At 42.9% G+C, this 57,671-nt stretch carries 49 protein-coding genes and 1 pseudogene (2 of these 50 cut by a window edge); 23 read left to right on the forward strand and 27 right to left on the reverse strand.

What is annotated here, in order from left to right; genetic code table 11:
* From AC4IFT_RS10710 to AC4IFT_RS10760, 11 genes are all read left to right on the forward strand, one after another.
* Positions 1–171, forward strand: partial view of an EscR/YscR/HrcR family type III secretion system export apparatus protein gene (locus tag AC4IFT_RS10710; RefSeq protein ID WP_490751303.1) — the final stretch only. It extends 495 nt beyond the left edge of the window; 171 of the gene's 666 nt are visible here — the last part of the coding sequence; the start codon falls outside the window, past its left edge; it ends in the stop codon at positions 169–171.
* 14 nt (positions 172–185) lie between these two features.
* A complete protein-coding gene (gene sctS / locus AC4IFT_RS10715; protein ID WP_219245301.1) occupies positions 186–455 on the forward strand; it encodes a type III secretion system export apparatus subunit SctS in 270 nt (89 codons plus the stop codon).
* Positions 455–1,249 carry a type III secretion system export apparatus subunit SctT gene (gene sctT / locus AC4IFT_RS10720; protein ID WP_490733922.1) on the forward strand — a complete coding sequence of 265 codons (795 nt, stop codon included), beginning with the start codon at positions 455–457 and terminating at the stop codon, positions 1,247–1,249. Before sctS ends, sctT begins: the two co-directional genes overlap by 1 nt.
* A gap of 24 nt (positions 1,250–1,273) precedes the next feature.
* Complete coding sequence (locus AC4IFT_RS10725) at positions 1,274–2,347, forward strand: EscU/YscU/HrcU family type III secretion system export apparatus switch protein (protein ID WP_490751304.1); 1,074 nt, start codon at positions 1,274–1,276, stop codon at positions 2,345–2,347.
* A 145-nt stretch (positions 2,348–2,492) separates the two neighbouring features.
* A complete protein-coding gene (gene sicA / locus AC4IFT_RS10730; RefSeq protein ID WP_490733918.1) occupies positions 2,493–3,011 on the forward strand; it encodes a type III secretion system translocator chaperone SicA in 519 nt (172 codons plus the stop codon).
* Positions 3,012–3,022: 11 nt separating this feature from the next.
* Positions 3,023–5,434 carry a type III secretion system translocon subunit SseC family protein gene (sctE, locus tag AC4IFT_RS10735; RefSeq protein WP_490751305.1) on the forward strand — a complete coding sequence of 804 codons (2,412 nt, stop codon included), beginning with the start codon at positions 3,023–3,025 and terminating at the stop codon, positions 5,432–5,434.
* Positions 5,435–5,452: 18 nt separating this feature from the next.
* Positions 5,453–6,757 (forward strand): IpaC/SipC family type III secretion system effector, encoded by a 1,305-nt coding sequence (locus AC4IFT_RS10740; RefSeq protein WP_490751306.1) that lies wholly within the window; start codon positions 5,453–5,455, stop codon positions 6,755–6,757.
* 2 nt (positions 6,758–6,759) lie between these two features.
* Positions 6,760–7,782: a hypothetical protein gene (locus AC4IFT_RS10745; protein ID WP_490733912.1), complete on the forward strand. Its 1,023-nt coding sequence runs from the start codon at positions 6,760–6,762 to the stop codon at positions 7,780–7,782.
* 64 nt (positions 7,783–7,846) lie between these two features.
* Positions 7,847–9,487 (forward strand): hypothetical protein, encoded by a 1,641-nt coding sequence (locus AC4IFT_RS10750; protein ID WP_490751307.1) that lies wholly within the window; start codon positions 7,847–7,849, stop codon positions 9,485–9,487.
* Between the two features lie 10 nt (positions 9,488–9,497).
* Positions 9,498–9,758, forward strand: coding sequence for an acyl carrier protein (locus AC4IFT_RS10755; protein ID WP_490751308.1), 261 nt, complete (start codon positions 9,498–9,500; stop codon positions 9,756–9,758).
* 299 nt (positions 9,759–10,057) lie between these two features.
* On the forward strand, positions 10,058–10,846 hold the full coding sequence (locus AC4IFT_RS10760; RefSeq protein ID WP_490751309.1) for an inositol monophosphatase family protein: 789 nt from the start codon (positions 10,058–10,060) through the stop codon (positions 10,844–10,846).
* Between the two features lie 80 nt (positions 10,847–10,926).
* On the opposite strand, the gene AC4IFT_RS10765 is transcribed toward AC4IFT_RS10760, so the two are convergent.
* The 7 genes from AC4IFT_RS10765 to AC4IFT_RS10795 form a co-directional block, all read right to left on the reverse strand.
* On the reverse strand, positions 10,927–12,315 hold the full coding sequence (locus AC4IFT_RS10765; protein WP_490733904.1) for an amidohydrolase family protein: 1,389 nt from the start codon (positions 12,313–12,315) through the stop codon (positions 10,927–10,929).
* Positions 12,316–12,440: 125 nt separating this feature from the next.
* Positions 12,441–13,391, reverse strand: coding sequence for a carbamate kinase family protein (locus tag AC4IFT_RS10770; RefSeq protein WP_490751310.1), 951 nt, complete (start codon positions 13,389–13,391; stop codon positions 12,441–12,443).
* A 74-nt stretch (positions 13,392–13,465) separates the two neighbouring features.
* Complete coding sequence (locus AC4IFT_RS10775; protein ID WP_490733902.1) at positions 13,466–15,028, reverse strand: permease family protein; 1,563 nt, start codon at positions 15,026–15,028, stop codon at positions 13,466–13,468.
* A gap of 274 nt (positions 15,029–15,302) precedes the next feature.
* On the reverse strand, positions 15,303–16,718 hold the full coding sequence (locus tag AC4IFT_RS10780) for a YlbE family protein (RefSeq protein WP_490751311.1): 1,416 nt from the start codon (positions 16,716–16,718) through the stop codon (positions 15,303–15,305).
* The gene (gene fdrA, locus AC4IFT_RS10785) at positions 16,718–18,268 is read right to left on the reverse strand and encodes an acyl-CoA synthetase FdrA (RefSeq protein ID WP_490733898.1); all 1,551 of its coding nucleotides are present in this window, start codon (positions 18,266–18,268) and stop codon (positions 16,718–16,720) included. Before fdrA ends, AC4IFT_RS10780 begins: the two co-directional genes overlap by 1 nt.
* Positions 18,258–19,181, reverse strand: coding sequence for an oxamate carbamoyltransferase subunit AllH family protein (locus AC4IFT_RS10790; protein WP_490751312.1), 924 nt, complete (start codon positions 19,179–19,181; stop codon positions 18,258–18,260). Before AC4IFT_RS10790 ends, fdrA begins: the two co-directional genes overlap by 11 nt.
* Before the next feature lie 30 nt (positions 19,182–19,211).
* Complete coding sequence (locus AC4IFT_RS10795; RefSeq protein WP_219245321.1) at positions 19,212–19,817, reverse strand: ankyrin repeat domain-containing protein; 606 nt, start codon at positions 19,815–19,817, stop codon at positions 19,212–19,214.
* A gap of 600 nt (positions 19,818–20,417) precedes the next feature.
* On the opposite strand from AC4IFT_RS10795, the gene AC4IFT_RS10800 reads away from it, so the two are divergent.
* Positions 20,418–21,353: a LysR substrate-binding domain-containing protein gene (locus tag AC4IFT_RS10800; RefSeq protein ID WP_490733894.1), complete on the forward strand. Its 936-nt coding sequence runs from the start codon at positions 20,418–20,420 to the stop codon at positions 21,351–21,353.
* Here AC4IFT_RS10800 and AC4IFT_RS10805 read toward each other — a convergent pair whose 3' ends face one another.
* Together AC4IFT_RS10805 and AC4IFT_RS10810 are read right to left on the reverse strand one after the other, a co-directional pair.
* Positions 21,354–22,211 carry an alpha/beta hydrolase gene (locus tag AC4IFT_RS10805; RefSeq protein WP_490751313.1) on the reverse strand — a complete coding sequence of 286 codons (858 nt, stop codon included), beginning with the start codon at positions 22,209–22,211 and terminating at the stop codon, positions 21,354–21,356.
* A 150-nt stretch (positions 22,212–22,361) separates the two neighbouring features.
* Complete coding sequence (locus AC4IFT_RS10810) at positions 22,362–24,413, reverse strand: TonB-dependent receptor domain-containing protein (protein ID WP_490751314.1); 2,052 nt, start codon at positions 24,411–24,413, stop codon at positions 22,362–22,364.
* Positions 24,414–24,675: 262 nt separating this feature from the next.
* On the opposite strand from AC4IFT_RS10810, the gene AC4IFT_RS10815 reads away from it, so the two are divergent.
* The 4 genes from AC4IFT_RS10815 (at position 24,676) to AC4IFT_RS10830 (ending at position 31,899) form a co-directional block, all read left to right on the forward strand.
* Positions 24,676–25,758: an efflux RND transporter periplasmic adaptor subunit gene (locus tag AC4IFT_RS10815; RefSeq protein ID WP_490751315.1), complete on the forward strand. Its 1,083-nt coding sequence runs from the start codon at positions 24,676–24,678 to the stop codon at positions 25,756–25,758.
* Entirely contained in the window at positions 25,755–28,841 is a 3,087-nt protein-coding gene (locus tag AC4IFT_RS10820) for an efflux RND transporter permease subunit (RefSeq protein ID WP_490751316.1), read from the forward strand. Before AC4IFT_RS10815 ends, AC4IFT_RS10820 begins: the two co-directional genes overlap by 4 nt.
* Positions 28,842–29,186: 345 nt before the next feature.
* Positions 29,187–30,359, forward strand: a complete 1,173-nt coding sequence (emrA, locus tag AC4IFT_RS10825) for a multidrug efflux MFS transporter periplasmic adaptor subunit EmrA (RefSeq protein WP_490733884.1) — start codon at positions 29,187–29,189, stop codon at positions 30,357–30,359.
* A 16-nt stretch (positions 30,360–30,375) separates the two neighbouring features.
* Positions 30,376–31,899 carry a DHA2 family efflux MFS transporter permease subunit gene (locus AC4IFT_RS10830; RefSeq protein WP_490751317.1) on the forward strand — a complete coding sequence of 508 codons (1,524 nt, stop codon included), beginning with the start codon at positions 30,376–30,378 and terminating at the stop codon, positions 31,897–31,899.
* A gap of 41 nt (positions 31,900–31,940) precedes the next feature.
* Here the strand turns inward: AC4IFT_RS10830 and paaY are convergent, their stop codons facing one another.
* From paaY to paaA, 13 genes are all read right to left on the reverse strand, one after another.
* Positions 31,941–32,534, reverse strand: a complete 594-nt coding sequence (gene paaY, locus AC4IFT_RS10835) for a phenylacetic acid degradation protein PaaY (protein WP_490751318.1) — start codon at positions 32,532–32,534, stop codon at positions 31,941–31,943.
* 21 nt (positions 32,535–32,555) lie between these two features.
* On the reverse strand, positions 32,556–33,494 hold the full coding sequence (gene paaX, locus AC4IFT_RS10840; RefSeq protein WP_490751319.1) for a phenylacetic acid degradation operon negative regulatory protein PaaX: 939 nt from the start codon (positions 33,492–33,494) through the stop codon (positions 32,556–32,558).
* 152 nt (positions 33,495–33,646) lie between these two features.
* Positions 33,647–34,957: a phenylacetate--CoA ligase PaaK gene (paaK, locus tag AC4IFT_RS10845; protein WP_490751320.1), complete on the reverse strand. Its 1,311-nt coding sequence runs from the start codon at positions 34,955–34,957 to the stop codon at positions 33,647–33,649.
* Between the two features lie 113 nt (positions 34,958–35,070).
* Positions 35,071–36,273, reverse strand: a complete 1,203-nt coding sequence (gene pcaF / locus AC4IFT_RS10850) for a 3-oxoadipyl-CoA thiolase (RefSeq protein WP_490751321.1) — start codon at positions 36,271–36,273, stop codon at positions 35,071–35,073.
* Positions 36,266–36,709 (reverse strand): hydroxyphenylacetyl-CoA thioesterase PaaI, encoded by a 444-nt coding sequence (gene paaI / locus AC4IFT_RS10855; RefSeq protein ID WP_490751322.1) that lies wholly within the window; start codon positions 36,707–36,709, stop codon positions 36,266–36,268. The genes pcaF and paaI overlap by 8 nt, the downstream gene beginning before the upstream one ends.
* Complete coding sequence (locus tag AC4IFT_RS10860; RefSeq protein ID WP_490751323.1) at positions 36,706–38,256, reverse strand: 3-hydroxyacyl-CoA dehydrogenase; 1,551 nt, start codon at positions 38,254–38,256, stop codon at positions 36,706–36,708. The genes paaI and AC4IFT_RS10860 overlap by 4 nt, the downstream gene beginning before the upstream one ends.
* 2 nt (positions 38,257–38,258) lie before the next feature.
* Positions 38,259–39,053 carry a 2-(1,2-epoxy-1,2-dihydrophenyl)acetyl-CoA isomerase PaaG gene (gene paaG / locus AC4IFT_RS10865; protein ID WP_490751324.1) on the reverse strand — a complete coding sequence of 265 codons (795 nt, stop codon included), beginning with the start codon at positions 39,051–39,053 and terminating at the stop codon, positions 38,259–38,261.
* Between the two features lie 2 nt (positions 39,054–39,055).
* Positions 39,056–39,829 carry a 2,3-dehydroadipyl-CoA hydratase PaaF gene (gene paaF, locus AC4IFT_RS10870; RefSeq protein WP_219245335.1) on the reverse strand — a complete coding sequence of 258 codons (774 nt, stop codon included), beginning with the start codon at positions 39,827–39,829 and terminating at the stop codon, positions 39,056–39,058.
* 8 nt (positions 39,830–39,837) lie between these two features.
* On the reverse strand, positions 39,838–40,896 hold the full coding sequence (gene paaE, locus AC4IFT_RS10875) for a 1,2-phenylacetyl-CoA epoxidase subunit PaaE (RefSeq protein WP_490751325.1): 1,059 nt from the start codon (positions 40,894–40,896) through the stop codon (positions 39,838–39,840).
* A gap of 10 nt (positions 40,897–40,906) precedes the next feature.
* The gene (paaD, locus tag AC4IFT_RS10880; RefSeq protein WP_490751326.1) at positions 40,907–41,416 is read right to left on the reverse strand and encodes a 1,2-phenylacetyl-CoA epoxidase subunit PaaD; all 510 of its coding nucleotides are present in this window, start codon (positions 41,414–41,416) and stop codon (positions 40,907–40,909) included.
* A 4-nt stretch (positions 41,417–41,420) separates the two neighbouring features.
* Positions 41,421–42,179 (reverse strand): 1,2-phenylacetyl-CoA epoxidase subunit PaaC, encoded by a 759-nt coding sequence (gene paaC / locus AC4IFT_RS10885; protein ID WP_490751327.1) that lies wholly within the window; start codon positions 42,177–42,179, stop codon positions 41,421–41,423.
* A 10-nt stretch (positions 42,180–42,189) separates the two neighbouring features.
* Positions 42,190–42,477 (reverse strand): 1,2-phenylacetyl-CoA epoxidase subunit PaaB, encoded by a 288-nt coding sequence (gene paaB / locus AC4IFT_RS10890; protein ID WP_490751328.1) that lies wholly within the window; start codon positions 42,475–42,477, stop codon positions 42,190–42,192.
* Positions 42,478–42,510: 33 nt separating this feature from the next.
* Positions 42,511–43,449, reverse strand: a complete 939-nt coding sequence (gene paaA / locus AC4IFT_RS10895) for a 1,2-phenylacetyl-CoA epoxidase subunit PaaA (RefSeq protein ID WP_490751329.1) — start codon at positions 43,447–43,449, stop codon at positions 42,511–42,513.
* Positions 43,450–43,771: 322 nt separating this feature from the next.
* Here paaA and paaZ point away from each other — a divergent pair, with 322 nt between their 5' ends.
* Both paaZ and AC4IFT_RS10905 read left to right on the forward strand, forming a co-directional pair.
* Positions 43,772–45,835 carry a phenylacetic acid degradation bifunctional protein PaaZ gene (gene paaZ / locus AC4IFT_RS10900; RefSeq protein WP_490751330.1) on the forward strand — a complete coding sequence of 688 codons (2,064 nt, stop codon included), beginning with the start codon at positions 43,772–43,774 and terminating at the stop codon, positions 45,833–45,835.
* An 89-nt stretch (positions 45,836–45,924) separates the two neighbouring features.
* A pseudogene (locus AC4IFT_RS10905) lies at positions 45,925–46,695 on the forward strand (class I SAM-dependent methyltransferase); the annotation flags it as partial.
* A 4-nt stretch (positions 46,696–46,699) separates the two neighbouring features.
* Here the strand turns inward: AC4IFT_RS10905 and AC4IFT_RS10910 are convergent.
* Genes AC4IFT_RS10910 through proP form a run of 3 tightly spaced genes read right to left on the reverse strand, consistent with a single transcriptional unit; the run spans position 46,700 to position 50,039 of the window.
* The gene (locus tag AC4IFT_RS10910) at positions 46,700–47,011 is read right to left on the reverse strand and encodes a monooxygenase (RefSeq protein WP_490733853.1); all 312 of its coding nucleotides are present in this window, start codon (positions 47,009–47,011) and stop codon (positions 46,700–46,702) included.
* 60 nt (positions 47,012–47,071) lie between these two features.
* Positions 47,072–48,520, reverse strand: a complete 1,449-nt coding sequence (phrB, locus tag AC4IFT_RS10915; RefSeq protein WP_490751331.1) for a deoxyribodipyrimidine photo-lyase — start codon at positions 48,518–48,520, stop codon at positions 47,072–47,074.
* Positions 48,521–48,536: 16 nt separating this feature from the next.
* Positions 48,537–50,039, reverse strand: coding sequence for a glycine betaine/L-proline transporter ProP (gene proP, locus AC4IFT_RS10920; RefSeq protein WP_490733849.1), 1,503 nt, complete (start codon positions 50,037–50,039; stop codon positions 48,537–48,539).
* Positions 50,040–50,522: 483 nt separating this feature from the next.
* On the opposite strand from proP, the gene AC4IFT_RS10925 reads away from it, so the two are divergent.
* Both AC4IFT_RS10925 and poxB read left to right on the forward strand, forming a co-directional pair.
* Entirely contained in the window at positions 50,523–51,494 is a 972-nt protein-coding gene (locus tag AC4IFT_RS10925) for a 3-oxoacyl-ACP synthase III family protein (protein WP_490751332.1), read from the forward strand.
* Between the two features lie 340 nt (positions 51,495–51,834).
* Positions 51,835–53,559 carry a ubiquinone-dependent pyruvate dehydrogenase gene (gene poxB, locus AC4IFT_RS10930; protein WP_490733845.1) on the forward strand — a complete coding sequence of 575 codons (1,725 nt, stop codon included), beginning with the start codon at positions 51,835–51,837 and terminating at the stop codon, positions 53,557–53,559.
* A gap of 65 nt (positions 53,560–53,624) precedes the next feature.
* Here poxB and AC4IFT_RS10935 read toward each other — a convergent pair whose 3' ends face one another.
* A complete protein-coding gene (locus AC4IFT_RS10935) occupies positions 53,625–54,524 on the reverse strand; it encodes a DNA-3-methyladenine glycosylase family protein (protein ID WP_490733843.1) in 900 nt (299 codons plus the stop codon).
* A 149-nt stretch (positions 54,525–54,673) separates the two neighbouring features.
* On the opposite strand from AC4IFT_RS10935, the gene AC4IFT_RS10940 reads away from it, so the two are divergent.
* Genes AC4IFT_RS10940 through AC4IFT_RS10950 form a run of 3 tightly spaced genes read left to right on the forward strand, consistent with a single transcriptional unit; the run spans position 54,674 to position 56,093 of the window.
* Positions 54,674–55,183 carry a DUF2569 domain-containing protein gene (locus AC4IFT_RS10940; protein ID WP_490733841.1) on the forward strand — a complete coding sequence of 170 codons (510 nt, stop codon included), beginning with the start codon at positions 54,674–54,676 and terminating at the stop codon, positions 55,181–55,183.
* A 22-nt stretch (positions 55,184–55,205) separates the two neighbouring features.
* Positions 55,206–55,568, forward strand: a complete 363-nt coding sequence (locus tag AC4IFT_RS10945) for a DUF488 domain-containing protein (RefSeq protein WP_490733839.1) — start codon at positions 55,206–55,208, stop codon at positions 55,566–55,568.
* Positions 55,569–56,093: a DUF2569 family protein gene (locus tag AC4IFT_RS10950; RefSeq protein WP_490733837.1), complete on the forward strand. Its 525-nt coding sequence runs from the start codon at positions 55,569–55,571 to the stop codon at positions 56,091–56,093.
* 35 nt (positions 56,094–56,128) lie between these two features.
* Here the strand turns inward: AC4IFT_RS10950 and AC4IFT_RS10955 are convergent, their stop codons facing one another.
* Positions 56,129–57,671 carry the 3' portion of an ATP-binding cassette domain-containing protein gene (locus AC4IFT_RS10955; protein WP_490751333.1) on the reverse strand. 29 nt of this gene lie beyond the right edge of the window, so only the last 1,543 of its 1,572 coding nucleotides appear in the window; the start codon falls outside the window, past its right edge — the gene reads right to left on this strand; the stop codon is at positions 56,129–56,131.

Genomic DNA, 57,671 nt, shown 5'->3' on the forward strand with positions numbered 1-57,671 from the left:
GTTGTTATCGACTTAGTGATCTCCAGTATTTTGCTTGCACTTGGGATGATGATGATGAGCCCCGTTACAATATCAGTACCCGTAAAACTGATCCTCTTTGTGGCAATTGATGGCTGGACGCTGATTTCTAAAGGGCTTGTGATGCAATATTTTGAATTAGCACAACATTGACGTGAGGTAATAAGATGGATGAGATTGTCTATGCCAGTAATAAAGCGATGTTATTGATTGTTATTTTATCGGCTATCCCTGTCATTGTTGCTACGGTTGTTGGGTTATTAGTGGGACTAATTCAAACCGTCACGCAGCTCCAAGAACAGACTTTACCTTTTGGTGTGAAGTTATTAGCGGTATTTGGTTCTTTATTTATGATCTCTGGTTGGCTAGCCGATAAAGTGATGAATTACGCTATTGAGGTAATTACAACTGCCATTCCCGCGGTGGGGCTATTTTAATGAGTCAGGAGTTTATTTCGCTGGCGTCATATTTATTTTTTCTCTTTCAACAGGGACTGATTAAATTAGCACTAGCGTGGTTACGAATTGCCCCTGTGATGTTTTTTTTGCCTTTTTTAAGTAACAAGTTACTGAATAGCGGGATAATAAAAAACTGTGTGGTCGTGTATTTGGCTTTAGGTTTATGGCCATTTTTTTCCACAGCAGAAGTTCAGTGGGAACGCATTGGATTAGTTGAAATTTTTCTTTATGAAATCACTATTGGCTTAGTGCTTGCCTTCATACTGGGTTTACCTTTTATGATAGCGAATATCATCGGGGAGTTAATCGATACTCAACGAGGGGAAACCATTAGTAGCATTGTCGACCCTGCAAGTGGCGCAGAAGCATCGGAACTTGCTGTTTTCTTGAGTTATATCGTGTGTATGGTTTTTTTGGCCCAAGGTGGTATGTACCAACTCTCAACGATTTTTGCACAAAGCTATCATTTATTACCTTTGGGGCAGGGGTTTTCTTCATTTAATAGCTTATCCCTAGGTGAATGGGTAAATAATATGGTTGTAAAAGGTGTTATTTTAGCTGCACCCATCATTGTGACATTGTTTATTACTGAAGTCGCTTTAGGGCTATATTCTCGATTTTGCCCACAATTAAATGCGTTTTCATTATCTTTAGCAATAAAGTCGACGATTGCATTTATTGTATTTTTACTTTATTTCCAGAATGAAGTGCCTGACATTTTGGTCAATATGATTTCATTGTCACCACTATCACGAGTGTTCCTCTCAACGTAATAAATTTTAATATAGGGGAAAGCGATGGCAGAGAAAACAGAAAAACCAACCGACAAAAAAATAAAAGATTCAGCAAAAAAAGGGCAGAGCTATAAAAGTAAAGATTCGGTAGCGGCTATTGTGCTTATTGTGAGTGCTTTTGTTTTTGATGGAATAACAAATTTAAATGATTTAGCTATATTAACGAAAAAAATATTAATTTCACCAACGAATATTCATATAGACACGCTATTGTGGGAGTTTTTTTCTATTTTCATCCGTGTGCTATTGCCTATTTTATTAGCCTGCTTTTTAGCAGGAACATTGGTTTCTTTATTACAAAGTCGATTTAGGTTAGCTACTGAAGCAGTAAAAATTGATGTTACGAAACTTAACCCAATTGCGGGGTTTAAAAAAATATTTTCGCTTAATTCACTAAAGGAATTAGTGAAAGCATTTTTATATTTACTTGTTTTTGCAATATCCGCAGGTATATTTTTTTACCTCTGGCGGCACGAGATTTTTATGCTTTATCGTACAGCACTCGATGGCATGATCAGACAATGGGCGAGTCTATCAACGACGTTTATTATCGTTTTTTTAGCCGTTGCATTATTGATAATAGTCATCGATATGGTTACTGAATTTTTCTTGTTTATTAAAAACTTGAAGATGGAAAAACAAGAGGTTAAAAAAGAGTATAAGGATAACGAAGGGGACCCTCACATTAAAAGTGCGCGTCGAGGCCTGCATCAAGAGTTATTATCTGAGGAGGTGAAATCAAACGTCCGTAACTCAACGTTTGTGATGGCCAATCCAACCCATATTGCATTATTAATCTATTATGACCCTGATATTGCACCACTTCCTTTTTTATTTTCTAAAAGCCGTGGGCTACAAGCAAAAGCCATTATTAAATATGCAGAAAAGCAGGGTGTTCCTGTTGTTAGAGATATTCCATTAGCAAGAAAAATATGGCGATCTTATAAAAAAGACCGGTTTATTGATGAAACCGGATTAGAAGAAATAATGAATATTGTTTCGTGGCTAATTCGCGTTGAACTTATTCGCATGGGAGTAGACGTTGATAGTTTGCTTGAAGAAGAAATTGATAAATAGACGACTAATTTATAAAGCCAGATGAATAATAAATATAATTCAATAAATAAAATCGTTTTTTTAAAGCGAAGGTTTTTTTGATTAATTATGATGAAAAAAGTTTATTTTTTCATCATATATTAAATTTTAACGTAAAGGTAAATATATGAATAATACGCAGCACTTAGAGGGGCAAAATGTCGATATGGAAGCATTGCTCGGAAATATTACGACTGCTCTGATGGAAGGTTCGACTTATAAAGATATTCATGGGATCCCACAAAGCACAATGGATGGCATTTATTCCTATGCTTATGAATTTTATCAGCAGGGTAAATTAAAAGAGGCAGAAACCTTTTTTCGTTTTTTAAGTATCTATGATTTTTATAACACAGATTATGTCATGGGATTGGCGGCAGTATATCAATTGACTAAGCGTTATGAAAAAGCGACGGAATTATATGCCTTGGCGTTTGTGCTAGCTAAAGATGATTATCGACCTTTATTCCATGCGGGGCAGTGTAATTTAATGATGAAAAAAGCCAGTGCAGCGCTTCATTGTTTTGAGAGTGTTTTAGAAAGCAGTGCTGACGCGGATTTACAGAAAAAATCACAGGCTTATCTTACGGCGTTAAAAAATAATGTCGAAAAAACGGTTTCTGAACCGAGTAACGATAAAGCTTAAAAGGAGAGAATATGTCTCATGTTACAGGCTCCAGTACAGATAGCCGTATCCAGAATATCCACCAGTTTTTGCAAGGTAGCAACCCACTAGGTATTGCGGAGGATAGTGCCAAAGCGTTACTCGCTTTAGAAGAAGCATGTGGGGAGTTAGCGTCGAATGAGCAGGTAAGGCGTTACCGTAATGAAAGTAGTATGCCTAAACTCACTCACCCTAAAATGACGCGAGCGGCTATTCCAGCGCGAGCTCAAGCAGAAGTGAAACAGGAAACAAAATTTAATGCGAATGCGACACTGATTGAAGCATTTGCATCAATACGCCAATTACTCCATGACGGAAATATTAACGCACTTAATAGTCGTTTACAGCTAATCAACTTTGAGTCTGAATCATTACGCAATAAAGGAAGTCAGTTATTGGAGAGTTTTTCTCAAAGCACGTTGAAGCTAGCTGAATTAACGAACACGGTCGAGGCAAAACAAAAAGAGATAGCCGTTGCGCATGAGCAGCTTATAACGATAGATACAGCACTGACTAAAACAGAAAATGATCTGCAATCCAATGGTACACAGTTACAAACAGTACAAATACAATTGGATGAAGTCGAGCAGTTAATGACACTTGTCCCAACCCCGCCGATTACCTTGGAAGATAAGGCAACGTCTAGAGATCTACTGAGAACAAAAAATGAATTATCTTTTTCATTGACGCAGTTAACCAACGAGATTCAGCAACTTTCTTCATTGAAAGGGCAGCTTACTGAACAACGTGTGGCACTAAATCAAAAGATTGCTATTTCTGATGCTGAACTCGTCAACACTCTAAACCTTTCTGTCGATGTGGCCAAAGAATCCTCAAGTCATAGAGAAAATCTGAATACGTTTATTGATGAGGCACCGCGTCCGACAGAAGTTGATGGTGAGAAGTGGGAAAACACCTTAGCGCTGTTAACGATGCTGACGGCACAATTGAAAAAAGCAATGAATGAAGATTCATTGCGCAATATGAAAGAGCAAGAGGAAACGATGATGAAAATCAATGAAGCCTCTCGTAAAGACTCTGATAAAAAAGCGAAAGAAGCTGCGGAAGCGGAACGTAAAGCGGCGGATGCAAATAAAGCGGCATCTTGCGCCAGCAAAATTTTTAGCTATGTGATGTTAGCGGTTTCAGTTATTGCCACGGTCGCAACCTTTGGGGCGGCTTCCCCTTTAATGCTCGCTGTTGCAGCTGTGGGTATTGCTATCTCCGTTGCGGATATTGTGTTGGAGGAAACAGGGCATGGAAGTTTGATGCAGATGCTGGCGAATGAAATCTCTGTGGGTGTCACCAATATGCTAGTGAGCTTTGGCATGGATGAAGATAAAGCGAAACAAATCGGTAGCATTGTTGGCATGATTGTTGCCGCTATTGCTTTCTTAGCAATCTCTTTATTTTCAATGGGTTCAATGCTTAAAAATCTGGCGAGTACAGTTAAAAATGCAGCTCAATTGCTTCTAAAAAATGTGGGGAGTTTGCTGAAAAATACCATTAAAGCAATGCCAAAGAGTTTATTGAATGCGTTAGGAAATATAGGTAGCAAGGGAATGAAGGTCGGCGATTCTGTGGCTGACAACGTCGATAATATGGCGAAACTGACTAAATTCGCCAAGCTTGCAGACAAACTTGATGATGTTGAGGATTTGGCAACAACGGTAAATCAAGTGACCAATAATGTTAATAAATCCTCTCATTTAGTGTCGATTGGCGGGCAAATGGTGAATGTCGGGGATTCGGTTGCTGACAGTGCAACAAGTGCGGCAAAACTGACTAAGTTCGCCAAGCTAGCAGACAAATTTGATGATGTTGAGGATTGGGCGAGCACTGCAAACCAAGTGACCAACAATGTTAATAAATCCTCTAATTTAGTATCGATTGGCGGGCAAATGGTGAATGTCGGGGATTCCGTCGCTGACAGTGCAACAAATGCGGCAAAACTGACTAAGTTCGCCAAGCTAGCAGACAAATTTGATGATGTAAAAGACGTATCTAAAACAGTTAACCAAGTAGCAAATAATACGGATGATGCGACTGAGTTAGCGTCTACGGTGAGTAACACAATCAAAAGTGTCAAAACTCAGAGTGCAACAATGGCGCGAGTGGAGGTTGGAATGAAGGCAACGGGGGCCGGTTTGTCTATTTCCAATGCTGCAACGACAGGGGGGCTTCGTTTGGATTCCGCTGCTAAGTTGCGTGATTTGAAAGAGTTGCTGGCAGGCATGATGCTTAATAGCAGTATTATCGAAGTCATTACCGACATTATCAATCAACTCATTAAATCCATGTCAAAAAACTATGAACAGTTCGATGAGATGTTTAATGGAATGATGACGTCACTGAAAGATTCTTCAAGTCGCAAGACAGACATGTTAACAGCACGCTACGCATAACTTTTGAGAGAGAAAATCATGGATATTACGAATTATAAACCAACTTTGCCGATGCCAAATATCGGTGCTGTATTGAGCATGCTAACTGGGCAAACTACTGTGTCCGCTGAAGCACGAAAAGAACTCAATTTACAAGTGCTTCCAACTGAAATGATGGCGCTGGGTACTGAGAAACCACGCTTAACAGCCGGAGATGCGAATATTGACTTAACACAGTTATTGAATGCATTAAGTCAGCTAGGTGAGGAAGAACAAGCGATATTACTGAGTGATATTTATCAGTTTATTACGTTGACGCCACAACAAGTTCAGCAAGCAGTGACAAAAGTCCTCTCTGAGGAAAAAACGGCGATTGAGCAGGTTTTTCACGGTGCACAATTACCCGATGAAATGGAAATCAAGCAGCTTTCTCAGGCAATTCAAGTCATGGTAGCTAGCTCATTTTTTAAAGATATATTACCGAATCAATCTGATAAAAACATTGAATCGAGTAAAACAGTTTCAGCCGTTGAAGCGAAATCGGGCAAATTTATAGGGATTTCAAGTAGTGATATTTTAATGGAATTAATGTCGATTATTCGCAAAGTCGTTGCAGAATTGAATATCTCTGATCGCCGCATTAGCGCGGATTTTTTAATCCTAAATGGAAAGATGACAGAGGCTGCGGCTGAATCGACTATTAAAGAAGGCAAAGAGATGTTTAAAGGCGCATTAATTGGCTTTGCGACATCGATGGCAATCAGCGGTGCAGGGGCTGCATTTCAATTAAAGTCACTACGGAATCAAAATTTATCGATCAAAAATAACTTAGTTAAGGGAAACCAAAATACCGCAAATGCGGACCGCTTGGCGGGGATTGCGAATAATAGCAACGCAGCGAAAACAGCTAACCCATTAAATTTGAAGACGAATGATGGTCGTGCAGTTGATATGGTGGATAGTTCAACTATGTCCCAGCAAAATTTGGCGAATCAACGTACAACAGAAGCCGCCCAACGTACGCAAAAGTTAGGGCAAGCAGAGCTGCAAAAACATGACCAAGTGATGAACCGTGAACGGACGAAAAGCAGTATTGCAGAGCAAGGTTCACGTCTATCTGACAATGCGGGGCAAATGGCGACATCAGCCAACCAAGTCAATGTTAAAGAAGAAGAAGCAAATAAAATGCAGCAGCAATCCGTCGCTGATATTGCACGCACAGTTTCTTCAGATAAAGATAAACAGATTGATAAAGATAAAGATTTAGTGAAACAAATGCATGAGCATTTGCGAGATATTCGAGAAAGCCAATTAAGAACAATGCAAAGCATAGTGAGAGGTTAATTATGGAAATTATCTCTAGCAAACATCGGCTTAATTACTTACCTACACAACAGCATTCACATTTAAATGATCTTTCTCTCAAGGATCCACAGGGAAATTTTGATACACGAGCAATGCAAGGTAGTTTAGATGCTTCGTTTGATACCATGAAAAGTGATGAATCGGCTCAAGTGAATGCCACAACATTTGCTGTTCAAAAATCCTACGAGCAAGTCGAAAGTGCAGTCAATGGGGCTTCCGAGTCGATAACAGCAAAAATGAAGGCGGCAAAACGCGATTTAAATCAAATAGAAGATTTAGTGAATAGCCTCAAAACAAAACAGAGGAAAGCAGAAGTTATAGAGGATGCTCGAGCGCATATCGGAACATTAAATGGGTTTATCAAGAATATTCATATGGGGTACCAAAAAACCTATGGGGATATTATTAAAGAAGCAATTAAGTATATGCAGGATATTAATACCGCCATTGGAAAAATGGGACATCGTATGGATGCGGGTAAGGATGGTAAAATTAAATTCTTTCCTGAAGATTTTGCAAAGGATATAAATGAAGTGGTAGCAAAATATTCCAATAAAGAATATTCGGGCTCTGATCCAAGCCGATTTTTTGGCGATTGGAATCTAACCTCTGATACTGATATTTCAAATGCAAAGCCACTTATTCAAATTACAAAAGCAGAGGGTGTATTTGAATTTTGGAATAAAAAACTCAGTGGGTTAGGGTTTGTTATCAAAGAGACGCAAAACCACATTAATATTCACCCTGATTACAAACCGATAAAAGAAATATTTTCAATAATCGCTAAGACGAATGCCTCTTGGAAAGGTAGTGATATTATGGCTCAAGAGTTTCAGAGCCTGCAAACAGCGATTGATAGCCAAAAAAATGCGATCAATAGTAGCAATTCTCGTTTGTTAGAAACATTTCGCCAGGATAATAGCCACTTTGATACTTTAGTTCAGCTACTTATTCAGCTAATTAAAGATCTTAATCAATATAATAATGGCTTAATAAATATATAAACAGAAATATATTCTTTTTATAAATATCTTTTATTTAAATTAATCACGTTTGTGAGGAGCTTCTATGCCTTCAACTTCCATTCAAAATAAACAAGCAATACCAGATACTAGGTTGGCCAATCTTGGCTCTATACATCAAACGAGCACTATGGCACCTAATCTTTCATCGGTACAGACGTTGGGAAAAGACGCTAAAATTCCGATGAATACGGAAAGTTTGACGCCAGACAACCCGCTTATCATGTCAAAGAATGAGCTACATAGTTTAAATAGCGATAAACAGGCTAATAAACTTGTTCAGCTATTTAAAAGCAGCCCTTTTCTAGGTGCAAAAGATATAACCGTCGAGATGGTTATATCTGTTTTAAATTCTGATGGTATGGGGGATTTAAACCAGCAGTCACTTAATTATCGACCAGAAACGGGTTTAATTATTCTTTCATTGCTTAAGCCAACTGAAATGAATAATGAATTATTAAAGTCTGCGGCGAAAATGATTAACGAGATGCAAAATGCACCAAGCCTCGCGGATAAAAAAATCATTAAAGGGGCATTAACGGAGTTTGATAAAAAAATACAGAGTGCGATGTCAAAAATAGAGGGGGATAATTTCTCAACTATGGTTGATAGATTTAAAAAGAAATATGTTATACCTGTATTTGAAAATAAATTAGCGCCTCACCTCTCTGAAAGTGATATTAAAAATCTATCTATTAAAGATTGTTTAGTTTCAGTTGAATATCAAAAGAAAGCAGCAAGAATTGAAACAGCAAAGCAAGCATACCAAAGTGCAGGGGCCAATCCTTCTGTGGATAAAAGTTTCTATTTACATGAAGCTTTTGAAGCCTCGGAAGAGTTTTTGGAAATACCAAAAAAATTAAAAGTTACGGTTGATTGGGAAGATAAATTACACCCTGCTAAATTGGATAATGTTGCGAGTGATAAAACGCATCCTTCAGATGAAGTCGATGGTTTATCTTATGGCTCGAAAGCGGATTCATTGCGCAATATATCAAATAGCTATAATACGACCACAACAAATAATTATTTTAATACGCCGTTTTCTGAAAGTATTAAACAGGTCTCTTCTCAAGAGAGCGCGGTTAATCATGAGCAAGACTCACATCCATCAAATAAAACTGAAAATGTGAGTGCTAAGCCGTTTGAGAATGATGAGTTTTCATCCCAAAACACAATAAAACTACCGCGGGTGGCATTAAAGACGCCTGTAGAAGAACCTTCACCAGACTACGATTTACCTAATCACTCTGCTCAAAATAGCCAAGAGATTGACATCGTTGAATCACACAATCTTACCGAGCCAACTAATGTGAGTGACTCGTCAGAGCTTTCATTAACGCAGGAAAAAATAATAACGGACTCCATTAGAACTCGGTTCGAATTAGACGTTGAATTGGCACAGAAAAACAGCCAGCCAATGGATATTAAACCTAAAATGGGAAGCCACTACGGTAGCTATTTAATCGATAATAAAGTGCCTAACGGCGTTAAACTGACGAATAACAGAGAGCTTGTACAGAATAAATCCACAGAACAGACGGCGACTGAACCCAATTTAGCGATTAAAAATGCTTCTCACTACAGAGCATCTTATCTTGATAATAAGGCGAAAGTTGTTCTATCGGCGGAGGGATTAATGACCCGTAATTTAAGTGAAAAGTTAGATTATGCGAACAAGCTTTAAGGTAAATAGAATGAGCTCATCAGTAGGAATTCATTGGCAGTGGTTATCAGAACAAATTCAGCAAATCCGAGCCTATTCAGGTATTACGAATGATTTTACCGTGGATTCCGCATTAATCGCAGATATCCATATTGATTCACTTGAAATGCTGGAACTGATAACCGCGATTGAGCAATACACAGAAGTTTCTCTCCAAGATGAAGTCTGGATGAAATGGTATAACTTACAGGATATTGTCAATTACCTTGCCAGTACTTCATCTTCTTCCTAATGTTTAAAAAAAGCCGTGATTCTCTTCAGATAGCGGTTTTTAATTTTCTATTGAGTCATCATAAAAAGATATTTTTTGATTTATTTATTTCAAATGCGAAGAAATAAAAATAAAGTCATTCCTTTAAATTATATTTAATTTTAGTTTAGTTATATCTATATCAATAAGCTAACATCAAAACTAACTATTTTTTATAAAATAAAATTAACATTAATTTTTCATGCCTTGAAATTGATCACAAAACAAATAATTCAATAAATGTAATCTTCGGAATAATAATTTCAATTCAAGAGGTTGGAATGGACGCTATTTCGAGCAGGTATCAGTTTATTCAAAAGGTTGCTATTGATGCAGGTAAGTTAGCGGTCGCTTATTACCATCAACGTGGGCAATTAAATATTGAAAAGAAGCAAGGTGACGGGCAAGACCTTGTGACGGTTGCGGATAAAAATACAGAAAATTTTATTCGTGAAAAAATTAATCATCATTTCCCTGACGATGCCATTTTTGGTGAAGAAGGCGGCTTCTCGCAAGGAAAATCAGGCTATACCTGGGTGGTTGACCCCATCGATGGGACTAGCGCTTTTATTTTTGGTCTTGCCTCTTGGTGCGTTTCCATTGCACTGCTTGATGAGCACAAAAATACAGTGATTGCGGCAGTGTATGACGCCGTCCATGATGACTTATTTCATGCAATGCAAAACCATGGCTGCTATTGCAATGATATACGTGTGAATGTTAACCCTGTCCATTCTCTGAATGCCGGTTTATTAGGTGTAGGTATTTCAACTAGAATGCCGCCTGAAACCATTATTCCATTTCTAGATAAGTTACTCCATGCGAACGGTATGTTTGTCCGCAATGGTTCGGCGGCATTGATGTTAGCTTACGTTGCAGCAGGCAGGCTGATTGGCTACTTCGAGCCACACCTCAATTCTTGGGATTGCCTTGCTGGGTTGTTATTAATCCAAGAAGCGGGCGGCACAACCAATGATTACTCTTCGAACCCCGATTTTCTGATGAAAGGAGGCTATGTTTTAGCATCGAGCCCAGATGTCTATCAACAGCTCGATACGTTCCTTAAGTAACTAAAAAACAAAATAATTAACGCTAAATTTTTATTTTGATGGTATAGCGCCAGTCGGCGCTATTTTGTTTTATAGCTATGCTACGCAACAGATTTTTGCATAACCCCATGAGCAAGGTTGCCTTTATGGAAGCAGGCATGCCTTGGTGAAATACGGGCAACGGCTTCAGCGGAGCAAGATGCATCAACTAACACAAAGCTCGCATCGTCCCCTTTTGTAGGCCACACCTGCGTTCCTTTTTCATCCAAAGGCAGAATGTTGCCAGTGGCGATTGCCAAAGAACGTGATAACGAAAGCTCGTCAGGGCGGGTATAAAGCTGTGCGTATAAATTGGCTTTTTCCAGCATATCCCCAAGGCCAAATGGCGACCAATGGTCAACCACGCTATCGGTTCCGGTCATCACAAATACGCCATTTTTATTGAGTGTCTTCAATGGCATATGCAGTGTGCCAATCGGCACGGTCGAGGCAATGGTGATTTGCTGCTCTGCTAGCTGTTTTGCCGTTTTTTCAGCTTGTTCAGGGTTTAATGTTGCCAGTGCAAAGGCATGGCTGATGGTAACTTTTCCACGTAAGCTGCGGTTTTCATCCACGGTTTTAATCATATACTCGATAGCGGCAAAACCGGCTGGGCTGGTTTCATGTAGATGAATATCCACGCCTTTATTGTAATCCAAAGCAATTTGGAACATGGTATCGAGGGATTTTTCCATCGCGTCATCGACATTGGTTGGGTCTAAGCCACCTACGTAATGAGCGCCTGCCTGCATGGCTTCACGCATTAATGGCTCTGATTTAGAGAGTAATAACCCATGTTGCGGGAACGCGACAATTTCGCAGGTCAAATCCTGTTGATGCTCAGCCAATACTTTTTGTAGCGCTTCTAAATTTTTCAACCCTGAAACAGGTTCGATATTGCAGTGGCTGCGTGCAATGGTGGATCCTTGGGATTGGATCAAGTTGATCAGCGCGTGCGCCCTTTCTTCGGTGAAAGGTTGCAACTCGGGCAACATTTTTTGCTCAAGTGCTATCATATCCATAATCGTTTTACCTTCGCGAGAGGCCGGGGCTTGCCATGGCCCACCGTAGAAGGTTTTATCGAGATGAATATGCATATCGCGAAACGCTGGCAACATCAATTTACCTTGTGCGCTATAGGCATTTAAGGTGCTATTGCCATGTTGTTTATTCGGTAAAACCGCAACAATTTTACCCTGATCGACTTCAATGGTTTGCAAGGCTGTTTTCGTGCCGACTACTGTTGAATCACGAAAATTAAACCCTGTTTCAAGTAACACATCATCGAGGTAGTAGTGCTTGTCGGTGATGCTTGAAATAGCGGATTGCCCAGCGGGTTCGTTTTGAGCATTGGCGATACTCGACATCGCGCCAAACAAGGTGCAAGCGGCAGCCACTTTTGCGCCTGTGGATAGGAACTCTCTTCTGCCGGATGGTCTTTCTGCTGTCATAGAAACTCCTTTTTTGGATGGCACTTAACCGCCCAGATCATGTTCAAACGATCTGGGAGGGAATTTTACTGTGAAATGGGCAGCTAATTCGCGGATCCTGATAAGAAGATCAGCGAATCGAATGTTTACCCTTTAACGATATGGGTACCTGTTTCGCCGCGTAGGGCTTCAGGCAATTTTTCAGGGGTGGTAATAATCACACGTTTACCGCCGTTGGCAATAAACGATAGGCTTGCTTCAATTTTTGGCAGCATGCTACCCGCAGGGAAATGGCCTTCTTCCATATAGCGTTGCATATCGCTGGTGGAGGTTTCTCCGAGGGCTTTTTGCTCAGGCTTACCAAAGTGAATACACACTTTTTCAACGCCCGTGGTGATAATCAAAATATCGGCGTTCAGTTCTTTGGCGAGCAACGTAGTTGATAAGTCTTTATCAATTACCGCATCAACGCTTTTGTATCCGCCATTTCCGTTATCAATGACAGGAATACCGCCACCGCCAGCAGCAACGACCACATAATCGTGCTCTGTTAAGGTGCGAATGGCTTTTGATTCAATCACTCGCTTTGGCTCTGGGGAGGCAACAACACGGCGATAACCGCGGCCAGAGTCTTCCACAAAATGCCACGTTGGATTAGCTTGTTGCAGTTCGTTGGATTGTTCTTGCGTGAAAAATGCGCCAATTGGCTTAGTCGGTGCGCTAAAGTTCGGGTCGTTTTTATCCACTTCCACTTGTGTAACAACGGTGATCGCTTGGCGATTATGGCGCTTCGCGAGTACGTTAGTGAGAGCTTGTTGAACTAAATAGCCGATCCCACCTTGTGTGTCTGCAACACAGTTAGCGAGCGGTGTTAATGGCAAACCTTCGGTTTCATGTGCGATTTCTGCACGGCGTAAATCCAGCCCAACTTGAGGTCCATTTCCATGAGTCAAAACAATGTTGTAGTCGCCTTCAAGCATGTCACTAATATGGTGTGCGACTTCTTGGACGGCTTTTTCTTGAGCTTCGATAGACTGGCTGTTGTTATCTTTGATAATACTGTTGCCCCCGATGGCAACAACCACGAGTTCTTTCATTGTTAATATTTCCTGATACAGAGAGTTCGGATAGTAGGTGTACAGCGCACACCTACTAGGCAAGGTTGGCTACGTTACACTGACTTGCTGAGCTTCTCAGACTTTTCAGCTTGTTGTTCTTCAACCGATTTACGGCTATCTAAAAAATGCTTGAGTACAAATAAAGCCGCCATCATGAGGTAAGCGTAAACAAACATCAAGGTTGAACCGGTTGCAATTCCTACCGCTGGGGAGTGAATAATTCCGAAGAACACTAATACGGCTCCCACTGCTGCGGCAATTGCCCCACGTAATGGCTGATTGAGGATAGCGAAGATAGCGATACAACCCCACAACATACTGGCTAACGGCGCCCCGTTACCTAAGTGCACAAGGCCTTGGTAATAAACGCCTTTATGTAACAGAACTTCCGTCCCAATCGCGCTTGCAGAAGTGCCTGCGGCGCCCATCACACTGTTCACCATGGTGAGTGCCCAGTTGGCGATCCACGGGAACAGACAGATAAAGATAACAGGGACTTCCACTTTCGGCGTTTCTCGCACCACTTGGTTAGCGGTAACAACCCCGATAAATACCAGAATTGGCACGATAGCGGTCATTGGAATAATGGCTAACATGAATGCGCCGATACCGAATAACGGCACGATAAACATGGTGATACCGGATGCTAAGGTATAACCCACGCTTGCGCCCATTGCTTTCCAACCTGCGTGACCCACATAAACAGTGACAGGGAATGGGTTACCCATAAAGCAACCAACTGTGGAAGATAAACCGTTCGCTAACATGACTTTACGTGTGTTGTATTCATCACCCGCAGCGTGCGCACTTTCAATGTTTTCAAGGTCAAAGATATAGTTTGCTAAGCCCAATGGTACCGCAGATGCTAAGTATGGCAGTGCGTGTGGTAAGCCTTGGAAGAAGCTATCAATGTGGATACCTGGAGGGTTAAAACCAAATGATGCCATTGAGTCTTTAATCGCTTCGGCACTTTGTAAGCCAGAAACCCATGCTAATACAGTACCTGCAATCAACAGCAGTAAACCGGTTGGAACGCGAGCAAAAATAGGTTTTTTACCAAACCAGTTAATGAAGATTAACAGTAAAACCACAAAAGAAACGGTCGGGGCTTCAAATGCTTGTAGCATTGGGTTCATCGCCAGAAGCAGTAAACCTAAGCCAGACAAACAAGATAACAGCACGGTACGTGGGATCATCTTACGGATGGTTTCACCTAAGAATGAACCACCCACTAAAATCATGGATTCCACAAAACACCAAACCAAGGCGATTTGAATGGCAAACTCGGCATTCTGCGTGGTTTGGTACACGGGCATGATAACTAAGAACGTCACGGTGAAGATGGACGGGGCACTTGGGCCTGAAGGCAGTGCGGTCACATCATTACGACCGGTTTGCTTGATCATTTGCTGACCAAAGTAGGCATAACTGATGCTGGCGAGTAAAACGGCGAAGCCAAAAGCGGGGGCGATACGGCCGTAAACAATTTCGGATGGGATCCCAACGACGAAAATTAATAGGCCCATCATGGTGAGGAGGTTGGTCAGGTTATTGGTCATTAGGCCGAAGTAGGCCGCCAAGTCACCGCGTTTCCATTTGATATTTAGTATACTCATTTTAAGTATTCCCCTGTATACCCGTCATTACCCATCATACTTTAAGCTGCAGCTGTGTTGGCTACACTCGGCTACACAGGTCACATACTGGTGTATGCTCCCTGAGATATCCTCGTTTGCCGCCTTGCTGCAACTTAAATTATTTTGGGTAACTGCTTACTCATTTTAAGCCGCAACAGAGCTGGTTTTGCTTTACTTCTGTATGTTAATAATTTGGGTATTGATATTTTATTATTGCCCGACTAAGGTCGGGCGTTTATTGATTAAATGGAAACTAGGCGTATTTTTCCGCGTAAGCCAACATCGCTTTTTCAAAGCAATCAAACGGCGGGTGAACAATACCTGCTCCAATCATACCGATACCTGCATCTTTATGGGCAATTGCTGTGTTGATGACAGGTAAAATACCGCTAGCTGAAACTTTCGTAATATCAATGGCTGTTGGGATACCCATAAAGCCGAGTAATGGGATAGTCACATTCGGGTTTTCACCCAGTGTGATTTCACGCATCTGACGAGAGAAATCCACCGCTTCTTCTACTGTACCGCCAACTAGTGCGACGATTGCGGGTGCTGTTGCCATTGCAAAGCCGCCAATACCATAGGTTTCAGTGATTGCCGAGTCACCGATATCTAAGCCTGAATCTTCAGGTTTATAACCTGCGAACATTGGGCCGATAACTTGCTGTGAAGGGCCTGTAAACCAATGGCCCGGTAAACCACTGATACGTAAACCGAATTCATAACCGTTACGAGCCATGGTGGTGACGACGGTGCTGTATTCGATACCGTGTGCCGCATCCATTGACGCTTTACACATTGCCATCCATGTTGGGCCTGAGAAATAATCGCTACTTGCGACGAAATCAAACACGTCTTTTTGCTGCGCGACAGAGAAATCAGTTTGGATAATCCCCGTGGTCAGTGCTTGGATAAGCAATGTGGTACCCGCGTTATTACGGTTATGGCACTCATCACCCATATGCAGTGCTTGTGCTAACATCAAACGTAGGTCAATTTCGCCAACAATCTTCATGGCATCACGCAGCATTGGGCCCAATACATCGCGCATCCAATTCAAACGGTCGATAACGCTTTGGTCATTTGCTCCCATGCGCAGGATTTTAGCCATTTGCTCACTGAGGTTTGTGAACGCGCGGTTGCCGTAAGTTTTGTTTTCAACGATATGCATAAACATCGATGCAGACGTCACACCGGCCATGGAGCCAACACAATCATGTTCATGGCACGGAGAGAAGATAATCTCACCCGATGCGGCAACCCGTTCAGCATCCGCTAAATCTTTCGCGAGGCCCTCAAAGACCAAAGCACCTGTTACCGCGCCTTTCATCGCACCGCACATGTCTTTCCATTCCACTGGCGGGCCTGCGTGTAAAATGGTGTTTTTTGTCATACCCGGTACGACATTAATGGCTTGGTCGTAACCAATTAGCACAGGTTGAGACTGAATAATGCGTTCGAGAGCTTGTGCGTTAGCAGCTTCAATTTTTTCTTGTAGCGCGGCATTTCCTTCGATTTGGTCGAGAGCACGAATAACCGCAATGTTGCCTTGTCCTGGTGGTGTCCATGTTAAATGTGTCACCGGAACATGTTGTTTTTTCAGGTCATCACTGAACATTTCAATACCCACATTGATGACACTTAATGGTTGCTTAAATAATGTAGTCATTATGCTTTCTCCCCTTTCCACACAAACTCACGTCCTAATAAACCAGTATTGGTGCTGCTGCTAGCCCAAATTACACCTGCGTCAGTCAGCATTTTGACCTGCGCATCCATATTTGGCGTGTCTTGGTCAGTGCCCAGTACATAACCTAAAATTTCTAATTCACGGCCATCTTTCTTGGCGATGTTTTTGGCTTCTTTGATAGCGTCAATCATCACGCCAACAGGGTCTTCGTGAGAGCCAAAGCCAAGGACAAAGTCCATCATGATGACGCCAACTTCTGGATCGCGGGCTTCTTGCAATAAACGCTCAATACGGTTTGTTGGGTCGATCATTGGGTGTGGTTTACCGTTGGTAAAGTCATCGTCACCAAAGTCGAGGAAGGTGTGGGCAATACTTTTGTTTAAATCCTTTAAGCGATATTCAGGGTTTGGTTGGATATTACTGTAAACATCGTCATATTTTTCCAGCGCAGCAAACATGGCTTCATCACACAGCGTACCGCCACAGAACAGGCCGCGAATGTATTTTTGCTCAGGCTTGAGTTTGGCTCTCACTTCATCGATTAATGGCAGGTTAAGTGGGTGTAAGTCTAAATCTTCTTTGCGAATACCCGTTAGCAGAACTGCTTTCAGTGCCGCTTCTTTGGTGCCTTGTGCAAAGGTCAGCCCCGGTTTGTCTTCAGGCAACGGCTGGCTACCTAAGAAACAGACAACAACGGGTTTATGGCATTTTTCAGCTTGCTCAAGCACTTTTTTCGCAACAGCGGGTGCTGGTGGCTTAGAAATCAATGCGATAACTTTCGTTTCTTCATCCGCATCAAGCATCTTCAGCGCATCAATCATCATGATCCCGCCGATTTTTTCGCTAAGATCACGGCCGCCCGTACCAATTAATTGAGAGACACCGGCACCGAATTCGTGAATACGCACGCTCAGTTCTTGGCTACCCGTGCCCGATGCACCGATAATACCAATGCTGCCACGGCGTACATTGTTACCAAAGCACAAAGCGGTGCCATTGATAATTGCGGTTCCGCAGTCAGGGCCCATCATTAATAAGCCTTTTTTGCTGGCAAGCTGTTTCAGAGCTAATTCATCTTCAATGGAGACGTTATCCGAGAACAACATGACGTTGAGGTCATTTTCTAACGCAATGCGCGCTTCTCGAGCGGCAAATTGCCCATTGACAGAAATCACTGCTAAGTTGGCATCTGGAATGTGTGTTTTTGCGGAATTGATGGTGGCGTATTTGGCTTCATGGGAGCCTCCGCCTTGGTTTTTCTTATTAAATAATTCTTCGATAGCAATTAATGTTGCATCGTTGGCTTCATCACTTGGCCCTTTAATCACAATCATTAAATCGCCATTTTTGGCTTCTTCTAATTCAGCGGTTAATAGCCCTAAATTACGCAGAACGCCTTTGTTCATCTCCGTTGCCATTGCAACAAAAGCTTGCTCAACATTATCGAGCTGATTGGCTTTAGTTGAAATAGACATCAGTGACACGGAATCAAAATAGGTATTTTTCTTTATGACAACTTTAGTCGACATGTCTTTCTCCGAAATAGTGAGTGAGGTACAAAGCGTCGCGAAGGCCAAATAGCATGTCGCAGCCTGAACTCGACCCGATATTTAAAATCTCTAAAAATTGTGGATAAATATTTGTCTCTTGCGCACCAACTAATGATTGAATTAATTGCTGCATGTTTTCGCGATATTCTTGGTTTAAGGCCTTTTCTAATGTGATGGCGCTAACGGGGGTCGTTTGGCTTTTGCTTTGTGTTATTCCTTGATAAAACGCAGGGAATAAAGCCGAAGCGGGGTGACCTTTTAATAGCAAAAATGCCATTAACCCAACTAAATAATCATCACCAGAAGGTGTAAGCCCAATACCTAACCCAACAAATTGCTTAATAATCTTGGTAATACTCTGTTGGTCTTTGTTAATTAATGATTCAATGAGATTTAAACGTAATTGAATCAGTTGTTTTGATACAGTTAGATAAAAAAAGTTATTTCCCTGATAATTAAATAGGGAGCTTGAGCTATCCTGTAAAATAAAATCCAAGTTTTTAATTTGGTTTGCTATATATAATAAATAGTTTTCGTTAATTAACTTTTTAGAATCAAAATTAATAGTTAACGGTTGCCAGCGTTTACATAAAGAAAATGAAATTGTGTAATTTTCACCAATATTCCATTCTTTATTTGATAGATAAATAGGATCCCCTTCTTTTAATGTTAAAAGAGAAAAGTCTGTATTTATTAATCGGCAACTATTTGGTGCATTATCTAACGAAGAGCAAAGTAACGTATAAAGGGTATTCTCTACCGTAAAATTAATCGCTTTATTGAATACCTGCTCTATTTTTCCTAAAGACTGCGGCTGATGTAAAAGGTTGAGAAAATGGTTATCAGCCGTGAGCCCGTATAATATTTGCCGATGGGATATGGATGCGTTCACATGCCTCCTTATCGGTGAAAGTTTTGCGGCTTATGCGCCCGCAGCAACCAGTAATTCAGCAATTTCGTGATAGCCTTTCTCACGCGCAAGCTCTAACGGTTTTTTACCGTATTTATCCGTCATATGCGGGTTTGCGCCATGTTCTAGTAGCAGCTTAACGATTTGCTGTTGCTTCTCACCACCGTCATTTAAGACGATAGCTTCAAGGAGCGGAGTCCAGCCCACAAAGTTGGTGTGGTTGACGTTAATTTCTGTTTTTTCGAGCAGTTCACGGACTATCTCAACGTGGCCTTTTTCGCTGGCAGGTGTGATACCGACACCACCAAAACGCGTTAATAAATCTAAATTCGGTTTTGCAGGTAACACAAGGCGTAATAACGTTAAATCGTTATTCAGGCAGCTTAATAAAAAGGGGTTAAAACAGGTTTGGTCTTGTTTATCAATATCCGCGCCTGCATTAATCAGAAAAGAAACACATTCATAGTGTTTGTTTAGGCTTGCATTTACAATTGCAGTGCGACCTTGACGGTTGGTGGTATTAATATCCACACCTTTTTCAATGCAATTCTTTAATAACTCTAATTGCCCTTTTTCAGCAGCAGTTAAAAATTCTTGAGCGAGTGTGCTGGTGGTCATTCTTTTCCCCTTAGGTTGGCTTATTGATATTGCCAACATAGATAAAGACAATTTAAAGATTATTTATGATGGTTAGAGCATACCAATTGCGATTAATAAAAAGAATCCATTTAAATTTAATTCATCAATGGGAGGCTCTATTGTTGAATTGAATTCAATAATTAGCCTTTTTTGTGCGTGTACGCATTATTTTTTATCCTTTTTTGATGATTTTTGCTTGTTTTTTACGCGTTTTTATCGATTATTTTTGATTGAAGGGAAAGCTGAATGAGCCATTATTCTGTTCTGTGACACACATCAAATTGAAGGTTTTGTAATTGTTAAATTTGTGATTAATTTGATCGTGATCAGGGCGAATGTTAATACTTGGTTTGAGTATTTAATTCAATAATATTAAGTATTTTGATTATTAATAGTCCTTCAGCTTTTGTGGTTTAAATGACGACTTAAGGCAAATGAGATTAAAACACTTCTTCTTGGCAATTATTCTGTTAAGCTATTTATAAATCGGTTGAAAAATAGCCTGAATTTCAATCTATTGAATAATATTCACATAAAAAGCCAATTTGATTAAAATTAAAACACGTTGGGAAGGCGAGTATGAACTCAATTTTTACTGAAGAAAATTTATTGACCTACACCACCGCAGCCAAATTTGCGAGCTTCAGTAAAGCCGCTGAGGCATTAGGCATCACCACATCGGCCGTGAGTTATACTATTAAACGCATTGAAACTTATTTAGATGTCGCGCTGTTTATCCGTGATACCCGTAATATTGAGTTAACGGAAGCGGGTTATTATTTTTATCGTAAAGCAACGGACTTACTGAATAACTTTCATTCCATTCAGAAAAGTATTTATTCTATTGAGCAAGGTATTGAAGCGCGGGTACGTATCTGTATTAACCAACTTTTATATACCCCTTACCATACGGCTAAATTACTGCAAATATTAAAGAGGCAATTTGCGACTTGCCAAATTACCGTGACTACCGAAGTGTATAACGGTGTATGGGACGCGATTATTAATAACCATGCAGATATTGCGATTGGTGCACCGGGAACATTAATGGACGGCGGTGGAATAGATTATACGGAAATCGGCGCGATCCATTGGCAGTTTGCCATTGCGGCAACACACCCACTCGCATTAATGCCAGAGCCTATTGCCGAAAGCCAGTTGCGCCTTTACCCCAATATCATGGTGGAAGACACCGCAGACACGATAAATAAACGTGTTGGTTGGTTATTGCACGGGCAAGAAGCTATCCAAGTACCAGACTTTAATACCAAGTGCCAATGCCAAATATTGGGCGAGGGGATCGGATTTTTGCCAGACTATATGGTGAAAGAGCATGCCAAGAGTGGTCGGTTAGTGGTCAAAAATATTCAAAACCCGCGCCAAGATTCCAATATGCTATTAGCCACACAACATTCCGCTACAGGGCAAGTGACTCAGTGGATACGCAAGTCGTTCACGGATAATGGGGTTTTAGCTGACCTTTACAGTGACTTGCTAAAACCCATTAGTGGGTAGTTAGTGCGTGGCAATCGCCAACGCTTTATTGATGGCATCGGGGATCACGCTTCCGTGGCTTTTGCCCTCAAATAAAGTGAATTCGCAGGTTCGCTGGTGGGCTTGAATTTCAGTGCACACTTGGCGAGTGCTGATCCAACTTTTGCGGTTTTGGTAATTTTGGACTTGTTCTTCGGTTAATTTGGATAAATCAGGGGTCTCTTCTAAGCCACCCAAGGTGACAAAAATAGGCGCTGCGACTTGTTTTTGCGTGAGTTTCGCGAGCTCTACCATTTCCCCTTTCCCCCACCACAATGACGGGCTTGCTGAAACATAGTACTGAAAATCATCAGGTTTTTGTTGATAAGCCATTAGGGTGAATAACCCGCCAAATGAATGACCGAATAAGGTTTGTTTTTGCTTATCAATAGGAAATTGTTGTTCAGCCCAAGGGCGCAATGTTTGGCTGATAAACTGGTACAGCGCAGGCGAACCGCCACCATGGCTAAAATCTTCCCCAGATACAGGCGGGGTATAGTCATAGGTGCGTAAAGCCTTTGGAAAGGCTTCATCAACGGGGTAGCCGATGCCGATAATAATCGGGAGTGAGTCTTTATTGAGTGTTTCCACTGCGCGGTTGACGACTTTTGGATATAACCCATTTCCATCAAGCATATACAGTACAGGGCGCTTTGCTGTGACGTTATACGGCACAGCACTGTAGATGCGAAGTGCGCGGTCGCCATAAGCCATATCCGTCTGTTTAATATCGTAAAACTGTGCGACGTTATCATCTAAAGGCGGAATACTTTGGCTAGGGCGAGCCATTACGCTGGTTGTTATGCACAGTAGTAGGCTGGAAATTAGGAGTTTATTCATATACTCGTCATCCTTCAAGCTGCATGGTTGTTGACTACGCTCAGCTACCCGAATCACATACTTTTGTATGCTCATCGGGATACCTTCTCTTGTCGCCTACATGCAACTTGAATGATTTAGCGTATATATTCGTGTTAACAAGGTGAAAAATTAGAAGCTGACGTTAACGTTCGCCCAATAACGGCGACCATCTTCTACGTCCCAGTTTCCGCCGCCTTTAGCATCAATTTTATCGCCTTTTTCATTAGCAATATTTAATACCGCAAAGTTCAATTTGGTATTTTTCAATAATTGATAAGTTGCACCCACATCCATGGTGGTATAGCCATTACGGTAACGAGGGACTGAAGCTCCATTACGCTGCGCTGCCCATACTTGCTTGCCTTCGTAATGAGCACGAGTATACAGGGTTAAGTCTTCATTATAATTCCAATCTAATTTCGCATTGGCTAAGTGTTTTGGTGTTTTATCCAAAGCATAGCCTTTTAAGGATTGTCCACTAGTTAGCTTTTCATCATCACTTTTACGTTCTGAGTCGGTATAGGTATAGTTCAAGCTGAGCTTCCAATCTTCTGCAATTGGAATACCTGTTGCGACTTCAACTCCTTTAATATTGGCTTTACCAACATTGTCATAGGTATACAGTTTTAAGCCAGTCAGTGGGTCATTTCCGCCAGTGTAATAACTGGTTAATTTATTTTTAAAATCTGTATTAAAGAACGTTAAGCTCGCATCAAAGCCGGACTCATGGTTATAGGCAATGCTGATTTCTTCACTAACGCTTTTTTCAGGTTTTAGATCAGGGTTACCATGAATGATACCTAAGCCTTTTTCAGTAGACGTTCCATAATTAGGGCTGATTTCACGTAATGTTGGTGCACGGAATGCTGAAGACACACCCCCCTTAATAGTGATTTCATCTGTCAGGTAATAAACCGCATAACCGCGAGGGTTCCAGTGGTCACCATAAAATTCATGGTGGTCTAAACGTAGTCCACCTGTCAATATTAGGTTCTCTGTCGCAGTAAATTCATTCTCTAAGAAGAAAGCGTGTTGTTCCGCGGTTAGTTTGGCATTTTCAGTTGTTGAAGCGCCTGTTGATGAAGTATCTTTTAATTTAGCATGTTGAAATTGACCACCAACAGTTAAAATATTGTCAGGTAAAAATGCGACAATTTTTCCATCAACAACGGTATTGGTAATTTCAGGTACGCGATCCTCGTAACGATATTCAGTGATCTTAGTCGCTGGGTCTGTAATGTCTGTTTTGGTTCTTTTTTTCGTATTTTCTTGGTAAACACTTAGTTCAGTATTAAATGAATCCCAGTCCCCTTTATAGGTTAATGCAAAATGGTTACGGTCATTGTGGATTTCTGAGTGTTTATTTGCTCTTGGCTTACCATTAAATTCGCTAGTTGGCGCAAGGGAATTACCCGGTTTTTCTTCTCGTTCTTGTGTGGTTCTGCCGGCTTCTAATAAGAACGTTTGGTTTTCCATTGGGGTAAAGGTCAACTTAGCCGTGAGGCTTTTATTGTCCTTTTTATGATGGCCATCCGCTATCTTATCTTCCTGACGATAATCACCACCACCGTATAACTGCAAGCCTAATTTATCTTTAACTAATGGGCCTGACAGATAGAAGTTACCGTCGGTGGAATTACCGCTATCACTGTTTTCTTGGATAATCGCGCCTGTGGTTACGCTGCCGTGCCACTCATTGGTGGTTTTTTTAGTGATGATATTGATAACACCACCCATTGCATCTGAACCATACAGGGAAGACATTGGTCCACGGATTACTTCAATGCGTTCAATGGCTTCGACGGGCGGCATAAAGCCCGCTTCAAAACCGCCGCTGCCATTTGGGCGTGATTCACGGCTATTTTGGCGACGTCCATCAACCAGTATTAAGGTGTACTCACCGGGTAAGCCACGGATATTAATATCTTGTTTATTGGCTGAACCTACAATGCTGACACCTTCTACGTCTTTAACCGCATCAGCAAGGTCGCGCACAGGTTTATTTTGTAACTGTTCGGCGGTGATCACCGTGATACTGGCAGGGGCATCGCGTAATTGTTGTGAATAACCCGATGCGGTGACGATAAGTTTGTCTGAATCTTCTGCTGCTGTCGTACTAAATGAAGTCAAAGCCGCGCAAATACCTGCGGCGACAAGTGTGTAGTGATGTTGCGTAGTCATAGTAATCCCTAGCAAATAGAAATGAGAATGATAATTATATTGTTTGCGAATACTATCACTAAAACATATCGGAAATAAATGATTGGCGAGCTAATTTATGGTCAATATTTGATCTCAGTTAATAATTTTCCCCTATAGCAAAAATGGACTTGCTGGTTTTTACCAAGCTTAACGAAAAATTAAGGTTTAACTTTGGTTTATGGAGTTTGTGGTTAAGCGAAATTACAGTAGCGCGAGCGTCTACTCGGGAATTTTATGACTTATGAAACACATCTTTTTAGCCATTTCATTATTTTTCATTTGCTTGAACACACAGGCAGAGGAAATTCGTTTAAGCGTCACAAACCCAAAAAATGTGATGGCGGTTGATGTCGTCAGCATTCCGGGCAAATTTGTGGCAAAAAACGAAATTTCGATTGGTTCTCCACTGCAACAGCAAATGGTCACCGCAGTGTTTGTGGAAGAAGGGGAATGGGTTGAAAAAGGGCAATTGCTTGCGACGTTGGAATCACCCATCCAAAGTGCAGGGGTTAATCAATTAAAAGCAGAAATTGATAAAGCTGCCGCATACATTAAGCAACAAGAAGCGCTCAGCGCCCAATCGCAACAAGAACTGCAACGTTTATCACCGCTGGCAAAAACAGGGGTGATTTCGGCGAATGAATTTGGTAAAGCCAAATCAGAAGCGGCCGCACAGAGTGCATTGTTAACAGCAAGCCGTGCGGAACTGCGCCAACTCAAAGCCCAATTAATGCGTGAACAAAGCCAAGAAGACAAATCGAAAATTATTGCGCCTGTTTCGGGGGTGATCAGTGAGCGTCATGCGATGAATGGCACGCTGTCAGATAACAGCTTGTTATTTAAGCTGATTGAAAATAATGAATTGGAATTTGAAGCGCAGGCACACCCTTCCGAGCTTTCTCGCATTGTGGGCAGTAATCCCGTCGTGATTAACCTTGATGAAAATCAATCAACATCGGGGAAATTACGTTATTTGTCGCCAAAAATAGATGCATTAACCCAACTTGGAAAAATCCGTGTGGCGCTGACTGAGCCAACCAAACACGTGCGTCTAGGTGAAACAGGCACCATGGCGTACAGCAATTCACCGCGCGAACAGCTATCGCTACCTTATAGTGCCATTCGTACAGAACCCAATGGTGAGCGTTTTATTTTTACCGTGACAGACGGCAAAGTGGCGAAACAAAAAATACAAATTGGCAAAATTCAGCAAGGACGAGTGGAAGTGTTAACACCATTAGCGCCAAGTTTAGAGGTCGTGGCTTATGCACAAGCTTTTTTATCGGATGATGACACTGTTGTGCCTGTGAAGGATAGCCAATGAAATTACAGTTATCTTCTTGGGCCATCACACGGCCTATCCCCACAATAGTGATGTTTTTAGCATTAACGATTGCGGGGTTATTTTCATTTAATCAATTACCTGTAACTGCCAACCCCGTAGTGACGTTCCCGATCGTGACGATTACTGTGACCCAAGATGGTTCATCGCCAACAGAGCTGGAAAATGCAGTCACCAAGCGGGTGGAGCGTGCGGTGTCTGGCATACCGGGTATTCGCCATATTACCTCTTCTATTAGCGAAGGGGCATCGAGCACCACCATTGAGTTTGACCTCAGTGTTGATGCCCACGTTGCGACCAATGATGTACGTGAAAAAATGGGGCAAATCCGTGGAGAGCTACCCCAAACAATAGATGAGCCATTGATTAACCGCGTCGATGTCGAGGGTGGGGCTATTCTACGTTATGCCGTTTCGTCGGAAACTGAATCTCTCGCGGATTTGTCTTGGTTTGTGGATGATACGGTCAGTAAGCAATTGATCACAGTGCCGGGGGTGCAAAAAGTCAGTCGCTTAGGGGATACCGAACGCGTGATCCGCATCGAGCCTGATGCAAATAAATTGGCTGCGATGCAAATCTCCATAGCCAGTATTAATGAATTACTGAAAAATAATCACCAGAACTCGGCAGGTGGTAACTCAAAATATAATTCGTTGCAGCATACCATCCGTGTATTAGGTGAAAAATCGACCGCGGATGAGATAAAAAACATCATGTTACCCGTTGATAACCAGCAATCGGTACGGTTGGGTGAAATTGCCAATATTTATGATGGCCATAAGAATGTGAAATCTATTTCGCAGTTTAATGGTCAGGATGTGGTCGGTTTTGCGGTTTATCGCGCCAAAGGCTCCAGTGATACCAAAGTAGGGCAAGGCGTTGCTGAAGCGGTCGAAAAATTACAAAAAGCGAATCCAGATATTGATATCCGCCTGATTTCCTCAACAGTTAAATACACGGAATCGAGCTTCTTTTTAACCATTCAGACCTTATTAGAAGGGGCGTTTCTCACCGTCATTATCGTCTTTTTCTTTTTGAAAAGCTGGCGTGCAACGTTGGTGGCGGCAGTGGCATTACCATTATCGATTTTGCCGACCTTTTTTGTATTGGCGCTGTTTGATTACAGCTTGAACAGTATTACGTTGCTAGCTTTGACATTGGTTATTGGGATATTGGTAGATGATGCCATTGTTGAAATTGAAAATATTCAAAAGTATATCGAGCGTGGCGAGCGCCCCTATTTAGCGGCACTAAAAGCGTCTGATGCTATCGGTTTTGCGATTGTCGCAATCACATTGACCATTGTGGCGGTGTTCTTGCCTGTCAGTTTTATTGGGGGCTTTGTAGGGCAGTATTTCGTGCCATTTGGTGTGACAGTGTCAGCAGCAGTGCTCTCTTCATTGCTAGTTGCTCGCTTGGTGACGCCATTAATGGCCGCTTATGTGTTGTTACCACAAAAGGGGGTGCACGATGGTGCGAAAATCCCTAACTGGATAGCGCGTTATACGCGGTTTTTATTACTCACGTTAACGCACCGAAAATTAGCGTCTGCATTGGCGGGGAGCTTTTTAATCGGCTCTGTGGCGGTGGCCAGCTTGTTACCCGTCGGTTTTATGCCTGATGGTGATATCAGTATCAGCCAAATTAATATTGAGCTGCCACCGGGTACGCCTGTTGAGCAAACGCAGCAAAAAATGAATGAAATAACAAAACAGTTAAAAGATAGGCCTGAAATTCTTTCGACGTATACGGTTGCTGGGATTGCGGACGACTCTGAGGGGGTTGCTCAACACAAAGGTGAAATGATCCTCACCCTCGTCGAACCGAGTGAACGTGCATTATCACAAAAGCAATTTGAGCTTGAAATATCAAAGTGGTTAAGTGAAAAAACAGATGCACGTTATACCTTTAGTAACAGTAATGGCGGTAAAGAATTCTCCTTAATGTTTACAGGGACGAACCCTCAAGAGCTGGAAGCATCAATGCAAAAGCTGCGTGATGCGATGGCCAAAGTGGAAGGGCTAAAAAACGTTCAGGTCATGAAACCGTTATTGCGTAAAGAGCTGATTGTTAAACCGAATCTAGTAGATATTGGCCGAACGGGAGTCAATGTTGAGGAAATCGCCAATACGTTACGTATTGCGACTATGGGGGAGGCCAACTCACGTAGTGCCAAGTTTAATTTACCCGACAGACAACTGGCTGTGCAGGTGATTTTACCGGAGCATCAACAAAACAATATTGATGTGCTGAATAATCTATATATGAATAGTACAGGGGAACAAGCTGTACCGCTGAAATCGGTCGCTAAAATCGATTCCAGTGATGGGCCTTCACAGATTGAGCGAATTAACCGACAAAGACAGATGTCGATAGAAGCGAACTTGGAAGGACTGACGCTTGGTGAGGCGCTGGAAATAGTGGCACAACTGCCTGAATATCAGCAATTACCCCACAGTGTTTCACAAGTGGAATATGGCGATATGGAATATATGATTGATATGTTCGAGCGCTTTGGCGGCACAATGGTATTCAGTATTTTGTTGGTTTTTGCCATTTTAATCGTGCTGTTTAAGGACTTTATGCAGCCAATTACCATACTGGTCGCATTGCCGTTTTCCATTGGTGGCGCCATTATCGCCCTTGTTCTATATGGCGCCATGATCGATCTACCCGTGATTATCGGTATTTTAATGCTGATGGGGATTGTGACCAAAAACTCGATTTTGCTAGTGGAGTTTATTCTTGAAAAGCAACGTTCAGGAATGCCAAGGGAAGCGGCAATTATTGAGGCGGGTCAGGAGCGTATTCGCCCAATTATCATGACGACATTTGCCATGATTGCTGGGATGATCCCCCTTGTCTTAACCAGCGGTGCGGATGCTGGATTTAGAGCGCCAATGGCTATGGCGGTCATTGGTGGCTTACTGAGCTCGACAATTTTGAGTTTGCTATTTGTACCAGTAATTTACAGTTTGATGGATGATTTAAAGCATAAATTATTACCGCAACTGGCAAAACTCACCTCAGTGACGCAAGAAGACCGCAATATTAAACAGTGGTAAATACAAACCGGCCAATGTGCCGGTTTTTGCTTCATTTAAATAATAATAATCAATCAAAAAAAGAATGTTTATTATCGAATTAACGTACTCAATATGTTTAATTGATATTAATTTTATTAAAATTGAATTAAAGCCATCTAATTGTGAATAGTTTTATTTAAATTAATCATAAAATGAATATATTTTTCCTGATGGTTAAATTTTTTATTTATTTTAAAATTATCAATTGGTTATTTTTTTTCTGGGTGATTGTTTTATTTGTAAAATATTAGCTCTTGCTTTATTACATTTACTTCCTGAATATAGGGGGAGGATTAATATTGATTTTAGGCCTTGAGAGTTATTATGAGTCAATCAGCCCATTCAGAAATAAATAATCAAAAAACGAAAAATGAAAAACGTCGAACAATATGGATGTCTATCGCCACAATAATTATTATCTTATTATTTGTGGCTTATGGTGTTTATTGGTTTTTGGTCTTACGTTTTCAAGAATATACCGACGATGCTTATGTCTCGGGTTTGCAAATTCCGATTATTGCGCAGACAACGGGTAACGTGACCCAAGTTAATTTTGAAAACACTGACTTGGTGAAAGCGGGTGATGTGCTGGTGGTGTTGGATAAAACTAACGCTCAGCTGGCGTTTGAGCAAGCTAAACATGATTTAGCTACCACGGTGCGCAAAACCAAAGAGCTATACATCAACGGTGATGAGTATCAGGCGCAAATACAGAAAAACCGCGTCTCACTTGCGCAAGCACAAAAAGATTACCAACGCCGTGCGGCACTTGGGCGCAGCGGAACCATTTCAAAAGAAGACCTGCAACATTCTCAAGAAGCGGTGCAATTAGCACAAGCTGCGTTGGATATCTCCATTCAGCAATATAATGCGAACCGCGCTTTATTACGCAACACGGCATTAAGAAAACAACCAGCCATCCAACAAGCCGCTGATAGTGTGCGCAGTGCATGGATTAATTTGCAACGCACTGAAATTAAAAGCCCAATGACAGGTTATGTTTCAAGGCGTAATGTGCAAGTCGGTTCCCAAGTGAGCCCTCAAAGCTCTTTAATGGCGATAGTGCCAGTTCAACCTGTTTGGGTGGATGCCAACTTCAAAGAAACTCAGCTTGAAAAAGTGCGCATTGGTCAGCCAGTCACCATCAACAGTGATTTTTATGGTGATGACATTGTGTATAACGGCACGGTAGTTGGCTTAGATATGGGAACGGGAAGCGCATTTTCATTACTCCCTGCGCAAAATGCCACGGGGAACTGGATTAAGGTCGTTCAACGCTTGCCTGTGCGAGTTGAGCTTGACCCTGAGCAAGTGGCAAAACACCCATTGCGCATTGGCTTATCGATGAATGTAACCATTGATATTAAAGACCAAAATGGTCCTGTGTTAGCTGAAGTTCAGCGTACAACACCTGCATTTGAAAGCGATGTGTTAGTGCTGAAATTGGCGGATGTCGACCACATTATCGACAGCATTATCACTGATAATGCGGATTAGCTCGTAAGGAATGGCTGTGGCAGATATCCAACCCCTAAAAGGTGCGAAGCTAGTTTGGGCAACCATCGCATTGTCCTTGGCGACCTTTATGCAAGTACTCGACTCCACCATTGCAAACGTCGCTATCCCGACAATTGCGGGTAACCTTGGTGTTTCCGTCTCGCAAGGTACGTGGGTGATCACCTCATTTGGGGTGTCGAACGCCATTTCAATTGCCATTTCGGGGTATCTTGCTAAGCGCTTTGGCGAGATTCGCGTTTTCCTGTGGGCAACGGCACTTTTTACTTTGTTTTCATTGTTTTGTGGATTCTCTGACAGCCTTGGAATGTTGATTTTATATCGTGTATTACAAGGTGCTGTGGCAGGGCCTGTTATCCCGTTATCCCAAAGTTTGATTATGCGGTGTTACCCACCGAAAATGCAGAATATGGCATTGGCCTTTTGGTCGATGACCATCATTTTAGCGCCCGTATTTGGTCCAATTTTTGGCGGTTATATTAGTGATAACTTCCATTGGGGCTGGATATTCTTTATGAACGTGCCTCTCGGGATTTTCGTGATTATTGTGGGTTCTATTATCCTTAAAGGAATGGAATCGACGGTGGTTAAAGTGCCGTTTAATGTGATTGGCTTGGCGTTATTATCCGTCGGTGTTGGCTGTTTACAAGTGCTATTGGATAAAGGGAAAGAGCTGGGTTGGTTAGCGTCAAATGAGATTGTGATCTTAGCGGTCGTTTCGGCTATCGCGTTGGTATTCCTTGTGATTTGGGAACTGACCGATAAAAACCCGATCGTTGAGCTGTCTTTATTTAAATCGCGTAATTTCACCATAGGTACCATTTCGGTCAGTTTGGCCTATATGGCGTACTTTGGGGCAATTGTATTACTGCCTCAATTGCTGCAAGAGGTGTATGGCTATACCGCGACGTGGGCGGGGCTTGCACTTGCACCAATTGGCTTGTTGCCTGTTTTATTTTCAGCCCCAGTGGCGAAATTATCTGACTTTTTGGATATCCGCTGGATAGTAACTTTTAGCTTTGTCTTTTATGCGATCTGCTTCTTCTGGCGGGCGTATACCTTTGAGCCGAGCATGGGGTTCTCCGCGGTAGTTTGGCCTCAATTAGTGCAGGGCATGGCCGTGGCGTGTTTCTTTATGCCATTGACGACATTGACACTTTCGGGGCTTCCCCCAGAAAAATTGGCGTCGGCTTCCAGTTTGGCAAACTTTTTCCGCACATTAGCTGGGTCAATTGGCACGTCAATTACAACCACGATGTGGAGTGACCGCGAATCTGTGCATCACAGCCAACTTACTGAGTTTATTACGGATTATAACCCTGAGTCGTTGGATATGTACCAAGGCATGGCTGCTCATGGGCTAAGTACGGAGCAGACTTCGGGGTTTATTGCGCAGCAAATTACTAGCCAAGGGTTAATTATCGCAGCGAATGAAATTTTCTGGCTATGTGGCTGGGTGTTTATTGTTCTAATCATTACCGTTTGGTTCGCTAAGCCACCATTTGGTAATAATGCGAAGTAATTGTGAGGACTAGGGCCCCCCTTTATGGGGGCCCTAGTGAGTTATAACTGAGATTTTGGGATAATATTCTCAAACTGGAAAACAGGGCGGTTGGCTTCAACTTCGGTTAACGGCTCAATTTCTTTAAATGTCTTTAAACAGCGAGTAACGAGGTGTTGGTAGTCTCGGGTTCCACTGCTTTTCCACGCAATTTCTTTTTCTGATAATGTTCGTACAACTTTGGCTGGCATACCGACTATTAGGCTATTTTGTGCAAATATGGCCTCTGCTTTGACAAAAGTACAAGCACCAACAATCGAATTTTCACCAATCACCGCACCATCCATAATCACGCTATTCATCCCGACTAAAGCATTACGTTTGATATGGCAGCCATGTAAGATAGCCCCATGACCGATATGGCCATCCTCTTCAATAATGGTGTCAAATTGCGGGAACCCATGCATTACGCAATTATCTTGTACATTTGCCCCATCTTTAATGATTAAACGCCCATAATCGCCACGTAGACTGGCATTGGGGCCGATATAGACATTTTTACCAATGACAACATCACCAATAACAACTGCCGTAGGGTGAACAAAACTGTCTGGACTAACAACAGGTGTAACTCCATCAATTTGATAAAAAGGCATAAAGGCTCCTTAAAGGTTAATTTAAGCGGCAATTTCCCGCAGTACCCCACCAAAACGCCGATAATAAGCGCTAGAAGGTTGAGGAAGTTCACCCACAGTTGTTTCGCTATTCTCTGAAACATATTGCGTTGCAGCTTGGTCGATACGTTGATAAATATTGGTACACAAGTGGCGCGCAATATGCCCTTCCCATTGGGGTGGTAAAAGTTCGTCAGGTAGCAGTGGGTCTTTAAGCGTGACACGGCGATAAAAGTGAATTAAAAGCAGCCGTAACTGAAAACAATGCTCAGGGCTGATTTGTGTTCCCGCATTATCCTTGAGCAATAACGCAAGAGGTCTGAATAATGAAATAAATTGGTGATAATGCTCTGAAATTTCCTGCAAAGACCATGCCTGAGACACCAAGTCTTTCAGGTTTTTTTCTGAGCGACTGTAGGGGTAATCTGCATGAAAATAAATGGCTTGCTCAGTGGCGTTGAGCTCATTTAATAACGCAGGTACATCGCTTTGTGCGCAGCTTGGCGCAGCCATTAAAGACGTATTAAACTGCCCAAATCCTAACCAACCAAGCTCTTTCTTTAATCGAATTTTTTCTTCTTTATCAGCGGCTTCTAGGAGTAATAAATCCCACTTTCCATCCCAATCGGGTTGCTCTGCGAGATAGATTTTTTGTTCTGCACGCCGAAATCGGCTCTGGCCACGAGCAGAAATTCGGTAGTAGCTGCGTCGGCCAATTTTTTCAACATCTAACCAACCTTCTTTTTGTAAACGAAAAACAGAGGTGCGTACAAAGCGGTCAGTAAACCCCATGGGTTCTAGTAATTTGGTTAGGCTACCTAGCCAAACTTCGCCTCCTCGGTGATGTAGTGCATCACCATATAAGGAACTAATGAGCGACGTGCCACTAATGGCCTGGCTAGCAATGGCATGTTGGATAAACTGGTCGAGTTTGGTATTCATTTATGCTTCATCCATAAATTTTCTGTATCAAAATACTTTCTGAATAGTAGACATAAAATGGAATATTGTCTCGTTTGGTTTTTTGCTAAAAATGAGCAGGCAAGTAAGGCATATTAGAGCAATAAGTATTAAATATGCCTTAACTTACTGGTTTAAATGGCAATTCTTGTATCGATAACACGCTCTGCCTTACCTTGTGAACGTGGAATGTCACCGCAATTCACGATGCTGACCCGCGTGCTAATTCCTACCATGGATTTGATACGATGTTTTAGATGATGACAGATATTACAACGTTCATCATAAGTGAGTTGTTCTGGATGTTTGAGCTCAACGCGAATCGATAAGTTATCCATATTGCCTTGGCGACCAATTTCTAATTGGTAGTGTGGAGATAACTCTTTGAATTGCATAATCTGTTCTTCAATCTGAGAAGGGAACACATTTACTCCGCGAATAATCATCATGTCATCAGAACGACCTGTGATTTTACCAATTCGGCGCATGTTGCGATTTACGCCATTCATTAAGTGGGTTAAATCCCGTGTGCGATAGCGAATTACTGGCATAGCCTCTTTTGTAAGGGTAGTGAACACTAACTCACCATGCTCGCCATCCCCTAATGTTTTGAGCGTTTCGGGGGAAATAATCTCAGGATAAAAATGGTCTTCCCAGATGGTTGGGCCGCTAGCACCAGAATCAGCACACTCCATGGCGACACCTGGGCCCATGACTTCTGATAAACCATAGATATCTAATGCTTTGATGCCTAGGCGTGTTTCGATTTCAGTGCGCAGGGATTCTGTCCAAGGCTCAGCGCCAAATACGCCTAATCTAAGTGAGCACTTACTAGCATCGCCACCCATGATTTTTTCGAGTTCGTCAATAATGCTTAGGCAATATGATGGTGTCACCATAATCACATCGGGTTTAAAATCAGCAATTAATTGGGCTTGTTTTTCAGTTTGCCCACCTGACATTGGAATAACGGCGGCACCAAGGCGCTCTGCGCCGTAATGTGCGCCTAAACCGCCGGTAAACAAGCCATAGCCATAAGCCACATGGACCTTATCACCGCGAACGGTTCCCGCAGAACGCAAGCTACGTGCAATTAAATCCGCCCAATTATCAATATCACGTTGCGTGTAACCAACAACCGTTGGGCGCCCAGTAGTACCTGAAGAGGCATGGATACGAATGATCTGGTCCATTGGCACGGCAAACGTACTGAAGGGGTAGTTTTCCCGTAAATCTTGCTTAGTGGTATAGGGGAATTTTTCGATATCGCTTAATTGTTTAAAGTCATCAGGGTGCACGCCTGCATCATCAAATTTTTTACGGTACATTGGCACGTTTTCATAGGCGTGAGTGAGTGTCCACTTCATTCGAGAATATTGTAATGACTCGATTTCATCTCGTGAGGCAAATTCAATTGGGTCGATGCTATCTTGTATCATGCTCATAATTGCCAGTCCTCATAATTATTATGGTAACCAGTTTTCGTTGATAACGTTGCTGGTTTTCGCCTGAGCAGGTGTAGGGTTTCAGGCGGTTATTATTGATATGAATACGTTGTTCAGACTCGTTCGATAATCATGGCGATGCCTTGGCCTACGCCAATACACATAGTGCATAGGGCATAGCGGCCTTGTTTGCGATGCAGTTCATTGATTGCGGCGATGGCAAGCCTTGCTCCGCTCATGCCTAACGGGTGACCTAAGGAAATCGCTCCGCCGTTCGGGTTTACGTGTGGGGCGTCATCGGGTAAGCCTAGCCCCCTCAATACGGCGAGGGCTTGTGCGGCAAACGCTTCATTGAGTTCAATGACATCCATTTGGTCGATAGTTAACCCCGCCATTTTTAAGACTTTTTGTGAGGCTGGTAACGGGCCAATCCCCATCAGCCGTGGTTCAACGCCACAAGTGGCGGTAGCAACAATGCGAGCCCGAGGGGTTAAGCCTTGCTGTTTCGCGATTTGCTCGGATGCAATAATTAACGCAGCTGCGCCATCATTCACACCAGAAGCATTACCCGCAGTGACCGTGCCATTTTCACGAAACGGCGTTTTCAGCTTTTGTAGTTGCTCAAAGGTGGTTTCTGCACGCGGGTGTTCATCTTCGGTAACCACGATTTCGTTTTTACGCTGTTTAATGGTGACAGGGACAATTTCTTGCGCAAAAATACCATTAATTTTTGCAGTTTCAGTACGTTGCTGGCTGCGTAGCGCAAATGCATCTTGGTCTTCACGGCTGATTTGATAGGTTTCTGCCACATTTTCCGCCGTTTCTGGCATTGAGTCAGTACCACATTGTTGTTCCATTAATGGGTTGATAAACCGCCAACCGATTGTGGTATCAAACACTTGGGCTTGGCGTGAAAAAGCGGATTCCTGTTTTCCCATCACAAAAGGCGCGCGGCTCATTGATTCAACGCCGCCTGCAATCATTAACCCGGATTCACCCGCTTTAATACTGCGAGCGGCAAGTGCGATAGCATCCAACCCTGAGCCACATAAGCGGTTGATGGTCGTGCCTGAAACGGAAACGGGTAAACCAGACAATAAACCCGCCATGCGGGCGACATTGCGGTTGTCTTCACCCGCTTGGTTTGCGCAACCTAAAATAATATCATCGGTCAGAGCCCAATCTAACTGTGGGTGCCTCGCCATCAAGGCTTTTAGTGGCAAAGTCGCGAGGTCATCAGGGCGCAGGGAAGAAAGCGCACCGCCATAACGGCCTATTGGCGTACGAACACCATCACAAATATAAGCATCAATCATGGTGATTTTCCTCTAAACGATGCCCTAGGCGATGAGAACGACCTTGGAATAAGGCGAGTATTTTTCCGTTTTGGTTAACTATCTCGACTTCGTATAGCCCGTTGCGCTTACCTTGGTGCTTCATTGTTGCGGTCGCTGTCAGTAAGTCCCCTTCAAAGCCTGGGCGGACAAAATCAATTGAGCACATCGACGCAACAGCAGCATACCCTTGGCTATTGCAGGCGTAAGCAAATGCGGTGTCGGCGAGACTAAACAGTTGCCCCCCATGGCAGGTTTTATGACCATTAAGCATCTTTGCTGTGATGGGCATTTTTAATTGCGCAAAGCCATCTTCGACTTTTTCAATCGACATACCCATTGCTTTTGCGCATGCATCATCGTGATACATAATGTGAGCGGATTGTTGAGCGGTGGTGATATTCGGTACTGAGATCATAGGGACTCCTTAAAAGATAAAGACTGATAACCCGCAGCTAACTGTTTAAGTAATGGATTGGGCCGATAACGGCTATCGCCATAAAACTGTGTGAGTTGCTCGAGTACCGATAGTACGCGTGACCAACCCAGTTGAGCTCCCCAAGCCAATGGGCCTTTGGGGTAGTTCACGCCAAATCGCATGGCATTGTCGGTATCTGGCACAGTTGCAACCCCTTTATTCACCACATCGAGTGCTTCATTGCATAACATCGCCACCGTTCTCATCGTTAAGAGCGCAGGGTAATCTGGTAGTACAATTACGTTTTTTCCAAGGGACTGGAAAAAGGCTATCGCCTGCTGGTTTTGTTGCGTACTGTTTTGTGTTGCGCAGGTTAATGTGATGGCTGTTGCGGCAAGGTAATTTGCCGATAAATCAAAGAGAACCACCGCTTGGTTTGATCGTTGCGCATGAAATGAGGCCAATTCACCATTTGTTAACATAATAATAACGTCATTAACAATAAGGGTGGGAGATTGATTTGACTGTTGTGCTAATCCTTCGAGTGAGATCCCATTTTCAGATAAAAGCTGCGCAAACTCAGGAAATATTTGCCAATCGCCACGGGCTTTTACATTTTGCGGGTGGCTAAGGTGCACTTTTGCTGCAAATGACGCGGTGGGGTGTGGTTTATTATCATCATAATGATAGAAACCTTGTTTTGATTTACGGCCAAAATGCCCCGCTTGCACTAATTCCAATTGCATTAATGAGGTCTGAAAGCGTGGGTCATAACCAAATGCCTGAAATACAGATTCCGTCACGGCATAGTTAACATCATGGCCAATTAAATCAGTAAGTTGTAATGGCCCCATTGCAAAGCCACCGGCATCGCGCAGTGCGCTGTCTAGCGTGGTTGGGGAGCCAATTTGCTCTTCAAGGGCGCGTAAAGTCTCCGCATAAAAAGGTCTCGCAACACGGTTAACAATAAAACCAGGTGTTGAGCGGCAAATTACGGGTATTTTCCCCCATGAGAGAGTTAATGCTTTTAATTGTTCAATCACTTCAAGGGATGTTTCTAGGCCACGGATGACCTCAACCAATTTCATCACTGGGGCAGGGTTAAAAAAGTGCAACCCAGCAAGCCGTTCAGGGTGTTTCAATTGGCAACCAATCGCCGTAATCGACAACGAAGAGGTGTTACTGGCAAATATTGTTGATTCGTGACAAATATCTTCAAGTTCGCCGAAAATAGCTTGTTTTATTGCTAGTTTTTCCGCAACAGCTTCAATGATGAGTTGGGCGCTTGATAATTCAGATAAGCTGTTAGCGATATGAATGTTGGCAATGAGCGTTTCTGTGGTTTTTGAGTCAGCCTTTCCTTGTTCAACACGTTTACGCAAGCGTTGTGCCATGGTGTTTAGGGAATGGCTTAACGTGTCTTGGTTAACGTCAAACAGTAAAACGGTGAGCCCTGCCGTGGCAGCCACTTGTGCAATACCTATACCCATGGTACCAGCACCGATAACAGCGACTGTCTTGATGGTGGAATTCATAGAGAGTGTCATGGTTATCGCCCCTTAAACAGCGGTTCGCGCTTGTTTAAAAAGGCACTTACCCCTTCGCGGTAATCTTCACTTCGTCCCCCTAAACGCTGTAAATCGCGTTCAAGGTCTAGCTGTTCGTCTAAGGTGTTGGTTGCTGCGCAGTAAATGGCTTTTTTGATCAGACCAAGACCGTAGGTGGGTTGTGTCGCAATGTGTTGAGCTAGTTGCAAAACGGTGTCTGTGAGTGCCTCATTTTCAGTGACTTGCCAAATCATTCCCCATTGCAATGCTTGCTCTGCACTGATTTTGTCCCCTAATAATGCCATACCCATTGCTCTGGCATGCCCAGCGAGTTGGGGTAAAAACCAGCTTCCTCCTGAGTCAGGAACTAGGCCAAGGCGGCAAAATGATTGAATAAAACAGGCGCTTTTGGCAGCGATCACGATATCCCCAGCCAATGCGATAGCCGCGCCTGCCCCTGCGGCGACACCATTGACGGCACAAATAATCGGTTTTGGTAAAGCGGTAAGACGGCGGATCAACGGGTTATAGTAGGTTTCCACAGAAAAGCCGAGATCAGGTGCTTCGCTACCCACACTGACATTACGATCGTTGAGATCTTGCCCTGCACAAAAGCCACGGCCTGCGCCAGTGATCACTAAGCAACGTACGGAGTCGTCACGTTCTGCAATTTTGATGGCATCACTTAGCTGGTGGTGCATTTCATCGTTAAAGCTATTGAGCCTATCAGGGCGGTTTAAGGTGATGGTGAGCACGCCATTTTCCAGTGCGGTGAGGATCATCGCTTCGTTTGTCATGGTTATTGTCCTGTAAACTGAGGTGGGCGTTTTTCGAAGAAAGCATCGATCCCTTCTTGGCGATCTTGCGTACCAGCTAAGGCCACAAAATATTGACGTTCTAGCTGTAACCCCTCAGTAAGGTGGCTATCTTGGGCGTGAACTAAGGCGGCCTTTGCTGCGCGCACAGCTAAAGGTGCGTGGGTTGCAATACGTTGCGCAAGCTGCTGAGCGCGTTCGAGAACCAAATCATCGACACAAATTTCACTGACTAACCCCGCTTGGAGTGCGCGTTTAGCATTAATCGATTCCCCTGTTAGTACCATTTGCATGGCTAAAGATTTGCCTACTGCACGGATCAAACGTTGCGTACCGCCCGCCCCGGGCATTAAACCGAGGGTAATTTCGGGCAACCCAAAACGGGTGGATTCTCCAGCAATCACCATGTCACTGGCGAGGAGCAGTTCGAAGCCCGCTCCGAGTGCATACCCATTGGCGGCAGCGATAATGGGTTTTGATATCATGGATAAACGACGCCACACTTGAGGGCGTTTATCTATCATCGCACTGGCGATAGTTTGCTGTTGTAGCTCTTTAAGATCCGCGCCTGCTGCAAAGAATCGCGGGTTGCCAGTGATTACTATCGCACCAATTTGCGCATTGTTATCAGCCGCTTCAAGGTGTTGTACCAGGAGTTCAAGGCACGGTGTGCTGAGTGCGTTGCGCACTTCGGGGCGGTTCAACGTTAGGGTGAGAACGCGCTGGTTTTGTTGAGATAAAATCCACGGATTTTCCATTACGCTTCCTATACGTCAAAGTCTAAAACAACGCCATCGCCCTTCGGCCATGCTTGGCAACTTAAGATGTACCCATCGGCGATTTGGTCTGGTTCGAGGCTGTAGTTGACGCCCATTTCGACTTCCCCTGAGCGCAATTTGCATTTACAAGTTGCGCACACGCCCCCTTTACATGCGTATGGCAGGTCGGCACCTTGGCGCAATGCGGCATCTAAAATGCTGTCATCTTGGCTGTCCATGCTGATATCCAAAGTGCGGCCATCAAGGTGAATGCTCACTTGGCGTGTTTCATTAGACTTCGCTGAAGTCGGTTTAAATTTTGCCCCTGATGTGTTGAAGCGCTCAGTGTGAACGAATTCTTTTGGCATGCCGTAATTGACGAGGGTGTCATGCACTTCATCCATCATACTTTCAGGGCCGCAGATAAACGCACGGTCAAATTGTTTGAAATTTAACAATGTATTGCCTAATGCAGAAAGCTGCTGTTGGCTAATACGACCGCTAAGAAGTTCGCTATCTTGAGGTTCTTGGCTAAAGAGATAAAGCACTTGAAAACGCGCAGCAAAACGGTTTTTTAAGTCCGCAATATTTTCTTTAAACATCACTGAGCGGCTATTACGATTGCCATAAATCAACACAAAGTGGCTTTTAGGCTCGGTTTGCAATGTGGCTTTAATGATGGAAAGCAAAGGGGTGATCCCAGAGCCTGCGGCAACGGCGAGGTAATGCGCATGGGTATGTGTTTCAGGCTGGTAACCAAACTGCCCCTGCGGGATCATCACATCAAGGCTATCGCCGACATTCAGTTGTTGATTGATAAAATTGGAAAATCGCCCTTCATAAATAGCTTTTACACCAATTTTTAGTGTCTCTTCGTCGGGTGAGCTGCAAATGGAGTAGCAGCGGCGCAAATTTTCACCATTAATGGCGGCTTTTAAGGTGAGGTGTTGCCCTGGGCGATAGCGATATTGTTCGCGCAAGGCGTCAGGAACATTGAACGTCACCGCAACGGCGTCAGGGGTGTCACGCTCAATGGCGGCAATACTTAAACGATGAAATACAGTCATATGAATGCCCCTAAATACATTTAAAGTAATCAAACGGCTCTAAGCATTTGGTGCATTTATATAATGCTTTGCATGCCGTTGAACCAAATTCACTAATTTTTTCTGTTTGTTCGCTATCACAGCGTGGGCAGCGTATCGCCCCTTTGTGTTCAGGGTGTTCGCAAGCGGTGCCTTGTGGTGGTGCGATACCAAACTCGCGTAAGCGCTTTTTGGCATCTTGATTCATCCAGTCGGTTGTCCATGCGGGGGTTAACACCACTTCGATATCAATCTGTTCAAAGCCTGCATCACCCAAAACTGTTTTAATTTCATTGATTAAAAACTCGGTGGCTGGGCAACCTGAATACGTAGGTGTAAAAAGAACTTTCCAACCTTGATTGTTTGGGAGCACATTGCGGATCATGCCAAGATCAGTAATAGAGAGTGCAGGCAGCTCAGGATCGGGAATTTGATGCAGCTGTTGCCAGATCTGATGAACGTGGGGTGATTGAAGCTCGCTTAATTGCAGTCTCTGTTCCATTGCATCACCACTGGCTATTTGGGTAAGCGCGTTGCATAAATTGCAATTGCGTTAAGAGCAGGCCAAGATGCTCTGTGTGGCTGCCTTGCTTGCCCCCTAAACGGTAGGCGTCTTTTTCAGGCACGCTGAGTGTGGCATCTTCAAAGGTTTCAGTGATGGTAGTTAACCATGTGTCTTTCAACGAACGCGGGTCTACAGCGAAACCTGCTTCACTGAGGGTAATTTCAATGTTATCCGCGTGGAAAAGCTCACCTGTAAAGCGCCATAATTCATTGATGGAGTGTTGAATTCGTCGGTGGCTTTCCGCTGTGCCATCCCCTAAACGGATCATCCAATTACGGCTAAAACGGAGGTGGTAAATAACCTCTTTGAGGGATTTCTCTGCAATAGCCGAAAGCTGTTCATCGCGGCTGTGGATCAGGGCTTCATACAATGGAACGTGATAAGCATCCATAAAGAACTGGCGCACTAAGGTGTCACCAAAGTCATTATTAGGTTGCTCAACGAGTAACAGATTGCTGAATTCTCGTTCGTCGCGCAGAAAAGCCAGTTTGTCTTCATCACAGTCAGCGCCTTTTAACTGGGCAGCGTAGCTTAAAAAATTGCGGGCTTGCCCCAGCAAATCAAGGCCAATATTGGAGAGTGCGAGGTCGATTTCAATTTCAGGTGCATGTCCACACCACTCACACAAGCGCTGAGCCAGAATTAAGGGTGAGTCACCGAGGTGTAATGCGTAATGATGAAGCTGTTCTTGTTGGTTCATGGACAACTCCTTACATGTTCTTAATACCATCAGGGATGGTATAAAACGTCGGGTGGCGGTAAACCTTGGTGTCGGCGGGGTCAAAGAATGTGCTTTTATCTTCTGGCTGCGATGCAATTAAATGCGTCGCTTTGACGACCCAAATGGAGCACCCTTCGCTGCGTCGGGTATAGGCATCGCGGGCGTTCTCTAACGCCATTTGATCGTCTGCCGCATGTAAACTTCCTACATGGCGGTGTGCTAAACCCTGTTTACTGCGAACAAAAACTTCATATAAAGGCCAATCTTGGTTACTCATGGTATTTTCCTTTTTTGGGCATCGGTCAGTCATTTAAGCTGCGGATTTCACCGCTTTTTGCTTGTGGCTATGTGCCATGGCACCTTCACGCACCCATGCGCCGTCTTCCCAGCCTTTGCGCTTTGCACTGAGGCGTTCATGGTTACAAATGCCGTTACCTTTAATCACTTGGTAAAACTCTGCCCAATCAATTTCCCCAAAGCGGTAGTGACCCAACTCGTCATCCCAAGCTAAATCAGGATCAGGAATGGTCATACCGAGTGCTTCGACTTGTGGAACTGTGTTGTCGACAAACTTTTGGCGTAGCTCGTCATTGCTGAAGCGTTTGATTTTCCACGCCATACTTTGAGCACTGTGCGGGGAATCAGAGTCATTAGGACCAAACATGGTTAGAACAGGCCACCAGAAGCGGTTTATCGCATCTTGCAGCATGGCCTTTTGTTCATCAGTCCCTTGTGCCAGTGCCATAACTGCCTCATAGCCTTGGCGTTGGTGAAAACTTTCTTCCTTACAAATTTTCACCATGGCACGTGCATAAGGGCCGTACGAAGCGCGGCACAGCGCCACTTGGTTCACAATTGCGGCGCCATCTACTAGCCAGCCAACGACCCCGACATCCGCCCAATTCAGCGTGGGGTAATTAAAAATGGAGGAGTACTTCATTTTTTCATCAAGCAGCTTTTGATAGATATCTTGGCGAGAGCAGCCAAGGGTCTCCGCAGCGCTGTAGAGGTATAAACCGTGGCCTGCTTCATCTTGAATTTTGGCCAGTAATATCGCTTTGCGACGTAGTGTGGGTGCCCGTGTTAGCCAGTTGGCTTCTGGAAGCATCCCCACGACTTCAGAGTGAGCATGTTGACCTATTTGGCGGATAAGATTCTGTCGGTAAGCATCGGGCATCCAATCCTTGGGTTCGATGGAAATATCTGCTTCGATTTTGGCTTCGAAGCTAGCCTGATTTATATTGCTCATTGATTTTTCCATTAAGTGATTCGTAATTTTCATTTAAAATTAAAATATCGAATCATGTTTATTTAACATTAATGCTAGAAACTGTTAACAAAAAGATCAATGTTCATTAACTTGATTTTGCGATTCACTTCACAAGGTTTTAAATTAAATCCAATAGAATCAATCAAATAAGAATACTTTATTTTATGTGGGTTTAGTGGGAAAGAGATTTTACAACTAATTTGTTCTTAATTTGTTAAATTTAAATTAGTATCTATGATTGTTTTTATGATACATATTTAAACATCAATTTTGTTTATTGCCTTTATTTCTGGAGACGGATATGCAGCATTTAACAAGTTACATTATGGGGAAGTGGGTACAGGGTAAGGGTAAAGAGCGGACGATTTACCATGCACTTACCAACCAAGCTTTATATGCAGTGACAACAGAAGGGCTCCCGTTATCTGAGAGTTTGGCCTATGGGCGAAATGTGGGGGGCGAAACGTTGTCTGCGATGACATTTCAGCAGCGGGGCCAGATGCTAAAAGCGATCGCCAAGTATTTGTTGGAACATAAAGCTGAGCTTTATGCGATTTCTGCACAAACTGGGGCAACAAAAGCAGATAGTTGGGTGGATATTGAAGGGGGAATTGGAACGTTATTCGCCTATTCAGGGCTAGCAAGTAGAGAGCTCCCCGATGACACTATTTGGCCAGAAGGCGATATGGTTCCACTGTCTAAGCAGGGGCAGTTTATTGGCCACCATATTTTGACATCCCGCCGTGGTGTGGCTTTGCATATTAATGCGTTTAATTTTCCTTGCTGGGGAATGTTAGAAAAGCTAGCCCCCACATGGTTGGCGGGTATGCCTGCCATCATTAAACCCGCTACGGCATCAGCCCAAGTTACCCAAGCAATGGTGAAATTGATGACCGACAGCGGTCTTGTCCCTGAAGGGGCTATTCAGTTGGTTTGTGGTGGTGTCGGGGATATGTTTGATTATCTTGATTTTGAGGACGTAGTCACGTTCACGGGATCAGCCCCAATAGGGCATATGCTTAAGTCACACGCTCGTATTATTGACAAATCGGTACCTTTCACCATGGAAGCCGACTCGCTGAACTGTGCGATCTTAGGTCATGATGTTCAACCTGAACAGCCAGAATTTACGTTGTTTATCAAAGAAGTTGCCCGCGAGATGACCGCGAAAGCAGGGCAGAAATGTACGGCAATCCGCCGTATTATCGTGCCGAAAAATCAACTAGAAAATGTTAAACAAGCACTACTCAAACGCTTATCAGGTATCACCGTGGGAGACCCTGCTGTTGATGGGGTTCGCATGGGAGCGTTGATTAATTTAGAACAGCGGCAAGATGTGCAAGATAAGGTGGATTATCTGTGTAGCAATGGCTGTGAAGTGCTCTGTGGTGGGCAGTTTGAACAACTAGAAGTGATCGGTGCGGATAGTCAAAACGGGGCATTTTACCCTCCCACACTCTTGTATTGTGCAGAGCCGTTTAAATCTTCAGCCGTTCATGAAACCGAGGCTTTTGGCCCAGTTTCCACACTAATGAGTTACGAAAATCTTGAGCAAGCGGTACAGCTTGCCATTTTAGGGGGCGGCAGTCTTGCAGGTACATTAGTGACCGCGGATGCGCAAGTGGCTCAATCGGTGATCCGTGCGAGTGCGCGAGCGCATGGGCGTATGTTGGTGCTAAATGAGGCATCAGCAGTCGAGTCTACGGGGCATGGTTCGCCATTGCCACTTTTAGTACATGGAGGACCTGGGCGTGCAGGTGGTGGGGAGGAACTTGGTGGGTTGAGAGCCGTGAAGCATTATATGCAGCGCACAGCGATTCAAGCTAGCCCATCGATGTTAACCGCTATCAACCAGCAGTGGCTCCGTGGTGCAGATACCGTAGCTGATGTAGTCCATCCTTTTAGAAAACATTTTGAAGACTTAGTGATTGGCGATACTTTGCTTACCGCAAGGCGCACCGTCACAGAAGCAGATATTGCAAACTTCGCTTGCTTAAGTGGAGATAATTTCTATGTTCACGTGGACAAAATCGGTGCGGCACAATCCCTGTTTGGTGAGCGTATTGCACACGGCTATTTTGTCGTTTCAGCGGCAGCAGGCTTGTTCGTTGATGCGGGTGTTGGGCCCGTTATTGCGAATTACGGGATGGAAAACTTGCGTTTTATTGAGCCTGTCAAAATCGGCGATACCATCCAAGTTCGCCTAACGTGCAAGAAAAAGATTAAAAAACCGCAAAAAATCACAGAAGATAAACCGAATGGTGTCGTTGAATGGGATGTGCAAGTCTTCAACCAAGATGATACCGCTGTAGCGCTTTATAGCATTTTGACGCTGGTGGAACGTCGTCAAGGGGACTTCCATTAATCAATAATTGCTATAAATTTCTGGTGAACAAATAGGTGCTTTTTCAATCATTTTCTGTTGTGATGGGGAAATGACCAACGAAATGTAAGGAAACAGAGATGAAAACGCACCATCAAGCGGTTTATCAACAATTTGATGAGCAAGCCAATGCCTATTTAACCAGTGCAGTCCATGCCCAAGGTGAGGATTTACTCGCCTTGCAGCAGCGGCTACAGGGTTGTCAGGATGAAAACATCCTTGATCTCGGTTGTGGTGCAGGGCATGCGAGTTTTTGTGCGGCGCTACAGGTGAAATCGGTCACTGCATATGATCTGTCTGACTCGATGCTGAGTGTTGTGGCGAAGAGTGCACAGGAGCGCCAGTTAACCAATATAACGACTTGCAAAGGCACGGCTGAGCAATTACCGTTTGCGGACAATCATTTTGATCGGGTGATTAGCCGCTATTCTGCACACCATTGGCATGATGTTGAAAAAGCGCTGCGTGAGGTTCACCGAGTCCTGAAAGTTGGTGGGAAAGGTATTTTTATCGATGTTATCTCGCCGGGCCATCCATTATTGGATATTTACCTGCAAACCGTTGAAGTGCTAAGAGATACGTCGCATATTCGTGATTATTCCGCAGGGGAATGGTCTGGAATGTTTAATAATGCAGGGCTATTTGTTAGTGCAGTGCAAAGCTTCCGTTTACCCCTTGAATTTACCAGTTGGGTCGAGCGGATGCGAACGCCACAACCATTGGTTGAGGCTATTCGCCAATTCCAAAATACACTGAGTGATGAAGCAAAACAGCATTTTGCAGTACAAGCAGATGGGTCATTTACCTCTGATGTAATGCTGTTTGAGTTTCATCGTCAATAAGCTATTATTTCGCAATAAACTGCGCTTGGTTAAGTTGGCTGAGCGCAGTATTCACTGCAAAAATCTCACCCCGGACATCAGGTACACCAAAGGCTTTTAAACGCGCGCTATGTTTGGTTAAGTAAGCTTTTGCCTCTAACTCAGAAGCAAACAGGTAAACACCGCCTGCCATTTGGGTTTGTTGGTTTTCAGTCCAAATTTTCCAGATAAAACCGGGTTCTTGGTTGATTGACTCAGCTAAGTCATTCATTGCTGCTGTCATTTCTTCGCCCCATGGGCCTTGGTATGGGAAGTCTACCTGTAAAATTACGCTCATTGATTGTATCTCCTTATCATTAGGCTTGCATAATAACCATTAACACAAATAATAACTTTGCTATTTATCGTATTTAAGACTATTGCGTTTACCTGCTTCAAAGGCTTCCAATGTGTTTAAACGCGCTTGTTTGTGATCAACGATAGGCATAGGGTAATCAATGGTTGTATTATTTTCTTCTGCCCATTCATGAGGGGTATGGATAAATTTATCAGGGATATCACCTAATTCGGGGAGCCAATGGCGAATAAATGAGCCTTGTGCATCAAACTTTTTCCCTTGTGTGGTGGGGTTGAAAATACGAAACCATGGGGAGGCATCCACACCGGTAGAGGCAGACCATTGCCAGCCACCATTATTGGCCGCTAAAGTCCCATCAATGAGCTGGGTCATAAAGTATTTTTCCCCTTTTCGCCAATCGATGAGCAAATCTTTGACTAAGAAGCTCGCTACAATCATTCGTAACCGATTATGCATCCAGCCAGTGGTATTCAGTTGTCGCATCGCTGCATCAACAATTGGGTAACCCGTTTGCCCGCTTTTCCATGCCTCGAAATCAGTAGGTGAATCATTCCAATGAATATGTTGCGTCCATTGAATAAAGGGCTGGTGACGGCACAGGTGAGGAAATGCCACTAAAAGATGGGTATAAAATTCACGCCAAACCAGTTCGTTTAACCAAGTAAAAGCGCCACTATCAGGGTAGTCAAGAACCTGTGGGTTTTCAGCTTGTAAGCGATTGAAGCACTGGCGAGGTGATAGCACCCCAACAGCGAGATATGGTGATAACTGGCTGGTGCCATCAATGGCGGGAAAATCTCTATCATGTTGGTAGTCTGCAACTTTTTGAGCGCAGAACTGCCTGAGCTGCTTTAAAGCGGCTTGTTCGCCCGCTGGGAAAGATTGCCCGATTTCTTGATGCTCATGGGGAAATAGCGGCGAGCTTGTCTCAATCCTTAATGGTTTTGAACGTTTGTCTGGTGCGCGTAATGAACGACAATCGGTGACGGTGAGTTGGGTGAGAAAAGCACGGCGAAATGGGGTATAAACTTGGTACATTTCGCCTTTTTGGTTTGTTACTGCGCCGGGGGGAAGTAACAACGCATCATCGAAAGCATGGATATGCATTGGTGGTGCGTGTTCTATCAGCCATTCATCGCGCTTTTTTTCATTCCATTCATACTGCCGATTGAAAAACAGGGCATCGGCCTGCTGTTCTTTGGCGTAATCCAGCACCCATGTAGCGGCATCGGCAAAACTTGCGGCAGTATGGCAAATAAGTGGAATGCCTAGTTGCGCAAGGGAATGCTGTAATTCCACCAAATTTTGGTGAATAAAGGCGATTTGCCGCGCAGAAACATCGTGTTGTTGCCATTGCTCTGGTGTTGCGGTGTAGAGGGCGATGACATTGGCCTGCGGATCAGCGCAGGCCGAGGAAAGCGCTTTGTTATCGGTGACGCGTAAATCATGACGAAACCAAATAAGATGACAAACTTGCTTTGCTGCCATCGCTTTCCTCCTAGGGCTAGTCTAATTTAGGATGCTGATTAATTAACGACTGGCGTTTTTTCTCAAGCTCAGCAATTTGTTGGTCAATATCTTCAACTCTTTGCTCAATATTGTCAAAGTGCTCACTTAAGATTTCCTTCGCTTCTGCTTTATCCGATGCTGCTGGCGTCGCACCACGCAATGGCTTGTTTGCGGTTTCTGGCATGCGAATACCCGTGTATAAACCAATTAATGCAATCACCATCAAGTAATAGGCTGGCATATATAAATCCGTGGTGGATTCAACTAACCAAGCTGCAACGGTTGGTGTCGCACCCGCAATTAATACCGAAATATTAAAGGCGATGGCTAAGGCACTATAACGAATATGTGTCGGGAAAATGGCTGGTAAAATTGATGCCATGACCCCAGTAAAACAGTTTAGTAATACCGCTAGGATCAGCAATCCGACAAAAATTAACCCAACTGAGCCGCTGTTAATTAGCATAAAAGCAGGGTAAGCCAGTAGAACTAAACCGACACTACCGATGATGACAAACGGACGGCGGCCTATTTTGTCGCTGGTTAAGCCAATCACAGGCTGAACAAACAGCATCCCAATCATAATGGCGATAATAATCAACACACCATGGTCAGTTGAATAATTCAGGTTATGTGATAAATAACTTGGCATATAAGTCAGCAGCATGTAATACGTGACGTTAGTCGCAATCACTAAGCCCACACAAATTAATAAACTTTTCCAATATTTAGATGCCACTTCGCGTACGGAAACTTTTGGCGGATTTTGGATATTCGCCTTATCTTGTTTTTCCAGTGATTCAATGTGCTGTTGGAAAGCAGGGGTTTCTTCAAGGGAATGACGTAGATACAACCCAATGATCCCTAAAGGTAAGGCTAAGAAGAATGGAATTCTCCAGCCCCAATCATGGAAGTTCGCCTCCCCAACAATACTGGAAATCAGGACAACCACGCCAGCACCTAGTACGAAGCCAGCAATAGAACCAAAGTCTAACCAGCTTCCCATAAAACCACGTTTACGGTCGGGGGAATACTCGGCAACAAAGATTGCAGCTCCTGAATATTCACCACCCACAGAGAAGCCCTGAGCTAATTTGGCAACCAATAACAAGATGGGTGCCCAGATACCAATGCTGTCATAAGACGGGATAAGGCCGATACAGAAGGTACTTATCGCCATAATGATGATGGTCATCGACAACACTTTTTGTCGGCCATATTTATCGCCTAAGACACCAAATACCACGCCCCCTAACGGTCTGACTAAAAAGGGAACGGAGAATGTAGCAAGTGCAGCAATCATCTGAACGCTCGGTGATGCGTCTGGAAAGAAAACTTGACCTAAGACGTAGGCTAAGAAGCCGTATACACCAAAATCAAACCATTCCATCGCATTACCCAGTGAAGCAGCGGTAATTGCTTTTTTTAATTTACCATCATCAATGATTGTAATGTCATTAATATTTAAGGGTTTTTCTTTTTTCTTCTTGAACTTCATAAAACCATCCTCTTATTTGAATTTTAACAACGAGATAAATCGCATTTAAGGTGTGGGTTTTCATACTTCAATAACGTGAAAATCTTATTATTTAGAATAGACGCTGTATGAATATTTGATAAGTGTTAAGTGTTTATAGTAGTGATACTAAATAATGGAGCGATACAGCAGAGATAGAGGAAAAATAGGGAATGTTTTTTTTAAATAAAGCAAAGTAACCACCTGAAAATAACTAAACAAGTCACCTATAATACATTAAAATCTTGAAAATGTAAAATTGGCGGACTTTCATTCGGAGTTAATGGATTGTTTAGCGTTTTATTTCAGATTGTTAGATTTATACCAATATGTTATTTCTATCGATAATATACTAAATGAATAAGTCGATTTATTGATTGTAAATTTGTTAATAATCAATCGATTACATTTAATTTTTTCCAAATTCTTCTATGCTGAATATTCTATGGGTTTTGGGAGAATAATATGAATACGTCAGTGAAAATATCTGCAATTAATGTTTATCACCCGTCAGGGGTTAGAAATAATGATTATTTCATTGTGAAACACCCAGAAATAAAAAATATAGCGAAGATGTTAGAGTCATTCGGCTGTGATAAACGTTATATTGCGGATCCGGCAAGTGAAAATGTCTTAACGATGTCAATTAAAGCAGCAAAGCCTATTATCCAAGATGATGACATCGATATTATTCTTTTTGCATCCACGACGATTGAATATATTTCCCCCATTCATGCTATTCACCTGCATGGAGAATTAGATATTCAGCATAGTTGTGTATGTATAGATATGAACAGTAATTGTTTGGGGATGATAACGATATTTGAGCAAGCCGCAATGATGTTAAAATCTAAAGCATCTTATCGTAAGGCATTAATTGTCGCTTCTGATTTTTTATCTCGTTTTACTAATCCAAATGAATTAGTGCCCAATGCCTTAATGGGGGATGCCGCTGTTGCTATGGTACTGGAGAAGACGGAGGATAATTCAGGTGCTGGATTAATTGATAGCATGTATTTTACGGATAGTCAGTTTGTGGACACTATTGTCTACCCCCGCTATGGCGTTTCGCAATCTACAAATATGAAGGCAGAAAAGCTTTATTGGAATAATTTTACGGGCGCTCAAAGTTTAGATTTTGCTATCGAGGGTATTAAATATCAACTCGAAAAACACCATCTTCAATTACAAGATATTAGTTGTTTTTTCTTCTCCCAATTATCAAAAGGAGGTATTAGTACAATAAAAAAAGGATTAAATATCTCTTGGGATAATATTGAGTATATAGGTGATGAATATGGTTACACAGGTGTAAATAGCCCATTTGTTGCCTATGCGAGTCGTTTGAAAAAAGGGTTACTTCATGATGGTGACTTGATTATTTTCTGGTCATTAGGTGCAGGTTATCAAACGGGTGTTTTGTTGTGGAAAGTATAACGTGATCATTTGGAAATTGATTGGATAATTATATCGTTCATTTTACGATGTTCTTATTATGTTGATTAATATTAACAATAAACTCTTAATTTATTCCGTTATTGTCATCTTCTTTTGATAATAACGGAGGATTGTGTTGTTCTCTTTTATAATGGATTTGATAAGTAGGAATGAATAATTGACTTGGTTACAATCAAATAAATGATTGCAAATAAGTTTGATAATCAGAGAGAACGTTAAGATTCGAAATGAATTTTACCGAATTTCTAAAAAAGTGCGTGTGGTATTTTAGCAAACGACAATATTGCACGTATGACCTCCGACTGAGAAGAGTGCCATTATGAAAAAACAGAGTGTTGCATCCTATATTGCGAAAGTACTTGATAATGCTGGAGTTAAACGTATTTGGGGCGTTACTGGAGATTCATTGAATGGCTTAACCGACAGCTTGCGCCGCCAAGGGGCAATTGAATGGTTAGGCACTCGCCATGAGGAAGTAGCTGCATTTGCCGCAGGCTCAGAGGCTCAGCTTACTGGAAAACTGGCCGTTTGCGCAGGGTCTTGTGGGCCAGGGAATATGCACCTTATCAACGGATTATATGATTGTCACCGTAATCGAGTGCCTGTGTTGGCGATTGCTGCGCATATACCATCCAGTGAAATTGGCAGTAATTATTTCCAAGAAACTCACCCAACAGAACTCTTTCGTGAATGCAGTCACTACTGCGAAATGGTCTCTAACCCTGAGCAAATTCAACAGGTGCTCGGTATTGCAATGCGTAAAGCTATTTTGAATAAAGGGGTATCTGTTGTTGTTATTCCGGGGGATATTGCATTAAAAGACGCACCTGAAACCGCCAAAGACACATGGTATCAGCCCCAAGCGCCGTTGGTTATGCCACAGCGTTCAGAAATCGAACAATTAGCGCAAGCGCTGAATGAATCTAAAAATGTCACATTATTCTGTGGTAATGGCTGCGCAGGCGCACATGATGAAGTGATCAAACTCGCCGAAACGTTAAAAGCCCCTGTCGTTCACGCACTGCGCGGTAAAGAACACATTGAATGGGATAACCCATACAGTGTCGGAATGACAGGTTTAATCGGTTTTTCATCGGGTTATCATGCAATGATGAATGCCGATACCGTTGTGTTGCTTGGAACACAATTCCCATACCGTCCTTTCTATCCGAATGATGCGAAAATTATTCAAATTGATATTAATGCAGGTAGCTTAGGGTCTCACTGCCATATTGATATGGGCCTGATTGGCGATATTAAAGCGACTCTAGACGCTTTGCAGCCGCACCTGCAGGCTAAACAAGATAATAAACATCTTGAGAGCGCGTTGAAACATTACGAGGAAGCGCGTAAAGGGTTAGACGACCTCGCAAAACCGGGTCATGAAGGATTAATCCATCCGCAGTACTTAGCAACTAAAATTAGTGAACTGGCCGACGATGATGCAATCTTCACTTGCGATGTAGGAACACCAACCGTGTGGGCTGCACGTTATTTGAAAATGAATGGTAAACGTCGTTTAATCGGTTCGTTTAATCATGGTTCAATGGCAAATGCGATGCCACAAGCCATTGGTGCTCAAGCGGTTGATAAAAAACGCCAAGTAGTTGCCATGTGTGGTGATGGTGGATTCAGCATGTTAATGGGGGATTTTATTTCTCTCTCACAAATGCAGCTACCAGTTAAAATTATTATTCATAATAATGGTGTACTGGGCTTCGTTGCGATGGAAATGAAGGTCGCGGGTTTTTTAACTGCTGGAACAGATTTGCAGAACCCGAATTTTGCGGCGATTGCGAATGCAGCGGGTATTAAAGGTATTCGAGTCGAAAAAAGTGAAGACCTCGACGGTGCACTTAAAGAGGCCTTTGCCCACGATGGCCCTGTGGTGGTGGATGTTTTAACCGCAAAACAAGAGCTTTCAATGCCACCTGAAATTGCTGCGCAAGAAGCAAAAGGTTTTAGTTTGTATATGTTAAAAGCCATTATGAGCGGTCGCGGTGATGAAGTCGTTCAATTGGTGAAAACTAACTGGCTGCGTTAAGACGGGTTGTTAGTTAAGCAAGGAGCCCAATCAATTGGTTGGGCTTTTCAGTTTATAGTTATAATTCAATACCCTGCGGCAGACTGGCTGCGCCATAAATGAGCTGCGACGAGCGCTCGCCATGGTGAAAATTGCATCAACCATTTTTCTGTTTCTTTCGCTGTTGGCTGCTCTTGACTGGCTAATAATGTTTGCAAGTTACGTCTTACAGCCACATCACCATGCAAAGAGCCATCGAGATAATTAAAGCCTCGCAAGAGAGCATAACTGACCGTCCAAGGGCCAATCCCTTTAATTTTGAGCAGTTGCTCTGTAAGCTCATCAGCATTGTCATGGGTGACTTGTACTGATAAATCAATCTGTTGGTTTTTAATTGCTTCGCATAGCGCCCTGAGTGCAACAATTTTCCCTAATGAAAAACCTGTTTGTCGGAGAGTATCATCACTGACTAAATCCACTTGTTGGATATCAGGAAAGCACCAAATCCCCGATGAATGCTGTATGCCCACAGCCTGTATAAATCGCCGGCGGATTGCGATAGCGGCATGGACACTAATTTGCTGCCCAATAATTGCCCAAACTAAGGCTTCGAAAGCATTAGAGGATTGATAAATTCTTAGTCCTTTTTGTTTTTCAATAAGTTGTCCAAGCACTGGGTCTGTTAGGTAAAGCGTTTCAAATTCATTAACGGGTTGATGTAAGCCCAATAAGTGTTTCCCAAGGGCGCTGAGTTCTGTTTCAGTGGGGGAGATATTGGAAGAATCAATATCCAAAGAAATTGTTGCATACTGATTTTCTATCGCTAACTGAATGTTGGCAGGACAATTTTGCCAGATTAGGCCTTTTTGCAAACAATTATCGACAACAATCTCCGCCACATTTTGTTGGTCTCTTAAGTGAAAGGCAAAAAAGTCCTCAGAGCGATAAGGTTGTGGGAGCGGTAAATTAACAGTAAATGTTTGCATTATGATGACCTTATAAGATTTTTCTTTAATCCCAATATATTGTGTATTGATGCATTAGGTAACTCATATTTTAGTGAACAAGTATGTTATCTTAATAAGATTGATTATTTCGTAAATGACATGGCGTTTATATTTAATAAGGAAGTGAAATGAAAACTGAAGATTGCAGTTCATCTCATAACCCGCCAATCCCTTCTAAGCCTGTACCTGAATTAACAGGGATTGGTGGTTGGCTAATTTTGCCTATGTTAGGGATTGTGCTATCCATTATTATTCTCCCATTTGCGATTTATGGGCAAAATATTCAGGTTATTGAGTATTGGGATGAGTTAACCAACCCTCAATTTGATACATTCATTCCCTTATTTAAAGAACTTATTTATTTTGAGCTTTTAGGGAATGCGATTCTATACGCTTTATTACTTTTCTTGTGTTATGTCTTTTTTACGAAGAAAAAGCTCACGATTAAAATTTACATTTTCTTCCAGCTATTTGCTTTAGTGTTGACGGTTTCAGATATTATACTGGCAGGCACATTATTAGATTTAGAGGTTGAAGCGTCAGATATTCGCGACATTCTTCGTGCTCTGATTGGCTGCGCAATTTGGATACCGTATTTTTTGGTTTCTAAGCGTGTAAAAAATACTTTTGTGAATTAAATACCGTCATAGAGGTGAAGTGATGATTTATTGCAAAAGAGTGTACGACCCGACAACTGAAAATGATGGTTACCGTGTTTTGGTCGACAGGCTGTGGCCCAGAGGAATTAAAAAAGCTGATTTACAGTGTGATGAGTGGAACAAAGAGGTCGCTCCTTCTAACGAACTACGTAAGTGGTTCCATCAACATACCGACCAATTCGAGCAATTTGTGCAGCAATATCATGAAGAATTAAATAATACGCAGGCGTGGAAAGCGTTAGTTGCACAGGCGCAACGAGGCAACTTGACGCTATTGTATAGCGCAAAAAATACAGAACATAATCAAGCGATTGTACTCAAAGAATACATTGAAGAGAAAATACAGGATAAAAAGGTTCGTTAAATGGAGAATTCTCAACCCACTGTTCAATTAGAGCAGGTTGCCGCTCAAGTCGTCCCACAACCTGCGCCGAAAAAATCGCTTGAAGGGCTAGGGGGTTGGTTGATTTGGCCAGTCATTGGGCTGTTTTATATGTTGTATAAAATGGTCATGATGCTAATGCAAGACATCACCCAAGTGAAAACAGTGTGGCCGCTTGCCACGCAGGTTGATTCCGACTTTTATGTGTCAGGGTTTTCAACGGCTTATTACCTGTTACAAACGGGTTATGGGGTAATCATTGCATTACTATTGTGGAACTTTATCGCGGCAGTTAAATGGAAAAAAAGTGCTAAGTGGTTATTTATCATAACCATGTTGTTGTACACCTTGATGGTGTTTGCTTCTCGCTTTGTCTTCCCTTATGCATTCGGCATGGAAATCAATTACTCAAATGTTATCACTGCAATTAATGGCAGTTTCTATTGTGTGTTATGGATACCGTACCTTTTAGTCTCTAACCGCGTCAAAAACACGTTTATTCGCTAAAAATGAACCGCCTTTCTTGAAGGCGGCTCATCATTCTACTCACGAGAAAGATTCAATGTATGGGTAATATTGCAGCGCTCAATAAAGACGTCATCATGGGAAACCAGTAGCAATGTACCTTGGTAATTACTTAATAAATTCTCCAGTAACTGCTTCGATTCTAAATCCAGATGGTTATCTGGTTCGTCGAGTAACAAAATCGCCGGTGGGTTTGGGCTATGGGTCAGGGCTAATAATGTAGCTTTGAGCTGTTCGCCGCCGCTCAGTTGCTGTAATGGCAACAAGGATTTATCACCCCGGATCCGCAACATTCCCAGTTGTGTTCGCCACTGCTCAACAGTAAATGAGGGTTGGTATTGATGTAGGGCCTCGCCAACTGGTAGCGTTTTATCGAGCAAGTTTAAGTGTTGATCTAAATAACAAAAATGGCCACTTAAACGAGATTCACCTGATTGAGCGTGGAGATGCCCCGCAAGTACCTTGAGTAAAGTGGATTTGCCACAACCATTATCACCTTGAATATGCCAATGTTCCCCACTGTATATGGTGAATGACAGCGGTGATAAATGGCCATAGGGTAAGCAAAGATCTGAAGCGAAAACTGTCACTTTTTTCCCCTCGCTCTGGTAGTCAATGATCATTTTTTGCTGCTTAGTATGGTGTATTTTCTCTTGATTTTCTTGTTGTTGGCCTTGCAAGTTATCCATCACTCGCTGATGTCGGTCGGCAACATTAGACTGCCTTTTTTCCGCACGGTTTTTCTGCATATCGAGTAGCAATAAGGATTGAGAACCACCATAACGGATTTTTTCTCCCTGCTTTTTTCGCTGAGCGGCCTTTTGCAACGTGGCCTGTTGCTGCTTTTTCTCTTGGTTAATGCGCTTTTCTAAACGCTCAGCTTGAGCATCAATCGCGGCAATTTCGAAATTTTTCTGAGTGTCATATAACCCATAATTTCCCCCATATTCCTGCAAGCCTTTTTCGGTGAGCTCAAAAATGGTTGCCATTTCATTTAACAGTGCTCGGTTATGAGAGATAACAAGGCTACCAGCTCGGTGCTCAGTCAGTTTTTGGCTTAGCCACTGACGGCTAGTTGCATCCAAATGGTTATCTGGTTCATCAAGCAGTAAGAAGCTATCTTGCTGTAAAAAGGCACGGCATAGGGCAAGGCGTGTGCGTTCGCCCCCGCTAAGATGGGCGATAGGGGTGTCCATCGAAATGGGTAACCGAGCGGAATCCAATAAACTTTGCCATTGAGATGGTAAATGCCATTTGTCGTCTACTTGCTCAAAATCGTGCTGTGAGCCATTACCTGATTCAATGCGAGAAAAAGCATGATACAGCTCCGTAATACCTAAAGCATCGATCAGCGTTTCGCCTGTTAAGCGGGTGAGCTGATTAATATGGATAAAGGGCATATTCCAATGCACACTCCCCTGCGTAGGCGGTAGAACTTGAGCAAGCAGCTTCATAAGCACCGATTTACCTCGCCCATTATGACCAATTAAGGAATTTTTTTGGCAAGATAACGTTCCGCTTAAAGGGGGGAATAGGGGCGTTTGGTTAAATTCGATATTC

The sequence above is a fragment of the Providencia sp. UF-183 genome, assembly GCF_058246155.1.

Bases quoted from the DNA above. Each gene is read 5' to 3' on its own strand.
- AC4IFT_RS10950 (WP_490733837.1), top strand. From the start codon at position 55,569: ATGGAGAATTCTCAACCCACTGTTCAATTAGAGCAGGTTGCCGCTCAA.
- AC4IFT_RS10760 (WP_490751309.1), top strand. From the start codon at position 10,058: ATGGACGCTATTTCGAGCAGGTATCAGTTTATTCAAAAGGTTGCTATT.
- AC4IFT_RS10745 (WP_490733912.1), top strand. From the start codon at position 6,760: ATGGAAATTATCTCTAGCAAACATCGGCTTAATTACTTACCTACACAA.
- paaI (WP_490751322.1), bottom strand. From the start codon at position 36,709: ATGATCTCAGTACCGAATATCACCACCGCTCAACAATCCGCTCACATT.
- paaA (WP_490751329.1), bottom strand. From the start codon at position 43,449: ATGAGCAATATAAATCAGGCTAGCTTCGAAGCCAAAATCGAAGCAGAT.
- phrB (WP_490751331.1), bottom strand. From the start codon at position 48,520: ATGGCAGCAAAGCAAGTTTGTCATCTTATTTGGTTTCGTCATGATTTA.
- AC4IFT_RS10740 (WP_490751306.1), top strand. From the start codon at position 5,453: ATGGATATTACGAATTATAAACCAACTTTGCCGATGCCAAATATCGGT.
- AC4IFT_RS10860 (WP_490751323.1), bottom strand. From the start codon at position 38,256: ATGACACTCTCTATGAATTCCACCATCAAGACAGTCGCTGTTATCGGT.
- AC4IFT_RS10780 (WP_490751311.1), bottom strand. From the start codon at position 16,718: ATGACTACATTATTTAAGCAACCATTAAGTGTCATCAATGTGGGTATT.
- AC4IFT_RS10805 (WP_490751313.1), bottom strand. From the start codon at position 22,211: ATGAATAAACTCCTAATTTCCAGCCTACTACTGTGCATAACAACCAGC.
- AC4IFT_RS10925 (WP_490751332.1), top strand. From the start codon at position 50,523: ATGAATACGTCAGTGAAAATATCTGCAATTAATGTTTATCACCCGTCA.
- sctT (WP_490733922.1), top strand. From the start codon at position 455: ATGAGTCAGGAGTTTATTTCGCTGGCGTCATATTTATTTTTTCTCTTT.
- AC4IFT_RS10810 (WP_490751314.1), bottom strand. From the start codon at position 24,413: ATGACTACGCAACATCACTACACACTTGTCGCCGCAGGTATTTGCGCG.
- proP (WP_490733849.1), bottom strand. From the start codon at position 50,039: ATGAAGTTCAAGAAGAAAAAAGAAAAACCCTTAAATATTAATGACATT.
- paaX (WP_490751319.1), bottom strand. From the start codon at position 33,494: ATGAATACCAAACTCGACCAGTTTATCCAACATGCCATTGCTAGCCAG.
- poxB (WP_490733845.1), top strand. From the start codon at position 51,835: ATGAAAAAACAGAGTGTTGCATCCTATATTGCGAAAGTACTTGATAAT.
- paaB (WP_490751328.1), bottom strand. From the start codon at position 42,477: ATGAGTAACCAAGATTGGCCTTTATATGAAGTTTTTGTTCGCAGTAAA.
- sicA (WP_490733918.1), top strand. From the start codon at position 2,493: ATGAATAATACGCAGCACTTAGAGGGGCAAAATGTCGATATGGAAGCA.
- AC4IFT_RS10770 (WP_490751310.1), bottom strand. From the start codon at position 13,391: ATGAAAGAACTCGTGGTTGTTGCCATCGGGGGCAACAGTATTATCAAA.
- AC4IFT_RS10945 (WP_490733839.1), top strand. From the start codon at position 55,206: ATGATTTATTGCAAAAGAGTGTACGACCCGACAACTGAAAATGATGGT.
- paaC (WP_490751327.1), bottom strand. From the start codon at position 42,179: ATGAACCAACAAGAACAGCTTCATCATTACGCATTACACCTCGGTGAC.
- AC4IFT_RS10750 (WP_490751307.1), top strand. From the start codon at position 7,847: ATGCCTTCAACTTCCATTCAAAATAAACAAGCAATACCAGATACTAGG.
- AC4IFT_RS10765 (WP_490733904.1), bottom strand. From the start codon at position 12,315: ATGACAGCAGAAAGACCATCCGGCAGAAGAGAGTTCCTATCCACAGGC.
- paaK (WP_490751320.1), bottom strand. From the start codon at position 34,957: ATGAGCATGATACAAGATAGCATCGACCCAATTGAATTTGCCTCACGA.
- sctS (WP_219245301.1), top strand. From the start codon at position 186: ATGGATGAGATTGTCTATGCCAGTAATAAAGCGATGTTATTGATTGTT.
- paaE (WP_490751325.1), bottom strand. From the start codon at position 40,896: ATGACTGTATTTCATCGTTTAAGTATTGCCGCCATTGAGCGTGACACC.
- AC4IFT_RS10800 (WP_490733894.1), top strand. From the start codon at position 20,418: ATGAACTCAATTTTTACTGAAGAAAATTTATTGACCTACACCACCGCA.
- AC4IFT_RS10815 (WP_490751315.1), top strand. From the start codon at position 24,676: ATGAAACACATCTTTTTAGCCATTTCATTATTTTTCATTTGCTTGAAC.
- emrA (WP_490733884.1), top strand. From the start codon at position 29,187: ATGAGTCAATCAGCCCATTCAGAAATAAATAATCAAAAAACGAAAAAT.
- AC4IFT_RS10725 (WP_490751304.1), top strand. From the start codon at position 1,274: ATGGCAGAGAAAACAGAAAAACCAACCGACAAAAAAATAAAAGATTCA.
- paaF (WP_219245335.1), bottom strand. From the start codon at position 39,829: ATGGAAAATCCGTGGATTTTATCTCAACAAAACCAGCGCGTTCTCACC.
- paaG (WP_490751324.1), bottom strand. From the start codon at position 39,053: ATGACAAACGAAGCGATGATCCTCACCGCACTGGAAAATGGCGTGCTC.
- sctE (WP_490751305.1), top strand. From the start codon at position 3,023: ATGTCTCATGTTACAGGCTCCAGTACAGATAGCCGTATCCAGAATATC.
- AC4IFT_RS10940 (WP_490733841.1), top strand. From the start codon at position 54,674: ATGAAAACTGAAGATTGCAGTTCATCTCATAACCCGCCAATCCCTTCT.
- paaZ (WP_490751330.1), top strand. From the start codon at position 43,772: ATGCAGCATTTAACAAGTTACATTATGGGGAAGTGGGTACAGGGTAAG.
- fdrA (WP_490733898.1), bottom strand. From the start codon at position 18,268: ATGTCGACTAAAGTTGTCATAAAGAAAAATACCTATTTTGATTCCGTG.
- pcaF (WP_490751321.1), bottom strand. From the start codon at position 36,273: ATGATTGATGCTTATATTTGTGATGGTGTTCGTACGCCAATAGGCCGT.
- AC4IFT_RS10935 (WP_490733843.1), bottom strand. From the start codon at position 54,524: ATGCAAACATTTACTGTTAATTTACCGCTCCCACAACCTTATCGCTCT.
- AC4IFT_RS10755 (WP_490751308.1), top strand. From the start codon at position 9,498: ATGAGCTCATCAGTAGGAATTCATTGGCAGTGGTTATCAGAACAAATT.
- paaY (WP_490751318.1), bottom strand. From the start codon at position 32,534: ATGCCTTTTTATCAAATTGATGGAGTTACACCTGTTGTTAGTCCAGAC.
- paaD (WP_490751326.1), bottom strand. From the start codon at position 41,416: ATGGAACAGAGACTGCAATTAAGCGAGCTTCAATCACCCCACGTTCAT.
- AC4IFT_RS10775 (WP_490733902.1), bottom strand. From the start codon at position 15,028: ATGAGTATACTAAATATCAAATGGAAACGCGGTGACTTGGCGGCCTAC.
- AC4IFT_RS10795 (WP_219245321.1), bottom strand. From the start codon at position 19,817: ATGACCACCAGCACACTCGCTCAAGAATTTTTAACTGCTGCTGAAAAA.
- AC4IFT_RS10910 (WP_490733853.1), bottom strand. From the start codon at position 47,011: ATGAGCGTAATTTTACAGGTAGACTTCCCATACCAAGGCCCATGGGGC.
- AC4IFT_RS10820 (WP_490751316.1), top strand. From the start codon at position 25,755: ATGAAATTACAGTTATCTTCTTGGGCCATCACACGGCCTATCCCCACA.